General features: G+C 71.7%; 51 protein-coding genes and 3 tRNA genes (2 of these 54 cut by a window edge). 17 read left to right on the forward strand and 37 right to left on the reverse strand.

Annotated features, from left to right (window positions below; translation table 11 throughout):
- From ACF1BH_RS16205 to pdhA, 5 genes are all read right to left on the reverse strand, one after another.
- Positions 1–267, reverse strand: partial view of a molybdopterin molybdotransferase MoeA gene (locus ACF1BH_RS16205; RefSeq protein WP_391643361.1) — the 5' portion only. 1380 nt of this gene lie to the left of the window's left edge; 267 of the gene's 1647 nt are visible here — the first part of the coding sequence; the start codon lies at positions 265–267; its stop codon lies off the left edge, out of view.
- 809 nt (positions 268–1076) lie between these two features.
- Entirely contained in the window at positions 1077–2048 is a 972-nt protein-coding gene (locus ACF1BH_RS16210) for a DUF6457 domain-containing protein (protein WP_391643127.1), read from the reverse strand.
- Positions 2049–2276: 228 nt separating this feature from the next.
- On the reverse strand, positions 2277–3665 hold the full coding sequence (locus ACF1BH_RS16215; protein WP_391643128.1) for a dihydrolipoamide acetyltransferase family protein: 1389 nt from the start codon (positions 3663–3665) through the stop codon (positions 2277–2279).
- On the reverse strand, positions 3665–4699 hold the full coding sequence (locus tag ACF1BH_RS16220; protein ID WP_391643129.1) for an alpha-ketoacid dehydrogenase subunit beta: 1035 nt from the start codon (positions 4697–4699) through the stop codon (positions 3665–3667). Before ACF1BH_RS16220 ends, ACF1BH_RS16215 begins: the two co-directional genes overlap by 1 nt.
- Entirely contained in the window at positions 4696–5865 is a 1170-nt protein-coding gene (gene pdhA, locus ACF1BH_RS16225; protein ID WP_391643130.1) for a pyruvate dehydrogenase (acetyl-transferring) E1 component subunit alpha, read from the reverse strand. The genes ACF1BH_RS16220 and pdhA overlap by 4 nt, the downstream gene beginning before the upstream one ends.
- A 221-nt stretch (positions 5866–6086) precedes the next feature.
- On the opposite strand from pdhA, the gene ACF1BH_RS16230 reads away from it, so the two are divergent.
- Positions 6087–6623 carry an Lrp/AsnC family transcriptional regulator gene (locus tag ACF1BH_RS16230; protein ID WP_391643131.1) on the forward strand — a complete coding sequence of 179 codons (537 nt, stop codon included), beginning with the start codon at positions 6087–6089 and terminating at the stop codon, positions 6621–6623.
- A gap of 9 nt (positions 6624–6632) precedes the next feature.
- Here ACF1BH_RS16230 and ACF1BH_RS16235 read toward each other — a convergent pair whose 3' ends face one another.
- Entirely contained in the window at positions 6633–7217 is a 585-nt protein-coding gene (locus ACF1BH_RS16235; protein WP_391643132.1) for a TetR/AcrR family transcriptional regulator, read from the reverse strand.
- 347 nt (positions 7218–7564) lie between these two features.
- Here ACF1BH_RS16235 and paaN point away from each other — a divergent pair, with 347 nt between their 5' ends.
- Positions 7565–9247: a phenylacetic acid degradation protein PaaN gene (paaN, locus tag ACF1BH_RS16240; RefSeq protein ID WP_391643133.1), complete on the forward strand. Its 1683-nt coding sequence runs from the start codon at positions 7565–7567 to the stop codon at positions 9245–9247.
- A gap of 229 nt (positions 9248–9476) precedes the next feature.
- Here the strand turns inward: paaN and ACF1BH_RS16245 are convergent, their stop codons facing one another.
- From ACF1BH_RS16245 to ACF1BH_RS16255, 3 genes are all read right to left on the reverse strand, one after another.
- Positions 9477–10238 (reverse strand): TrmH family RNA methyltransferase, encoded by a 762-nt coding sequence (locus ACF1BH_RS16245; protein WP_391643134.1) that lies wholly within the window; start codon positions 10236–10238, stop codon positions 9477–9479.
- 248 nt (positions 10239–10486) lie between these two features.
- Positions 10487–11731 carry an HTTM domain-containing protein gene (locus ACF1BH_RS16250; RefSeq protein WP_391643135.1) on the reverse strand — a complete coding sequence of 415 codons (1245 nt, stop codon included), beginning with the start codon at positions 11729–11731 and terminating at the stop codon, positions 10487–10489.
- A gap of 182 nt (positions 11732–11913) precedes the next feature.
- Positions 11914–12582 (reverse strand): DUF5819 family protein, encoded by a 669-nt coding sequence (locus ACF1BH_RS16255; RefSeq protein ID WP_391643136.1) that lies wholly within the window; start codon positions 12580–12582, stop codon positions 11914–11916.
- Between the two features lie 291 nt (positions 12583–12873).
- On the opposite strand from ACF1BH_RS16255, the gene ACF1BH_RS16260 reads away from it, so the two are divergent.
- Entirely contained in the window at positions 12874–14016 is a 1143-nt protein-coding gene (locus ACF1BH_RS16260) for an acyl-CoA dehydrogenase family protein (RefSeq protein WP_391643137.1), read from the forward strand.
- A gap of 73 nt (positions 14017–14089) precedes the next feature.
- Here the strand turns inward: ACF1BH_RS16260 and ACF1BH_RS16265 are convergent, their stop codons facing one another.
- The 4 genes from ACF1BH_RS16265 to ACF1BH_RS16280 all read right to left on the reverse strand — a co-directional run bounded on the left by ACF1BH_RS16265 (position 14090) and on the right by ACF1BH_RS16280 (position 18555).
- The gene (locus ACF1BH_RS16265) at positions 14090–14434 is read right to left on the reverse strand and encodes a rhodanese-like domain-containing protein (RefSeq protein WP_391643138.1); all 345 of its coding nucleotides are present in this window, start codon (positions 14432–14434) and stop codon (positions 14090–14092) included.
- Positions 14435–14444: 10 nt separating this feature from the next.
- On the reverse strand, positions 14445–15350 hold the full coding sequence (locus tag ACF1BH_RS16270) for a hypothetical protein (RefSeq protein WP_391643139.1): 906 nt from the start codon (positions 15348–15350) through the stop codon (positions 14445–14447).
- Between the two features lie 191 nt (positions 15351–15541).
- Positions 15542–16981 carry a DUF2252 domain-containing protein gene (locus ACF1BH_RS16275; RefSeq protein ID WP_391643140.1) on the reverse strand — a complete coding sequence of 480 codons (1440 nt, stop codon included), beginning with the start codon at positions 16979–16981 and terminating at the stop codon, positions 15542–15544.
- A gap of 371 nt (positions 16982–17352) precedes the next feature.
- Positions 17353–18555, reverse strand: coding sequence for an ABC transporter permease (locus ACF1BH_RS16280; RefSeq protein ID WP_391643141.1), 1203 nt, complete (start codon positions 18553–18555; stop codon positions 17353–17355).
- Positions 18556–18688: 133 nt separating this feature from the next.
- Between ACF1BH_RS16280 and ACF1BH_RS16285 the strand changes: the two genes are divergently transcribed.
- Complete coding sequence (locus ACF1BH_RS16285; protein WP_391643142.1) at positions 18689–19123, forward strand: MarR family winged helix-turn-helix transcriptional regulator; 435 nt, start codon at positions 18689–18691, stop codon at positions 19121–19123.
- Positions 19124–19157: 34 nt separating this feature from the next.
- Here the strand turns inward: ACF1BH_RS16285 and ACF1BH_RS16290 are convergent, their stop codons facing one another.
- Positions 19158–19520: a winged helix-turn-helix transcriptional regulator gene (locus ACF1BH_RS16290; protein ID WP_391643143.1), complete on the reverse strand. Its 363-nt coding sequence runs from the start codon at positions 19518–19520 to the stop codon at positions 19158–19160.
- A gap of 126 nt (positions 19521–19646) precedes the next feature.
- Here ACF1BH_RS16290 and ACF1BH_RS16295 point away from each other — a divergent pair, with 126 nt between their 5' ends.
- Entirely contained in the window at positions 19647–20297 is a 651-nt protein-coding gene (locus ACF1BH_RS16295) for an FMN-dependent NADH-azoreductase (protein WP_391643144.1), read from the forward strand.
- 178 nt (positions 20298–20475) lie between these two features.
- On the opposite strand, the gene ACF1BH_RS16300 is transcribed toward ACF1BH_RS16295, so the two are convergent.
- Positions 20476–20559 (reverse strand) — tRNA-Leu (locus ACF1BH_RS16300).
- 485 nt (positions 20560–21044) lie between these two features.
- Between ACF1BH_RS16300 and ACF1BH_RS16305 the strand changes: the two genes are divergently transcribed.
- From ACF1BH_RS16305 to pknB, 6 genes are all read left to right on the forward strand, one after another.
- Entirely contained in the window at positions 21045–21872 is an 828-nt protein-coding gene (locus tag ACF1BH_RS16305; RefSeq protein WP_391643145.1) for an FhaA domain-containing protein, read from the forward strand.
- Between the two features lie 10 nt (positions 21873–21882).
- Positions 21883–22407: an FHA domain-containing protein gene (locus tag ACF1BH_RS16310; RefSeq protein ID WP_391643146.1), complete on the forward strand. Its 525-nt coding sequence runs from the start codon at positions 21883–21885 to the stop codon at positions 22405–22407.
- Positions 22408–22540: 133 nt separating this feature from the next.
- Positions 22541–24115, forward strand: a complete 1575-nt coding sequence (locus tag ACF1BH_RS16315; RefSeq protein ID WP_391643147.1) for a PP2C family protein-serine/threonine phosphatase — start codon at positions 22541–22543, stop codon at positions 24113–24115.
- 23 nt (positions 24116–24138) lie between these two features.
- The gene (locus ACF1BH_RS16320; RefSeq protein WP_391643148.1) at positions 24139–25539 is read left to right on the forward strand and encodes an FtsW/RodA/SpoVE family cell cycle protein; all 1401 of its coding nucleotides are present in this window, start codon (positions 24139–24141) and stop codon (positions 25537–25539) included.
- Complete coding sequence (locus ACF1BH_RS16325; protein WP_391643149.1) at positions 25536–27005, forward strand: peptidoglycan D,D-transpeptidase FtsI family protein; 1470 nt, start codon at positions 25536–25538, stop codon at positions 27003–27005. Before ACF1BH_RS16320 ends, ACF1BH_RS16325 begins: the two co-directional genes overlap by 4 nt.
- A gap of 147 nt (positions 27006–27152) precedes the next feature.
- Complete coding sequence (pknB, locus tag ACF1BH_RS16330) at positions 27153–29138, forward strand: Stk1 family PASTA domain-containing Ser/Thr kinase (protein WP_391643150.1); 1986 nt, start codon at positions 27153–27155, stop codon at positions 29136–29138.
- 136 nt (positions 29139–29274) lie between these two features.
- Here the strand turns inward: pknB and ACF1BH_RS16335 are convergent, their stop codons facing one another.
- From ACF1BH_RS16335 to ACF1BH_RS16360, 6 genes are all read right to left on the reverse strand, one after another.
- Positions 29275–30015: a class E sortase gene (locus ACF1BH_RS16335; RefSeq protein ID WP_391643151.1), complete on the reverse strand. Its 741-nt coding sequence runs from the start codon at positions 30013–30015 to the stop codon at positions 29275–29277.
- Positions 30016–30040: 25 nt separating this feature from the next.
- On the reverse strand, positions 30041–31525 hold the full coding sequence (locus ACF1BH_RS16340) for a class E sortase (RefSeq protein ID WP_391643152.1): 1485 nt from the start codon (positions 31523–31525) through the stop codon (positions 30041–30043).
- The gene (locus tag ACF1BH_RS16345) at positions 31522–32160 is read right to left on the reverse strand and encodes an aminodeoxychorismate/anthranilate synthase component II (RefSeq protein ID WP_391643153.1); all 639 of its coding nucleotides are present in this window, start codon (positions 32158–32160) and stop codon (positions 31522–31524) included. Before ACF1BH_RS16345 ends, ACF1BH_RS16340 begins: the two co-directional genes overlap by 4 nt.
- Positions 32157–32333 (reverse strand): hypothetical protein, encoded by a 177-nt coding sequence (locus tag ACF1BH_RS16350; RefSeq protein WP_030285712.1) that lies wholly within the window; start codon positions 32331–32333, stop codon positions 32157–32159. Before ACF1BH_RS16350 ends, ACF1BH_RS16345 begins: the two co-directional genes overlap by 4 nt.
- Positions 32334–32407: 74 nt before the next feature.
- A complete protein-coding gene (locus ACF1BH_RS16355) occupies positions 32408–33112 on the reverse strand; it encodes a class E sortase (RefSeq protein WP_391643154.1) in 705 nt (234 codons plus the stop codon).
- A gap of 41 nt (positions 33113–33153) precedes the next feature.
- Positions 33154–33924: a DUF881 domain-containing protein gene (locus ACF1BH_RS16360; protein ID WP_391643155.1), complete on the reverse strand. Its 771-nt coding sequence runs from the start codon at positions 33922–33924 to the stop codon at positions 33154–33156.
- 177 nt (positions 33925–34101) lie between these two features.
- On the opposite strand from ACF1BH_RS16360, the gene crgA reads away from it, so the two are divergent.
- On the forward strand, positions 34102–34356 hold the full coding sequence (gene crgA, locus ACF1BH_RS16365) for a cell division protein CrgA (protein WP_030285707.1): 255 nt from the start codon (positions 34102–34104) through the stop codon (positions 34354–34356).
- 269 nt (positions 34357–34625) lie between these two features.
- On the opposite strand, the gene ACF1BH_RS16370 is transcribed toward crgA, so the two are convergent.
- Both ACF1BH_RS16370 and ACF1BH_RS16375 read right to left on the reverse strand, forming a co-directional pair.
- Entirely contained in the window at positions 34626–35531 is a 906-nt protein-coding gene (locus ACF1BH_RS16370) for a rhomboid family intramembrane serine protease (protein WP_391643156.1), read from the reverse strand.
- A gap of 142 nt (positions 35532–35673) precedes the next feature.
- The gene (locus ACF1BH_RS16375) at positions 35674–36207 is read right to left on the reverse strand and encodes a peptidylprolyl isomerase (protein ID WP_391643157.1); all 534 of its coding nucleotides are present in this window, start codon (positions 36205–36207) and stop codon (positions 35674–35676) included.
- A gap of 279 nt (positions 36208–36486) precedes the next feature.
- Between ACF1BH_RS16375 and ACF1BH_RS16380 the strand changes: the two genes are divergently transcribed.
- A complete protein-coding gene (locus ACF1BH_RS16380; RefSeq protein ID WP_391643158.1) occupies positions 36487–37242 on the forward strand; it encodes a DUF5324 family protein in 756 nt (251 codons plus the stop codon).
- 451 nt (positions 37243–37693) lie between these two features.
- Here the strand turns inward: ACF1BH_RS16380 and ACF1BH_RS16385 are convergent, their stop codons facing one another.
- The gene (locus ACF1BH_RS16385) at positions 37694–38431 is read right to left on the reverse strand and encodes an acetoacetate decarboxylase (RefSeq protein WP_391643159.1); all 738 of its coding nucleotides are present in this window, start codon (positions 38429–38431) and stop codon (positions 37694–37696) included.
- 202 nt (positions 38432–38633) lie between these two features.
- On the opposite strand from ACF1BH_RS16385, the gene ACF1BH_RS16390 reads away from it, so the two are divergent.
- Both ACF1BH_RS16390 and ACF1BH_RS16395 read left to right on the forward strand, forming a co-directional pair.
- A complete protein-coding gene (locus ACF1BH_RS16390; protein ID WP_391643160.1) occupies positions 38634–39503 on the forward strand; it encodes a 3-hydroxyacyl-CoA dehydrogenase family protein in 870 nt (289 codons plus the stop codon).
- 64 nt (positions 39504–39567) lie between these two features.
- Positions 39568–40185, forward strand: a complete 618-nt coding sequence (locus ACF1BH_RS16395) for a TetR/AcrR family transcriptional regulator (protein ID WP_391643161.1) — start codon at positions 39568–39570, stop codon at positions 40183–40185.
- A 327-nt stretch (positions 40186–40512) separates the two neighbouring features.
- Here ACF1BH_RS16395 and ACF1BH_RS16400 read toward each other — a convergent pair.
- Positions 40513–40585 (reverse strand) — tRNA-Ala (locus tag ACF1BH_RS16400).
- A 128-nt stretch (positions 40586–40713) separates the two neighbouring features.
- Here ACF1BH_RS16400 and ACF1BH_RS16405 point away from each other — a divergent pair.
- Both ACF1BH_RS16405 and ACF1BH_RS16410 read left to right on the forward strand, forming a co-directional pair.
- Positions 40714–41262 carry a DNA-binding protein gene (locus ACF1BH_RS16405; RefSeq protein ID WP_143941787.1) on the forward strand — a complete coding sequence of 183 codons (549 nt, stop codon included), beginning with the start codon at positions 40714–40716 and terminating at the stop codon, positions 41260–41262.
- Between the two features lie 57 nt (positions 41263–41319).
- Positions 41320–42627, forward strand: coding sequence for a serine/threonine-protein kinase (locus tag ACF1BH_RS16410; RefSeq protein WP_391643162.1), 1308 nt, complete (start codon positions 41320–41322; stop codon positions 42625–42627).
- A 3-nt stretch (positions 42628–42630) separates the two neighbouring features.
- On the opposite strand, the gene ACF1BH_RS16415 is transcribed toward ACF1BH_RS16410, so the two are convergent.
- From ACF1BH_RS16415 to dnaA, 12 genes are all read right to left on the reverse strand, one after another.
- On the reverse strand, positions 42631–44046 hold the full coding sequence (locus ACF1BH_RS16415) for a hypothetical protein (RefSeq protein WP_391643163.1): 1416 nt from the start codon (positions 44044–44046) through the stop codon (positions 42631–42633).
- Positions 44040–46031 (reverse strand): hypothetical protein, encoded by a 1992-nt coding sequence (locus ACF1BH_RS16420; RefSeq protein ID WP_391643164.1) that lies wholly within the window; start codon positions 46029–46031, stop codon positions 44040–44042. Before ACF1BH_RS16420 ends, ACF1BH_RS16415 begins: the two co-directional genes overlap by 7 nt.
- Before the next feature lie 210 nt (positions 46032–46241).
- Positions 46242–46376: a DLW-39 family protein gene (locus ACF1BH_RS16425; RefSeq protein ID WP_003958712.1), complete on the reverse strand. Its 135-nt coding sequence runs from the start codon at positions 46374–46376 to the stop codon at positions 46242–46244.
- A gap of 190 nt (positions 46377–46566) precedes the next feature.
- Positions 46567–46640: transfer RNA gene (locus ACF1BH_RS16430), tRNA-Ile, on the reverse strand.
- Between the two features lie 88 nt (positions 46641–46728).
- Entirely contained in the window at positions 46729–47385 is a 657-nt protein-coding gene (locus ACF1BH_RS16435) for a DUF3566 domain-containing protein (protein WP_391643165.1), read from the reverse strand.
- A gap of 16 nt (positions 47386–47401) precedes the next feature.
- Complete coding sequence (gene gyrA / locus ACF1BH_RS16440; RefSeq protein WP_391643166.1) at positions 47402–50032, reverse strand: DNA gyrase subunit A; 2631 nt, start codon at positions 50030–50032, stop codon at positions 47402–47404.
- A 48-nt stretch (positions 50033–50080) separates the two neighbouring features.
- A complete protein-coding gene (gene gyrB, locus ACF1BH_RS16445) occupies positions 50081–52135 on the reverse strand; it encodes a DNA topoisomerase (ATP-hydrolyzing) subunit B (RefSeq protein WP_391643167.1) in 2055 nt (684 codons plus the stop codon).
- Between the two features lie 320 nt (positions 52136–52455).
- The gene (locus tag ACF1BH_RS16450) at positions 52456–52983 is read right to left on the reverse strand and encodes a DUF721 domain-containing protein (RefSeq protein ID WP_391643168.1); all 528 of its coding nucleotides are present in this window, start codon (positions 52981–52983) and stop codon (positions 52456–52458) included.
- On the reverse strand, positions 52980–54191 hold the full coding sequence (recF, locus tag ACF1BH_RS16455; protein ID WP_391643169.1) for a DNA replication/repair protein RecF: 1212 nt from the start codon (positions 54189–54191) through the stop codon (positions 52980–52982). Before recF ends, ACF1BH_RS16450 begins: the two co-directional genes overlap by 4 nt.
- A gap of 38 nt (positions 54192–54229) precedes the next feature.
- Positions 54230–55108: a phosphogluconate dehydrogenase (NAD(+)-dependent, decarboxylating) gene (gene gnd, locus ACF1BH_RS16460; RefSeq protein WP_030285681.1), complete on the reverse strand. Its 879-nt coding sequence runs from the start codon at positions 55106–55108 to the stop codon at positions 54230–54232.
- A gap of 160 nt (positions 55109–55268) precedes the next feature.
- Positions 55269–56399: a DNA polymerase III subunit beta gene (gene dnaN / locus ACF1BH_RS16465; protein ID WP_391643170.1), complete on the reverse strand. Its 1131-nt coding sequence runs from the start codon at positions 56397–56399 to the stop codon at positions 55269–55271.
- 1057 nt (positions 56400–57456) lie between these two features.
- Positions 57457–57671: the end of a chromosomal replication initiator protein DnaA gene (gene dnaA / locus ACF1BH_RS16470; RefSeq protein ID WP_391643171.1), read on the reverse strand. It continues 1639 nt past the right edge of the window; 215 of the gene's 1854 nt are visible here — the last part of the coding sequence; its start codon lies off the right edge, out of view; the stop codon is at positions 57457–57459.

Below are 57671 nucleotides of genomic sequence, written 5' to 3' on the forward strand. Positions count from 1 at the left end.
CGGGAGGGCGTCGGGAGCGCGGTGGTCGTCAGGGGCGGAAGGGTTGCCGGAGACACCGCGGTCCGCGGGCGGCGGGGGGCCGTCCCCGTCGCTCCCGGTGTGTGCGTGCCCGGCGGAAGCCGCATCCCTGTCGGCACGGCCGGTGAGTGCGTCGGCGGCGCGGCCGGAGACCGGTCCGTCAGCCGCCGGAGAGGAGACGCCGCCCGGGGCCGCATCGCCGGGCCGCGCGCCGGAACCGCCGGTGCCCGTGGGCCCGGATCCGGACATGCCGGAGCCACTGCTCCCCACCGGCTCCGGACCGCCCGTACCGGAACCGTCTGCCGTCACCGGCCCGGTGGCGCCGGACGCACCGGAGCCACCGCTCCCCGCCCGGCCGGGCCGCGCCGGGCCGAGTGCCATCGGCCCGAGGACCGGCACCCAGGAGTCCAACGGGCCGGCGCCGCTCTGCCTGGCGGTCGCGGCGATCGGCCCACCGGAGGGTGCGGGGGAAGCGGCGACGCCGCACTCCACCGGAGCGGAATCCACGGGGCCGGCTACCCGGGCCGCCTCCCGCTCCACCGCCGTCCGCCGCGCCGTGCCCGCCTCGCCCACCAGCCGGACGAGGAGATCCAGATCCAGGTCCGGGACCGGATCGTGAGCCGGGGGCATGGCCGGGGCGGAGGCCGGAGAGAGGATCGGGTCCAGGTCAGGGCTCGGAGCCCCGGTCGCTTCCGGGGCAGGCGCCGGGGACGCATCCGCGGCCCGTACCCGCTTCGAGCCCGTGGACCGGAAACGCTTCGGAGCCGGAGCAGGAGGAGGGGCCGGAGCATCCGCCGGAGCAGGGCCTGCCTCATCGCCGCCCGCCGCCACAGGCGACGCGTCCGCCGCAGCCGCCCGAGACCCGCCGGCTCCCGCAGAACCGCCGCCGTCCGAAGGGCCGTCCGCCCCCGAAGAGCCGGAACCCCCGAGGTCACCGTCCGAACCGGCGCCCTCGCCGGAGCCCGTCGCACCGGTCGGCCCGGATCCCGCCGGCGCGTACCGGTCGCCGTTGGCGACGGCCAGAGCGTCGGCGAAGGCGTCGTCGAAATCGCCCTCGGTCATGGAGCGGACTTCGGCTCGGGCCGCCCCGTATCACCGGAGGCGGCGCCGCCGGAGGCACCGTCGCCGGAAGTGTGCTCCGCCGCCCAGCGTTCGGCGAGCGCGGCGATCCGCCGGGACGCGTCCGCGACATCACCGCCGCTCCCCTCGCGGCCCGCCGAGTACCCGATCAGAAACGTCGTCAGGGGCGCGGCCGGGCGGGCCACGCCGTGCGCCGCGTCACGGGCGAGGTCCAACAGCGCCTTGGTGTCGACATCCAGCTCGATGCCCAATTCGGCCTTGACTGCGGTGATCCATTCGTCCAACACGCCTCCATGCTCCCTGATCCGGGCGCGGGCCGCGCCGACGTCCTCCCAGGTGTCGCAGTCGAAGGACGCCTCGGCCGGTACATCCGCGACACGTTCCAGCGCCAGGGCGGCCGTCATCGCGCGCAGCGGCAGACCGGACAGCGTGCCGTGTGACGCGCGCAGCGCCGTCAACTCCCGCTGCAGCGCCGTACGTCGGTACGCCGCCACCAGCGGCTGATCGCGGCCCCCGGCGTCCCGCAGCAGCGCGCCGTCCACGCGGGCGGCGCCGTCCACGGGCGCACCGGCCACCGCCGCCAGCAGCCTGCGCACCGTGGCCGGGGTCAGAAAGGGCAGGTCGGCGGCGAGGACCAGCACCGTCGGGGCGGTCGTGTACCGCAGGCCAGCGTCGAGTGCGGCCAGCGGGCCGCCCCCCGGCGGGTCCTCGCGTGCGTGCACCACGGTGCGGATGGTGGGGCGCACCGGGCCGACGACGACGGTGGTCGCCGCGCCGGGACAGGCGGCCAGGACCCGGTCGAGCAGCGGGCGGCCACCGACGGAGAGCGCGGGCTTGTCCGCCCCGCCGAGCCGACGGGCCGCGCCCCCGGCCAGGACGAGGGCGTCATGGAAGGGGAGGGCCTCGGGTGCCCCGGTGTGGCCCGCGGGCGGCCGTCGCGTCTCGCTCACCCCTTGAGTATCGCCAGGTCCACGGCGCTCACACCGCCCGCCGCCGCGGGCCGCACACGCACCGCCCTGCCACACCGGCGGACGCCACCGGGAACGGCACCCGGCACGCCCCGACCGCGCTCCGCGGACCACCCCGGCCACCGGGAGACGGCCGGAAACGGCGGCACCCGGCACGCCCCGGGCTCAGCGCTCCGGGAGCCGCCTCCGCCCGGCTCCCGGGGCGTCGGCTCACAGCCCCCGCAGCAGCACCGCCGGCTGCTCCACGCAGTCCGCGACGTAGCGCAGGAACCCGCCGGACGTCCCGCCGTCACACACCCGGTGGTCGAAGGTGAAGGACAGCTGGACGACCTGACGTACCGCCAACTCGCCGTTGTACACCCAGGGCTTGGGGGATATCCGGCCCACTCCGAGCATCGCGGCCTCGGGGTGGTTGATGATCGGGGTGGAGCCGTCCACGCCGAAGACGCCGTAGTTGTTGAGGGTGAAGGTGCCGCGGGTCAGGTCGGCGAGGGAGAGTCCGCCGGCACGGGCGCTCTCGGTGAGCCGGGTGATCTCCGCGGACAGGCCCTCGACCGTACGGGTGTGGGCATCGCGCACCACCGGCACCACCAGGCCGCGGTCGGTCTGCGCGGCGAAGCCCAGATGGACCTCGGGCAGCCGGACGATCTCCTGGGTCTCGGTGTCGATCGTGGCGTTCAGCTCCGGGAAGCGCGCGAGCGCCGCCGTGCAGATACGGGCGAGCAGTGCCAGCAGCGACACCTTGGGGGCACCCGGGGCGTTCATCGCCCGCCGGGCGGCGAGGAGTTCGGTGGCGTCGGCGTCGACCCAGCAGGTGGCGTCCGGGATCTCCCGGCGGCTGCGGCTGAACTTCTCGGCCGCAGCCCCGCGCATGCCCCGCAGCGGTATCCGCTCGCCCTCGGCCCGGGACCGCCCGGCGGCCGCGACGACGGGAGCGGCGGGAGCGGCGGCGGGTGCCTGCTGCTCCCGGACCGCGCGCTCGACGTCCGTCCGCAGGATCAGCCCGTGCCGCCCGGTGCCGCGCAGTGTGGCCAGATCCAGACCGTGCTCCCGGGCCATCCGGCGGACCAGCGGGGAGATGACCGCCACCGTACGGCCGGCGTCGGACTCCTCGGGGGCGGCGGTCTCCGGCCGGGCGGCGCCGGAACCGTCCGTCGCGCCACCGCTCCCGGGAGCGCTGCCACCGCCGGGCCGGACCCGTCGCCGGCGGGCGGCCGCCGCGCTCGTGCCGTAGCCGACCAGGACGTTCCCCGAGCCCTCACCGGACTCCGCCGGAACGGCCTCCTCCGGAGCGGGGGCTTCCTCCGACGCCGTGTCCGGGGACAGATCCGCGGGCTCCTCCACGGAGGTGGACGCGCCGACCGCGACGGTGATCAGCGGTGCGCCGACCGGGAGGTCGGTGCCCTCGTCCCCGAAGCGCGCGGTGACCACACCGCCGTACGGGCAGGGCACCTCGACCATCGCCTTGGCCGTCTCGACCTCGACGACCGGCTGATCGACCGAGACGACCTCGCCGACCTCGACCATCCACTGCACGATGGTGGCCTCGGTGAGGCCCTCCCCCAGGTCGGGCAGGGTGAATTCACGGACCACAGCCATCACGCACCCCTCCCTTCGGTCCAGTCCGACTCCCACTGGAGGCGGGCGACGGTGTCGAGAATGCGGTCCACTCCAGGGAGATGATGCCTCTCCAGCATCGGCGGCGGATAGGGAATGTCGAATCCCGCCACCCGCAGGACCGGCGCCTCCAGGTGGTGGAAACAGCGCTCCGTGACCCGCGCCGCGATCTCGCCGCCCGGGCCGCCGAACCCGCTGGACTCGTGGACGACGACCGCCCGCCCGGTGCGCCGCACCGACGCGCAGACCGTTTCGTCGTCGAACGGCATCAGCGACCGCAGGTCGACGACCTCCAGATCCCATCCCTCGGCGCGCGCCGCCTCCGCCGCCTCCAGGCAGACCGGCAGCGACGGCCCGTAGGTGATCAGCGTGGCGTCCGCGCCCCGGCGGCGCACCGCGGCGCGGCCCAGGGGCGGCACCTCGCCGGGCGCCTCGGGAGACCAGTCGGCCTTGGACCAGTAGAGGCGCTTCGGTTCGAGGAAGACGACCGGGTCGTCCGAGGCGATGGCGGCGCGCAGCAGCCCGTACGCGTCCTCGACCGTGGCGGGCGTGACGACCTGGAGCCCCGGAGTCGCCAGGTAGTACGCCTCGGAGGCGTCGCTGTGGTGCTCGACGCCGCCGATGCCGCCGCCGTAGGGGACGCGGATCGTCAGCGGCATCGGGAGGGCGCCGCGGGTGCGGTTGCGCATCTTGGCGACATGGCTGACCAGCTGCTCGAACGCCGGGTAGGCGAAGGCGTCGAACTGCATCTCGACCACCGGCCGCAGGCCGTACATGGCCATGCCGACCGCCGTGCCGAGGATGCCCGCCTCGGCGAGCGGGGTGTCCGTACAGCGGTCCTCGCCGAACTCTGCGGTCAATCCGTCGGTGACGCGGAAGACACCGCCCAGGGTGCCGACGTCCTCACCCATCACATGGACGGTCGGGTCCTCGGCCAGGGCGTCGCGTAGCGCGCGGGTGAGTGCCTGCGCCATGGTGGCGGGCTTGCGCGCGGTGGCGGCGGCGGTCGGGGTCATGGCCGGGCCTCCTGGGCGGGCTCGTCGGTGGCGGCTTCGGCGGCCAGTTCGGCGCGCAGCTGGTCGGACTGGTGGCGGAGTTGGCTGGTCCGCTCGGCGTAGACGTGGGCGAACAGGTCGTCCGGGTCGAGCGCCGGGTCCTGGTGCATCCGCCGGCGCAGGTCGGCCGCCATCTCCTCGGCGCCGTCCCGCACCTCGGCGGCGAACTCGTCGGTGAGCAGGCCCCGGGCGGTCAGCTCGCGCTCCATCAGGGCTATCGGGTCGTGCCCCTGCCAGGTCTCGACCTCGTCGGCGGCGCGGTAGCGGGTGGCGTCGTCGGCGTTGGTGTGGGCGTCGATGCGGTAGGTGATGGCTTCGACGAGGGTCGGGCCGCCGCCTTCCCGGGCCCGGCGGACGGCCTCGGTGAGCACGCCGTGGACCGCCGGGGCGTCGTTGCCGTCCACCAGGCGGCCGGGCATGCCGTATCCGACGGCCTTGTGGGCCAGGGACGGCGCGGCGGTCTGCTTGGCGAGCGGGACGGAGATCGCGAAGCCGTTGTTCTGCACCAGGAAGACGACCGGTGCCTGCCACACGGCGGCGAAGTTCAGCGCCTCGTGGAAGTCGCCCTCGCTGGTGCCGCCGTCGCCGACCAGGGCGAGCGCGACCACGTCGTCCCCCTTCAGGCGGGCGGCGTGGGCCAGCCCGACGGCGTGCGGGAGCTGGGTGGCGAGGGGGGTGCACAGGGGGGCGATGCGGCAGGCGCGCGGGTCGTAGCCGGTGTGCCAGTCGCCGCGCAGCAGGGTCAGCGCCTCGACCGGGTCGAGACCGCGGGCGACGGCGGCGAGGGTGTCGCGGTAGCTGGGGAAGAGCCAGTCCCGCTCCTGGAGGGCGAGCGCCGCGGCGACCTGGCACGCCTCCTGGCCGGTGGACGACGGGTAGACCGCGAGGCGCCCCTGGCGGGTGAGGGCGGTGGCCTGGGTGTTGTACCGGCGGCCGCGCACGAGCTGGACGTAGAGCCGCTTCAGGAGCGCGGCGTCGAGCTTCCGGGCGGCGTCCGTGCCGAGCACCCGGTGGGGTTCCGCGTCGGGCAGGAGCGGCGCCGGGGCGACGCGGGGGTGCCAGGCGGGCGGCGGGCCGGGCAGGTCGCCCTTGCGCCTGCTGCTGCCGGGCTGCTCAAGGACCGTCATGACGAGCACCTCCTCGAATCGAAGGGGTGGCGCGGAGCGCCTCGTGGGATGGGGGCGGGCGACGGATGGGCAGGATGAAACGGGTCGGGGCGCGCAGCCCTTCCCTACCGATTGTTCGGTCGTCGATGCATTTTGGCTACAGGCGGGCCCAGCCTGTGGACAAACGGTTCTCCACAGCTTCAGATGAAGGCAGGGCGTCCATGAAGGGGAGGCGGGACCATATGCCGGACGAACAGATGGCCCATCCCGGCGCAGCGCCGTCGGGAGCGACGGGACCGCCGCCGCCACCCCCGCCGCAGGCCCCGCCGGCCCGCCCGCTGGACACCATCGACCGGTCGATCCTGCACATGCTGCAGACCGACGGACGCGCCTCGATACGGTCGGTCGCCGAGCGCGTCCACGTCTCGCGCGCCAATGCGTACGCGCGCATCAACAGGCTGATCGACGACGGCGTGATCCGCGGCTTCAGCGCCCGCGTCGACCAGGAACGGGCGGGCCAGGGCGCGTCCGCCTACATCACGCTGAAGATCGTCCAGAACTCCTGGCGCACCGTGCGCGAGCAGCTCACCGCGCTCCCCGGCGCCTCGCACATCGCGCTGGTCAGCGGCGATTTCGATGTACTGCTACTGGTGCACACCAAGGACAACCGTGAGCTGCGGGAGCTGGTGCTGACCCGGATCCAGGCGATGCCGGAGGTGCTGAGCACCCGCACCCTGCTGGTCTTCGAGGAGACGGGGCTGGGCCCGCAGTCCCGGTGAACGGCCCCGTCAGGAGGTACGCAGCCCCGCGAAGGCGGTACGGACGACGGCTTCGGCGACCTCGTCCCGGCCGGCGCCGCGTCCCGGGCGGTACCACTCGACGATCGAGTTGATCATGCCGAAGAGCAGCCGGGTCGCCAGCGGGATGTCGACGTCCGGGCGGAGGTCGCCGTCGGCGGCGGCCTCCTTCAGCAGCCCGGCGACCCGGTGGTCGAACTCACGGCGGCGCTCCATCGCCCACCGCTCGGTGTCGGTGTTGCCCCGCACCCGCAGCAGCAGCGTCACATAGGGCAGCTCGTCCAGCAGGACCTCGGCCACGCGGCGGGTGACGTACTCCAGGCGCTCGATCGCCCGGCCCCCGGTCGCACCCGGCTCCTCCAGGACGCCGAAGAGCCCGTCCAGCGCACGGCTTATGGCCCGCCGCAGCAGCTCTTCCTTGCTGCGGACGTGGTGGTAGATCGAGGACTTGGAGATGCCGGCCGCCCGGGAGAGGTGCTCCATGGACGTGCCGTCGTACCCGCGCTCGATGAACACCTCGACGGCGACCGCGAGCAGCGAATCGGGCGTGTAGGTGTCGCGCTTGGCCATGGTCATGATTACAGCACCCCTTCCGCCGCCCGCGCACGGCGCCTCGGAAACCGGACGGCAGCAATCAGCCGTTTACGCAGACGGCCGACGGCGTGCGGAATTTCCGCCGGACCCCCGGGACCGGCCTCACGGGCGCGCACAGCACCCGCCTGACCGGCGCTTTCCCCGTACGTACAGAGACCGCGCACCGTCCGCCTCCCGGCGCTTCCCGGCCGAGTTCTCCACAGGCTCACCGGACCCCCTTGCCCCGACCGATCGTTCGGTTACTCTAACTCCGTTACTCCATCCGCCCAGCCTTTGCGCTCCGCATCCCTGTTCCCCCTCCGCCCGGTTCGACGAGGAGTTGGTCTTCGATGGCCGCCGACATGACCCCCGCGCAGTTGATCGAGAAGCACCGCCCGACGCTCGACAAGGCGCTGGAGACCATCCGCACCCGCGCCTACTGGTCGCCCCACCCCGAGCACCCCAAGGCGTACGGCGAGACCGCGGCGCCGGACGGCCTCGCCGCCTTCGAGGCGCTGCGCGGCACCCGCTTCGACCTCGACCAGCCCGGCACCGACGACTGGGTCGGCGAGGAAGTATCCCCGTACGGCCCGGAGTTGGGCATCACCTACCCGCACCCCGACCCCGAGGTGCTGCTGCCCGCGATGCGCGCGGCGCTGCCGGCCTGGCGGGACGCGGGCCCCGAGACGCGGGCGGCCGTCTGCCTGGAGATCCTGGCCCGGATCAGCGCCCGCACCCATGAGTTCGCCCAGGCCGTGATGCACACCAGCGGACAGGCGTTCATGATGGCGTTCCAGGCCGGCGGGCCGCACGCCCAGGACCGCGGCATGGAGGCGGTGGCGTACGCGTACGCCGAGCAGACGCGCGTCCCGGAGCAGGCGCCCTGGTCGAAGCCGCAGGGCAAGCGCGATCCGCTGGAGCTGACCAAGGCGTTCACCGCCGTACCGCGCGGTGTGGCCCTGATGATCGGCTGCAACACCTTCCCCACCTGGAACGGCTACCCGGGCCTCTTCGCCTCCCTGGCGACCGGCAACCCGGTCCTGGTCAAGCCGCACCCCCGGGCCGTGCTGCCGCTGGCCCTCACGGTGCGGGTGGCCCGCGAGGTGCTCACCGAGGCCGGGTTCCCCGCCGACCTGGTGTGCCTGGCGGTGGACCGCCCCGGCGAGGGCCTGGCCAAGACGCTGGCCGTCCGGCCGGAGATCCGGATCATCGACTACACCGGCTCGACCGCCTTCGGCGACTGGCTGGAGACCCACGCCCGCCAGGCACAGGTGTACACCGAGAAGGCCGGGGTCAACACCGTCGTCATCGAGTCGACCGACGACTACAAGGGCATGCTCGGCAACCTCGCCTTCTCCCTCTCCCTCTACAGCGGCCAGATGTGCACCACCCCGCAGAACCTCCTCATCCCCCGGGGCGGCATCACCACGGACGCCGGACCCAAGTCGTACGACGAGGTGGTCACGGATCTGGCGGGCGCGGTCAGCGGGCTGCTCGGGGACGACGCCCGCGCCAACGCCCTGCTCGGCGCACTGGTGAACCCGCAGGTCAAGGCGCGTCTGGACGGCGCCGGTGAGCTGGGTGAGGTGGCGCTGGCCCCCCGGACGGTGGCGCATCCGGAGTTCCCCGGGGCGACGGTGCGCACCCCGGCGATCATCAAGCTGGACGGTGCGAAGCCGGAGTCCGAGGCGGTCTGCCGGACGGAGTGCTTCGGCCCCGTCTCCTTCGCGGTCGCCGTCGACTCGGCGGACCACGCGGTGGCGCTGCTGCGGGACACCGTCCGCGAGCAGGGCGCCATGACGGTCGGCGCGTACACCACCTCGCCCGAGGTGGAGCGCCAGGTGCAGGACGTCTGCCTGGACGAGTGCGCCCAGCTCTCCCTCAACCTGACCGGCGGGGTCTATGTGAACCAGACCGCGGCGTTCTCCGACTTCCACGGTTCCGGCGGCAACCCGTCCGCCAATGCGGCCCTGTGCGACGGCGCATTCGTCGCCAACCGCTTCCGGACGGTGGAGGTACGGCGACCGGCGTGAAACCCGGCGGCCGGGGTGGTCCACCGGTCACGTTTCACGTGAAACGTCGCGCCGTTCCGGGCTGCCCGTCCGTGGCCCGGACACCGACGTCTCGCCCCTCCCGGCCGGAGAGCAGCACGCTGCGAACGCCGCAGCGCGGTGGCCGCCGGGGGCACCGTGCCGAGGGGTTGCCGATCCCGGTGATCGGCAACCCCTCGGCACGGCCCGCGCAGCCCGCCCTCACGGCCGCTCACGACGCCGTGGGCGGGCCTCCCCAGTGGAAGAGGGTCATCGCGACGCTCGTCGCCAGGTTGTAGCTGGACACCTGGGGCCTCATCGGGAGGGACACGAGCCGGGTGGCCCGCTTCCGGAGCTCCGGCGATATCCCGTGCCGCTCGGAACCGAACGCCAGCAGCGCGTCATCCGGCAGGACCAGAGAGCGGATGTCGTCTCCCTCCGGGTCCAGCGCGTACACCGGCCCCGGCGGCAGACCGTCGAGCGGAAGGCTCTCCACCGCGGTCGCGTAATGAAGACCCGCTGCCGCGCGCACCACGTTGGGGTGCCACGGATCCATATCGCCGGTGGTGACCACACCGGTGGCACCGAAACCGGCGGCGAGCCGGACCACGGCACCGACATTCCCCAGATTGCGGGGGTTCTCCAGGACGACGACCGGAGCCGTCCGCGGGGCCCGCGACAGATCCGCCAGATTGCGGCGGGGAGCGGGACGGACAGCCAGACCGGCCACGTGTGTGGGGTGCACCCTGGGCACCAGATCCCGGTACGTCGCGGCCGGCACCTCGACCACCAGATCGCCGATCCGGTCCGTGAGGTCGCCGGCCAACTCGTCCGCCAGTGCCAGCGTGGCCCCCTTGTCACCGGAGATCGCCACACGGACGTCCGCCCCGAAGCGAAGCGCGTGCTTCACGGCGTGGAACCCGTCCAGCAGCACCAGGTCGGGCGCGGCGTCCCGCCACTGCCGTACGGCTCTTGTGATCTCGTCCTCGCTCACCACTTCAGACTACGGCTCACAGCCACCACCAGGGGCTTCGCCCGGAACCACTCCGGCCCGCCGCGCGCCGCGCCGACGCCGGATCCTGCCGGTGCTCTCCCGCCGGGGGACCCGGCAGGCACGCCTGACGGCCCTGCCGCCGGTAGGACCGGAAGCCGCGGAGAGCGGCAGCCCCGTCCGCCTCAGCGGTGGCCGGACCGCACCTCCCCACGCGGCCGGCAGGCGCATCCGCACCTGCCGCCCCCTCCTCATCGAGGGGAGAGGGAAGGCTCCACCGGACCGTCCCGCCCGATGAGCCGGGTGCGGAGCGCCGAGATCCGGCCGCCGACCCAGGTCAGGAAGGGCGTCGGCAAGAACACCAGGTCGGCGGCGACCATCGCCAGGGAGAAGAACGGCAGCCCCAGCAGGAACGCGATCGACAGATGCTCGCAGACCATCACGACCAGCAGGACGTTCTTCAGCCGCCGGTTGAAGACGGTGAACGGGAAGGCGACCTGCACGATCACCGTGCCGTAGGTGATCAGCAGAACCAGCAGCCCACTGGTGCCGAGCAGCACGGAAAGCTCCGGCCACGGCGAGAAGTAGTCCAGATGCATCGGGTAGTAGACCGCGGTGCCGTCCTGCCAGCGCGAGCCCTGGATCTTGAGCCAGCCGGCGGTCGCGTAGACCAGACAGACCTGAGCCATGATCACCAGCAGCGCACCGTTGTGCAGCACCGCGCCCAGCACATCGAGCACGACCCGCGGCTCGCCCGGAGCACGGCGGTCCACCGCCCAGCGCAGCCCGTGCCCGGCCCACAGCAGCCACAGCGCCAGCCCCCAGCCGACGTACGGGAACGGGCCGTGCCCGAACCAGCTCAGACCGGAGCAGCCGAGCGCCTGGGCGACGGCGAGTGCCAGGCCCAGGACGGTCCACAGCACGACACCGGGCAGATCGCGCCCGGCGTCCTCACCCCGCTCGGCCGCGCGCCGGGAACGGCGGGCGTCCAGCGACCACACCTGACCGCACCGGGTCAGCACCAGGTACATCGACATCAGATGGATGATGTTGTCGCCGCCGTCGCCGATGAGGATGCTGCGGTTCTGCAGCGACAGCACACCGAGCATGAACAGCACCGACATGGTGCGGGTGCGCCAGCCCAGCATCAGCAGCGCGGCGGAGACGAGCGCGAGGAGATAGACCACCTCGAACCAGCCACGCCCGTCCGACCACGGCAGCACCGAGAAGGCATGGTTGCCGTCGAGCAGCCGCCGCGCCATGTCCAGGCTGAACGCGCTGTCCGGCCCGTAGAGCTCCGCCCGGTGCGGCCACTCCCGGAGCAGGAACAGCAGCCAGGTCGCCGCGAACCCGATCCGGACCACCGCCGTCTGGTACGGCGCCATCGCCCGCCCGGTGACCAGCCGGAATCCACGCCCTACGAGGCGTTCGACACGGGTTTCGGAGGACGGAGCGACGGGTGCGGCGGGCGCCGCCGACGCGACCGGCGCTACCACGGAGGCGGCGGAGGCCGCAGCCGCCGCAGAAGCCGGCCCGGCCTCCCCCCGCGCCTGCGGGACCCGCCGGTCCTGATCACTCTCCCGAGACTCCTGACCCCGCCGGTCCTGGTCGCCCTGAGTCGCCTGAGGCTCCTGATCCCGCCGGTCCTGCTGATCCCGTGGTGCGTCCGGTGCTGCGGTCACTTGGTCTTCGTCCCCTCGGGCAGGTCGGCCGTGGTGACTGGCCACCAGGGCAGCACACGGAACGCGGGCTTGTCGCTGATCTTCTCGCTGCTCCAGTGCGGCGGGGCGACCGGCGTCGTCACCGAGCGGACCTGCAGCCGTTCGAGACGGCCCAGCCGCGACCACTCCGCCCCCATCCGCCGCACCATGATCCGCCGGATGTACTGCTCGGAGAGGTCACCACGCACCCCGATCGGGACGTTCTGCGCGTTGTGCGTGCTGCCGAAGTACTCCCAGGCGCGCCGCAGTTGGTTCTGCTGCGTATGGCTGGGGGCCGGATTGTGGTGGATCGCGCGGCTGTCACGCGCGGTGAGATCGGTCCAGCCGGTGGTCCGCAGCCCGCCGTCGCCGGCCCGCAGCTCCGCGCGCACCTGAACGGCGACGTTCTGCTGCATCGGGTTGGGGGCGAACAGCTTCCAGTTCTGCTCGTACTCGGGATAGACGTACTCGCCGATCGCCGAACCCTGCGCCTTGGTGAGCGTGTTCTCCGGCGCGACGTGCAGAAACATCATGGCCAGATGGATCGCCACGGCCACGGCCACGGCGCTGACCGCCAGGCATATGACGATCCGCGAAGGCAGCGAGAGCGCGGCCACCGGCCGCGGCTCGTCCCCGATTGACTGCATTCCCGCCCCGTTCCCGGATTCCCGATCGGTCCACTACGCCCCGGAACCGTACCCAGAGACTCCGACCGGGCACAGCTTCACCCGGTCACCATCGGCCTGGACGCAGGGCCGGACGCCCGGGACCGCCGCCCGGAGCCGGACCCGCGGCACACCTACCGGGCCCGGGCGGTACGCGCCCGCACGCCCACCGGGCGGGAACCGCGCGCCCCCGCAGCCGTACGCATTCCCAATTCCTGCAACCTGTTCTACCTTGACGCTCCGTCAGGTCAGCCGCCCGCGGAAGGACAACCAGTGGATTTCACCTTCACCGACGAGCAGCAGGCCGCCGCCGAGGCGGCGAAGGCCGTCTTCGCGCACGTGGCGCCCGACGCGGTGCCCAGCCCGGCGCTCACCGCGGGCGCCGTCGCCGACGACTTCGACCGCGACCTGTGGCGCACCCTCGCCCACGCCGACCTGCTGAGCCTGCTGACCGCACCCGAGTACGGCGGCGCCGGACTCGACCCCATCGCCCTCTGCCTGGTGCTCCGCGAAGCCGGCCGCGTCCTGGCCCGCATCCCGCTCCTGGAGTGCGCCGCCGCCTCCCACCTGCTGCAACACCATGCGCCGGAAGCGGTACGCGCCGAACTGCTGCCCCGTATCGGCCGCGGCGACCTCGTGGTCACCACCGCCTCCGCCGGCCGCACCGGCCACGACGCGGCGCACCTGGCCGTCACCGCGCACCAGGACGGCGACGGCTGGCGGCTCGACGGCGTCCAGACCGCCGTCCCCTGGGCCTACGACGCCGACCGGGTACTGCTGCCCGCGCACACCCCCGACGGCCGGACGGTCCTCGCCCTCACCCCGCTCGCCGCCCCCGGACTCACCCGCCACGAGCAGATCTCCACCACCGGCGAACGCCACGCCGAGCTGCGGCTCACCTCGGTACGGCTGACCACCCCGGACGTGCTGACCGCCCCCGGCGCCGCCGAGGAGCTACGGCAGCTGCTGACCTGCGGAACCTGCGCCCTCGCCCTGGGGCTGGGCGAGGCGGTGCTCGCGATGACCGCCGACTACACCGGGAAACGCGAACAGTTCGGCTTCCCCCTCGCCACGTTCCAGGCGGTCGCGGTGCAGACCGCCGACCGGTTCATCGACCTCCGGGCGATGGCGGCCACCCTCTGGCAGGCCGCCTGGCGCATCGGTACGGGCGCGGCGGGCGCACTGCCACCGGAAGGCGACGTGGCGGTCGCCAAGATCTGGGCGTCGGACGGCATCCGCCGCACCGTGCAGACCGCCCAGCATCTGCACGGCGGCTTCGGCGCGGACACCGACTACGCACTGCACCGCTACCACGCCTGGGCCAAACAGCTGGAACTCGCCCTCGGCCCCGCGGCCGCCCACGAGGAAACCCTCGGCGACCTCCTCGCCGCCCATCCGCTACGGGAGGGCAACTGACGCGAGAAGCAGCCGCCGCGACCGGAAAACGGCCGGAAATCGGGCCGAGCGCTGTGCCCGGCCCGCCCGGGCGTCAGATGACGGCGCCGGTGCCGCCCTTGCCGTCCGAGACCGGACGACCGGCGGACTCCCACGCCTGCATCCCACCGACGACGTTCACCGCGTCGATGCCCTGCTGGATCAGATACTGCGCGACCTGCGCGGACCGCCCACCGGAGCGGCAGATCACATAGACCTTGCCGTCGGCCGGCGCCGCCTCGGTCAACTCGCCGTAACGGGCCACGAAATCGCTCATCGGAAGGTGCAGGGCGCCCTCGGCGTGCCCCGCCGCCCACTCGTCGTCCTCACGGACGTCCAGCAGGAAATCCTCGGACGTGAGCGCGTCGACACCAACCGTGGGCAGAGAACCTGTGTGCATGCCCCCGACGCTACCCGACCAGCTGGGAGAGGTATGCCTCCCGCTCGGCGACATCGGCGAGCAGCTTCTCGGCGATCTCGTCCAGCAACCGGTCCGGATCCTGCGGCGCCATCTTGATCATCGCGCCGATCGCGCTCTCCTCCAGCTCGGACGCGGCTGCCGCCAGCATCTCCTTGCGCTCCGCCAGCCACTCCAGCCGCGCGTACAACTCCTCGCTCGCGCTCAGCCGCTCCTCGGCGGGCACCGGACCGGCCTCCCACTCCCGCGTCAACGCACCCAGCGTCGCCTCGTCCCCCGCGGCATACGCGGCGTTGACCCGCGCGATGAACTCGTCCCGGCGCCGCCGCTCCGCATCGTCCCGCGCCAGATCCGGATGCGCTTTGCGCACCAGATCGCGGTACGCCCGGCGCGCCTCCTCACTCGGCCGCACCTTCTGCGGCGGCTGCACCGGCTGCTCGGTGAGCATCGCCTGCGCCTCCGGGAACAGCCCGTCCGACCCCATCCAGCCGTGGAACAACTCCTCCACCTCAGGCATCGGCAACACCGCCGCCCGCGCCTCCTGGGCCTTACGGACGTCCTCGGGGTCACCGGTCCGCGCGGCGACCGCCTCCGCGATCTGCGCGTCCAGCTCGTCGAGCCGGGTGTACATCGGCCCGAGTCGCTGATGGTGCAGGCGGGAGAAGTTCTCCACCTCCACCCGGAACGTCTCCACCGCGATCTCGAACTCGATCAACGCCTGCTCCGCGGCGCGCACCGCCGCCGCCAGCCGCGCGGTCGCCGCCGCCTCGGCCGCACCGGACGCCCCCGGCACATCCGTCGCATCCGCCGCCCCCCTCGAGTCGGCGGCATCCGCCGCTCCCGTGGCGTCGGCTCCGTGCCGGCCGTCCTGCGCGTTCTCCGCGTACGAGTTCGTCACCCGGCCAGCGTACGGCCCTGGGGGTGGGGTGGTGCTGGGGGTGAGCGGGGGGCGGTGAGCGGGGGGCTGGTGGGGACGGCCGGGCTTCGGGGATCTGGGGGGCGGGGCCTCCCCCCTCCCCCTCCCTCCCCTCCCTCCCCTCCGCCCCTCACCCGCCCACACCGCCCACACCCCACCCAGCCCCCGCCCCCTCACACCCCCGTCTCGGCCGCTATCCGTCCGCTCGCCACGGCTGCGGAGAGTTCCGCGTGATCGGCTTCCGTGCGGTCGGCGTAGGCCGTCGCGAAGGCGGCCAGGGCGTCGTCCAACACCTCCGACTTTCCGCAGTACCCGGCGAGGACGCGTGGGTCGGCGGTGTGGGCGTGGGCGCGGGCCAGCAGGGCGCCGGTCATCCGGGCGTAGTCGTCGAGCTGCCCGCCGGTGAGCGCGGCCGGGTCCACGCTGCCTTTGCGGTTGCGGAACTGCCGTACCTGGAATGCCGTGTCCGTGCCGCGGGCGTCTCCGGCGGTTCCGGGGGCCGGTATGCGGGCGGTGGTCCAGCCCAGCAGCGGGTCGCTCACCACCTGCATGCTGCGTTGGCCGAGCACCACCCGGCGTCCTTCGTGGTGTACCGCGGGCACCTCGAATCCGGCTTTCGCCACATGGGGTGCGACCACGGAGCTGCGGGCTTCCTTGACCTGGAGGACGAGCGGCTCGCCCCGGTGGTCGAGGAGGAGCACCACGTACGAGCGGAGTCCGACGCTTCCGGTGCCGACGACGCGGAACGCCACGTCGTGCGGTGCGTAGCGGGCCAGCAGCGGCAGCCGGTCCGCGGGGAGCGTCCCCAGGTAGCCGCCGAGGGAGGAGATGACGGCTGCGGCTTCCGCGTCCGGTGTGCGCCTGAGCACCGGGGGTGCGTCCACGAACCGCCGTCCGCCGTCCGGTGTCCGCTCGGTCGATCTGGCGGCGAACCGCGCGCTGGTGTTGCGCCGGGCCTTGGCGGCCACTCGTTCCAGCGTGCCCAGGAGGTCGTGGGCGTCGGCGTGGGAGACGAGGTGTTCGTCGGCGATGGCGTTCCATGCCTCGGTGGCGGGCAGTTTCGCCAGTAGTCGCAGGGTGCGGCGGTAGGCGCCGGCCGCGTCCCGTGCCGCGGTGTGGCAGGCGTCCTCCGCCGCGCCTGCTTCCCGTCCGGCGAGGACGAGTGAGGTCGCCAGCCGTTTGAGGTCCCATTCCCAGGGGCCGTGCAGGGTTTCGTCGAAGTCGTTGAGGTCGATGACGAGGCCGCCGCGGGCGTCGCCGTAGATCCCGAAGTTGGCGGCGTGGGCGTCGCCGCATATCTGGGCGCCGATGCCGGTCACGGGCGCCGGCACCAGGTCGTGTGCCATCAGTCCGGCGGAGCCGCGGAGGAAGGCGAAGGGGCCGGCGACCATGCGTCCCACGCGGATCGGGGTGAGGTCGGGCAGCCGTCCGGCGTTGGTCGTTTCCACCGCGGTGACCATGTCCGGCCGGTCGGTCGGTGGGGGTGGGAGCAGTGCCTGCGCGGAGCGCGGCAGGTGTTCCCGCAGTGCCCGTCCGGCGGCTTTCGCGGCCTGTTTCCTGGTGTCCGCCCGTGCGAAACCCGGTACGTACGGCACTCGCACCACCGTGGTCACCTCCTCTTCGGTCGCTCTGCCGAGCCGGTGCCGGGCGGGTGCCCGGCCGTGGGGCGTGGTGCCCGGTCCGGTCTGTCGCAGAGGACGCTACCCATCGCGGAGTTCGCGTGGCGGGCCTGTGGAAAAGTCCGGTCGCAGGCTTCCGGAGCGCCGCCGCTCCGGTCCCCGGCAGGCTCGCCCCGTACCCGTCCTGAGCTGCGGGTCCGCGGTGTTCCTCGCCGCTGTCCACAGGCAATGTCTGCGCACGCCACCACGGTTCACCAGGCGCCGCGTCGGGCACGGCTGAGGGCCGGAGGCGTCCCGCCGCCTCCGGCCCTCGGTAGCCGTCCTCAGCCACCGTCAGCGCGACGCGCGTCCGGTGGGGTTCCGGTTCACACCCCCACCGCCTCCTCCATCTCCTCTTCCTCCGCGGCCTGTTCGGCGGTCGGACGGTTCGTGCCGCGCGCGGCGGTCGTCCGGGGTGCGCTGTCGGTCACGGTGGCCGCCACGGCCGCTGCCGCGACCGCTGTGGCGCGGGCGGCGGCCTCGTCCTCGGCGGTCTTGCGGCGCCGTTCCGCCAGGCCCGCGACGGTGATCACGGCGGCGCCGACGAGCAGCCAGGCGACCAGGGTCCAGACGTGTCCGGCCAGTCCGTGGCCGCCGAAGTAGACGTGGCTGCGGGTGCCTTCGACGAAGCCTGCGCCGTTCCAGAAGGAGTGCAGGGCGGCGAAGAATCCGTTCTGCATCTCGGGCCGGAAGATGCCGCCGGACGAGGTGAAGTTGAGCATCACGAAGAGGGCCATCACGCCGAGCGTGGTCCAGCGCTTGAGGAAGGTGTGCAGCCCGACGCCGATCAGCAGGATGCCCGCCGAGTACAGCCAGGCCATGCCCCACAGTCCCCAGAGTCCATGGTCGACGAGGTGGAAGACGGGTCCGGCGAAGAGCACGCCGAGGATGCTCACCACGAAGGACGTGCCGGCCACCAGCGCGGCCCGCAGCCGCATCGGGAGGACCGCCCCGGCGCCGCCGATCACCGCGACCGAGGCGTACGAGCCGATGCTGATCGCCACGAGCAGGAAGAAGATGCCCTGTCCTGTGGGGTCGTCCTTCGCGGTGGGCGCGGTGTCGGTGACCTTCAGGGGCTGTCCCTGTGCGGCGGCGAGGGGGGTGAAGATCTTCTGGACGACGGTGGCGCTGGTGTCCGATCCGGCGGTGGCCACGAGGAGTTCGGGTGCCTGCCGCTGCCCGCCGCGGGCGGCGCCCTTGGGGACGTAGGCGCCGAAGATGTCCTGGTGGCGGAGTTGTTCCAGGGCGTCCGCGCGGTGTGCGACGGTCCGTACCTGGAGCTCTCCGGCGGCCTTGTCGTTGATCGACTGGGCCAGCAGCTGGGCGCTCGGTCCGGAGCCGACGACGGCGACCGGCAGGTCGTGCGGGGCCGGGTTGGCGAACGCGCCGAGGTAGGCCAGGCCCATTCCGATGCACATCAGCAGCGGGGTGATCAGGTGCGTCAGTACGTGGCGCAGCCCGGCGGCGTGCGGGTTGCGGCGGTGCTCACGTCCGTGATCGGGGTGGTGGTCGGAGCGGACCGGACTCATGGGGCATGCCTTCTCACGTTGGGCGGCTCAGCTGGGGCCGAAGGTTGACTTATGCAACTCTCACGGCGAATTGGTTGGCTTATGCAACTCGATTCACGTTGTACTATACAACTACACCCCGGAAAGGCAATCCATGACCCAGCGCGACGCGTCCGTCGAGATCATCCAGCGGCAGCTCACCGCCTTCGCCCGGCGCGCCCGCGCCACCGCCGCCCGCATCCATCCCGAGCTGTCCCTGGTCTCGTACACCCTGCTGGCGCACCTCGATGACCAGCAGGGATGCCGGGCGACGGACCTTGCGGCCCACTACCTCCTGGACAAGTCCACCGTCAGCCGGCAGATCGCCGCGCTGGAGAAGCTGGGGTTCGTGGAGCGCCGGGTGGACCCGGAGGACCAGCGCGTGCAGGTGCTGCATCCCACACCGGCGGGCGCCGCGGTGCTGTCGAACGCCATGACCAGCCGCCGCCAGGCGTTCCACGAGCGGCTCGCCGACTGGGATGAGGCCGATCTCGACCGCTTCGCCTCCTACCTGCTGCGCTACAACGCCGCACAGGAACTGAAGGGCTGACCGCCCGCGGCCGCCCGCGGAGCGCTTCCGGCGCCTACTTGCGGAAGCGCTCCGGACACTGTCCGCCCTCGCCCAGATACGTCTCGGCCCACCGCCCCAGCTCCTTGAGCGCGGACTCCATGGCGAGACCGGCCTCGGTGAGCCGGTAGGCGACGCGCAGCGGGGGCCCGGCGTCCACCTCGCGCACCACCAGACCGGTCGCGGTCAGCTCCGCGAGCCGGTCGGAGAGCATCCGCTCACTGATACCGGGGATCGCCCGCCGCAGATCGGCGAAGTGCACCGGCCCGGGCATCAGCGTGGCCACGATCAGGCCGGTCCAGCGCTTCCCGAACAGCTCGAAGACGCGCGTCATCCTGCCGTCGACCTGCCTGCACGCCGCCTCGCCGTGGTCCGCCATGGCTCCAGCCTACCGCCTTCCCGTTGGGTACTGCGGAAAAGTAAGTAGCTGTGTTATGAATAGTCACGTACAAAGTTCAACCACTTAGCCGTACCGCGTCCGGCCGCGACCGAAGGACCGATCACCATGGCCACACTCCTCCACCTCGACTCCTCCGTCTTCCCCGCGGACGGCTCCGCGTCCCGCGCGGTGACCGCCGCCTTCCGCGCCGCCTGGGAGGCGGAGCACCCGGAGGGCACGGTCATCTACCGCGACCTCGCCGCCGACCCGCTGCCCCACCTCGACGGCACCGCCGCCGCGGCCGGCTTCTCCGACCCGGCCACCCACACCCCGGAGCAGCAGGCCGCCTTCGCCCTGCGCACCCGCCTCGCCGAGGAACTGGAACAGGCCGACGCCGTCGTCATAGGCGCCCCCATGTACAACTTCACGATCCCCTCGACGCTCAAGGCGTGGATCGACCAGACCCTCCTCATGGGCCGCACCGGCGGCGCCGAGCCCTCCGCCAAGGGCACCCCCGTCACCGTCGTCGCCAGCCGCGGCGGCGCGTACGGCCCGGGCACCCCCCGCGAGGGCTTCGACTACGTGCAGAACCTCCTGCAGGTCCTGCTCGGCGACGGCTTCGGGCTGGATGTCGACTTCATCGTCCCCGAGCTGACCATGGCCCCCTCCAACCCCGCGATGAGCGACCTGATCCCGCTGTACGAGGCGTCCCGCGAGAAGACCCTCGCCGAGGCCGCAGCGAAGGGCCGGGAGACCGCGGCCCGCGTCGCCGCCTGACACCTCCCGCTTCCGCACGCCCCGGGGACGACCGGCCACCCCGTGTCACCCCGGGGCCGGAGCGGGGCCGATGTCCCGGACGGAGGCGCGGCCTCCCGCGCCCGGGGCGGGGGAAGTGAGAAGCACAACAAAAGACCCCCGGTCTCCGGATTTCTCCGGAGACCGGGGGTCTCATCTGTGCGCGAGGGGGGAGTTGAACCCCCACGCCCTTTCGGGCACTGGAACCTGAATCCAGCGCGTCTGCCTATTCCGCCACCCGCGCATGGGTGTTGTCGTTTGGATTCTCTCACGCGATCCGGGTTTTTCTTTCCCGTTTCGGGGGGAGCGCCTTGCGACATGCAGAACATTAGCACGGCGCGGCGGGTGGTTTCACCTGCCCTTTCCCGGGCCCCCGGCCGGACCGCGCACCGGCGGCCGACGGCGGGCCGCGGCCCCGGCCCCGGCCGTCCGACCGCCCCCGGAACACTCCGCCGCAGCCCACACCCCCTCGGTCCCGGCCACCCGGCGTCGGGACCCGGCCCCGCACGGAGCGAGGTGAACGGTTGCGGGACACTGTCGGCGGGGCACCTCTACCATCGCAGTGCACGGACGACGGGCACGGCACAACGCCCCAACAGGCAACCCTGTGAGGGGGGACACTCGTCACTCCGGGCGGGAAAGGGGAACCAGCTGATTTCCCGGCGCGTGGATACGATCGGTAAGCAGTATCAGGACGACCCTGTCGAAGACTGAGGAAGGAGGTGCCCCGTGGGAGTACTGAAGCGCTTCGAGCAGCGTCTCGAAGGTCTCGTCAACGGCACCTTCGCCAAGGTGTTCAAGTCCGAGGTGCAGCCGGTCGAGATCGCCGGCGCGCTGCAGCGCGAGTGCGACAACAACGCGACCATCTGGAACCGCGATCGCACAGTCGTCCCCAACGACTTCATCGTCGAGCTGAGCACACCCGACTACGAGCGGCTCAGCCCGTACAGCGGACAGCTCGGTGACGAACTGTCCGGGATGGTCCGCGACTACGCCAAGCAGCAGCGCTACACCTTCATGGGCAACATCAAGGTGCACCTGGAGAAGGCCGACGATCTCGACACCGGCCTCTACCGCGTGCGCAGCCGCACCCTCGCCTCCAGCACGTCCCAGGAGCAGCCGGGAGGACAGGCGCCCGCCGGGCGCGGTCCGTCGGCGCCCCGGGGCGGTCACACAGGCGGTGGTCATGTGGGCCCGCCCCCCATGCCCTCGTCCCCGCCGCCCGGCGCCCCGCCCCGTACGGCACCGCCCGGCGCGGGTCCGCAGCCGCAGGCACAGACCCGGCGCTGGATCGAGATCAACGGCACGCGTCACCAGATTTCGCGCAACTCGCTCGTACTGGGCCGCAGCACCGACGCCGACGTCCGGATCGACGACCCCGGGGTTTCCCGGCGGCACTGCGAGATCCGCGTCGGCACGCCCCCCACGGTCCAGGACCTGGGCTCCACGAACGGGATCGTGGTGGACGGGCAGCACACCACCCGCGCTAGTCTCCGCGACGGCTCGCGGATCGTCGTGGGCAGTACCACCATCGTTTACCGGCAAGCCGAAGGGTGAAGCGGGGGCAATGTCAGAGCTGACCCTCACGGTCATGCGGTTGGGTTTCCTCGCCGTACTGTGGCTGTTCGTCATCGTGGCCGTCCAGGTCATCCGCAGCGATCTGTTCGGCACGCGTGTCACACAGCGCGGCGCCGCCCGTCGGGGCGGCCAGGAGGCGCGCGGCCAGCGGCAGCAGGCCGCGCCGCCGCAGCAGCGCCGCCAGGACGGCGGGCGCGGCAACAACCGGCAGCGCCGCGGCGCGCCCACCAAGCTGGTCGTCTCCGAAGGCACCTTGCAAGGGACCACCGTCGCCCTCCAGGGCCAGACCATCTCGCTGGGCCGGGCGCACGATTCGACGATCGTCCTGGACGACGACTACGCGTCCAGCCGGCATGCCAGGATCTACCCGGACCGTGACGGCCAGTGGATCGTCGAGGACCTCGGCTCCACCAACGGCACGTACCTGGACCGGAACCGCCTGACGACGCCGACCCCGGTCCCGCTCGGGGCCCCGATCCGCATCGGCAAGACCGTCATCGAGCTGCGGAAGTAGTACGACTTATGAGCGAGCGGAGCGAGCGAGCCGCGGCGGTCCACTCGACGGCCCCGAGCGTGCTCCCGACCGGAGGGTGGGCAGTGTGGCTCGACGAGACCGGCTGTACCCCGAACCGACAGGTGAGGTGCGCATGAGTCTTTCCCTGCGCTTCGCCGCCGGATCACACAAGGGCATGATCCGGGAGGGCAACGAGGACTCGGGTTACGCCGGACCGCGGCTGCTCGCCATCGCCGACGGCATGGGCGGTCAGGCCGCGGGCGAGGTCGCCTCGTCCGAGGTGATCTCCACGCTCGTCCAGCTCGACGACGACGTCCCCGGCTCCGACATCCTCACCTCCCTCGGCACCGCCGTGCAGCGCGCCAACGACCAGCTGCGCGTCATGGTCGAGGAGGACCCGCAGCTCGACGGCATGGGTACCACCCTGACCGCGCTGCTGTGGACGGGCCAGCGCCTCGGCCTGGTGCACGTCGGCGACTCCCGCGCCTATCTGCTGCGGGACGGTCAGCTCACCCAGATCACGCAGGACCACACCTGGGTGCAGCGCCTCGTCGACGAGGGCCGGATCACCGAGGAGGAGGCCACCACGCATCCGCAGCGCTCGCTGCTGATGCGGGCCCTGGGCAGCGGTGACCGCGTGGAGCCGGATCTGTCGATCCGCGAGGTCCGCGCCGGTGACCGCTATCTGATCTGCTCGGACGGGCTCTCCGGCGTCGTCAGCCACCAGACGCTGGAGGAGACGCTCGCCAGCTACCACGGTCCGCACGAGACGATCCAGGAACTGATCCAGCTCGCGCTGCGCGGCGGCGGTCCCGACAACATCACCTGCATCGTCGCCGACGTCCTCGACGTCGACGGCAACGACGCGCTGGCCGGGCAGCTCAACGACACCCCGGTCATCGTCGGCGCGGTCGCCGAGAACCAGCACCAGCTCAGCGACCCGAGCACCCTGCAGACCCCGGCCGCCCGCGCCGCCGAGCTGGGCCGCGGCCGGGATGTCCCGGCGCAGGCTCCCGGCGGCGCCTTCGGCCCGCCCGGCAGCGGCGACGGCGACGCGGGCGGTGAGGCGCAGGGCTCGTTCGGCGCCTTCGCCGACGAGGACTTCGTCAAGCCGCGGCGCCGCGGCACCTGGATCAAGCGGTCGCTGTTCTCGGCGCTCGCACTGGCCGTCGTCGGCGGCGGGCTCTACGCGGGCTACCGCTGGACGCAGACCCAGTACTTCGTCGGCGCCAAGGACGACCACGTCGCGCTCTACCGGGGCCTCAACCAGGACCTCGCGTGGATCTCGCTGAACAAGGTCGATCAGGACCACCCCGAGATCGAACTCAAGTACCTACCGCTGTACCAGCGGAACCAGGTCAAGGAGACGATCCCGGCCGACAACCGCGACGAGGCGACCCTCAAGGTCACCGAGCTGGGCAAGCAGGCGCACGCCTGTCTGAGCAAGCAGCAGCGGGAGGCCGCCGAACGCGCCGACGCCAAGGCCAAGAAGGACCGGGAGAAGGCGCAGCAGCACGGCCGGACCGACGGCACGACCGGCCACCAGCCCGGCGTTCCCGGCACTCCCACGACCTCCGGCGACCGGTCCGCGACGTCCGGCACCCCCGGTGCGCTCGTGGCCCCGTCGACTCCCCCGGCCGACATCACCAGCCAGGCCCCCTCCGAGGAGCAGTTGAAGCTGGAAAAGAATTGCAGCACCCAGCAGTGAGGGCGTAGGGGGCCGTACACGTCATGAGCAGCAGTACCACCAACACCACCACGATCGGCACCATCGGAGCCCCGAGCCGCCGCAACACCGAGCTGGCGCTGCTCGTCTTCGCGGTGATCATCCCGGTCTTCGCGTACATCAACGTCGGGCTCGCCAAGGAGCAGGCGATCCCCGCCGGCGTCTTCGGCTACGCCCTCGGGCTGGCGCTGCTGGCGGGCGTCGCGCACCTCGTCGTCCGTAAGTGGGCGCCGTACGCCGACCCGCTGATGCTGCCGATCGCCACCCTCCTCAACGGTCTCGGGCTGGTCTTCATCTGGCGGCTCGACCAGGAGCCGAAGATCACCACTACGGCGCTGGGCGGCCCGATGGCGCCCGGCCAGCTGATGTGGTCGACGCTGGGGGTCGCGCTCTTCCTCGGCGTGCTGATCCTGCTCAAGGACCACCGCGTCCTGCAGCGCTACACCTACATCTCGATGGTGGTGGCGCTGGTCCTGCTGATCTCGCCGATCTTCTTCCCGGCGCGCTACGGCGCGCGCATCTGGATCACGATCCCCGGTGTCGGCTCGCTGCAGCCCGGTGAGTTCGCGAAGATCATCATCGCGATCTTCTTCGCCGGGTACCTGATGGTGAAGCGGGACGCGCTGGCGCTGGCGAGCCGCCGGTTCATGGGGCTGTACCTGCCGCGCGGCCGTGACCTCGGCCCGATCCTGGTCATCTGGGCGCTGAGCCTGATGATCCTGGTCTTCGAGACCGACCTGGGTACCTCGCTGCTCTTCTTCGGCCTCTTCGTGATCATGCTGTACGTCGCGACCGAGCGGACCAGCTGGATCGTCTTCGGTCTGCTGCTGAGCGCCGGCGGCGCCGTCGCGGTGGCCACCTTCGAGTCACACGTCCAGGTCCGTGTGCACAACTGGCTCAACCCGCTGGAGCTGCTCGACGGCGGTGTCACCGAAACCGCCCAGGCGATGTACTCCTTCGGCTCCGGCGGCATCCTCGGCTCCGGACTCGGCCAGGGCTACTCCCGGCTGATCGGCGGCATCGCGCCGAAGAGCGACTACATCCTCGCCACCGTCGGCGAGGAGACCGGGCTGGCCGGTCTGATGGCCGTCCTGCTGCTGTACGGCCTGCTCATCGAGCGGGGCATCCGCACGGCGCTCGCCGCCCGCGACCCGTTCGGCAAGCTGCTGGCCGTCGGCCTGTCCGGCGCCTTCGCGCTGCAGGTCTTCGTCGTCGCCGGCGGTGTGACGGGGCTGATCCCGCTGACCGGTATGACGATGCCGTTCCTCGCCCAGGGTGGTTCGTCCGTCATCGCCAACTGGACGCTGGTCGGGATCCTGCTGCGGATCAGCGACACCGCCCGCCGGCCCGCCCCGGCGCCCGCTCCCTCTCCCGATGCCGAGATGACCCAGGTGGTCCGCCCGTGAACAAGCCCCTGCGCCGGGTCGCGATCTTCTGCGGCCTGCTCGTCCTCGCCCTGCTCGTCCGCGTCAACTGGGTGCAGTTCGTCCAGGCCGACGAGTTGAAGAACGACGACAACAACCGCCGCGTCGCCATCGAGCGGTACAGCATCCCGCGCGGCGACATCATCGTCGGCGACCAGCCGGTCACCGGTTCCACGACGACCGACAGCGACGACTACAAGTACAAGCGGACGTACAAGAACGGCAAGATGTGGGCGCCGGTCACGGGCTACGCCTCGCAGGCGTTCGACGCCAACCAGCTGGAGAAGCTGTACGACAAGATCCTCACCGGCACCGACGACCGGCTGTTCTTCAGCCGCACCGTCGACATGCTGACCGGCCGCAAGCAGGAGGGCGGTGACGTCGTCACCACCCTGAACGCCAAGGCCCAGAAGGCCGCCTTCGAGGGGCTGGGCAACAAGAAGGGCGCGGTCGCCGCGCTCAACCCGGAGACCGGCGCGATCCTCGCCCTGGCCACCGCGCCGTCGTACGACCCGTCCACCTTCGCCGGTATGACCGACAAGGACTCCAAGGCGTACAACGCGCTCCTGAAGCAGAACAACCCGGACGACCCGACGCTCAACCGCGCGCTGCGCCAGACGTACCCGCCCGGCTCGACCTTCAAGGTCGTCACCGCGGCGGCGGCGCTGGAGAACGGTCTCTACACCGACATCGACGCCCCGACCCGGTCGCCGCTGCCGTACTACCTGCCGGACACCAACCACGTCCCGCTGCCGAACGAGGGCAACATCCCCTGCAAGGACGCCAGCCTCCGCGAGGCGCTGCGCTGGTCGTGCAACACCGTCTTCGGCAAGATCAGCGCCGACCTCGGCAACAAGACGATGATGGCCGAGGCGGAGAAGTTCGGGTTCAACAACAAGAAGATCGACACCCCGGTCCGCCTCGCCGAGAGCGTTTACCCCGAGGACAACCGGCCGCAGAACGCCCAGGCGGGCATCGGTCAGGCGTCGAACCGCGCCACCCCGATGCAGATGGCGATGGTCACCGCAGCGATCGCCAACGGCGGCAAGCTGATGGAGCCGTACATGGTCGACAAGCTGGTCGCGCCCAACCTCAACGTCGTGGAGCAGCACACGCCGAAGGAGATGAGCCAGCCGCTCAAGCCGGAGAACGCCCAGAAGCTCCAGGACATGATGGAGACCGTCGTCAAGAACGGTACGGGTACCTCCGCGCAGATCCCGGGTGTGACGGTCGGTGGCAAGACCGGCACCGCGCAGCACGGTATGGGCAACAGCGAGAACCCGTACGCGTGGTTCATCTCCTACGCGAAGACCGACAAGGGCACCCCGGTCGCCGTCGCCGTCGTCGTTGAGGGGTCCGACACACTCCGCGGCGACATCGCGGGTGGCAAGCTGGCCGCCCCGATCGCGAAGAGCGTGATGGAAGCGGTGCTCAGCGACAAGAAGTGACTCCTGGGCAGGGCCGTACCGGTCAGATATCAGGTTGCGGTTACGGCCCGGCCCGGTGCAAAGCGCCGGGTACCGTATGCCCGGACAGCACACCGCCGGACCACACACGGGTGCGGTCGGGACTGACGGAGAGGGCTGGAGAAGCTTATGGATGAGCCGCGTCGCCTCGGCGGCCGGTACGAGCTGGGCTCGGTGCTCGGCCGCGGTGGCATGGCCGAGGTGTACCTCGCCCACGACAGCCGCCTGGGCCGCACCGTCGCGGTGAAGACGCTGCGGGTGGACCTCGCCCGTGACCCGTCCTTCCAGGCCCGGTTCCGCCGTGAGGCCCAGTCGGCCGCCTCGCTGAACCACCCGTCCATCGTCGCGGTCTACGACACCGGCGAGGACTACGTCGACGGCGTCTCGATCCCGTACATCGTCATGGAGTACGTCGACGGTTCCACGCTGCGGGAGCTGCTGCACTCCGGGCGGAAGCTGCTGCCCGAGCGGTCCCTGGAGATGACCATCGGGGTGCTCCAGGCGCTGGAGTACTCGCACCGCGCCGGCATCGTGCACCGCGACATCAAGCCCGCGAACGTCATGCTCAACCGCACCGGCCAGGTCAAGGTCATGGACTTCGGCATCGCCCGCGCGATGGGCGACGCCGGGATGACCATGACGCAGACCGCCGCGGTCATCGGCACGGCGCAGTACCTCTCCCCGGAACAGGCCAAGGGCGAGCAGGTCGACGCCCGCTCCGACCTCTACTCCACCGGCTGTCTGCTCTACGAGCTCCTCACCGTCCGACCGCCGTTCATCGGTGACTCGCCGGTCGCCGTGGCGTACCAGCATGTGCGCGAGGAACCGCAGAAGCCCAGCAACTTCGATCCCGAGATCACGCCCGAGATGGACGCCATCGTCCTCAAGGCGCTGACCAAGGATCCGGACTACCGCTATCAGTCGGCCGATGAGATGCGCGCCGACATCGAGGCGGCGCTGGACGGTCAGCCGGTCGCGGCCACCTCGGCGATGGGCGCGGGCGGCTTCGACCAGGACCAGCCCACGACGATGCTGCGGCCGCAGGACCCGGGCGCGCAGACCGCGATGCTGCCGCCGATGAACCCCGACGACGGTGGCTACGGCTACGACGAGCGGCCCGCGGGCCGTCGCGCCGGTGCCTCCGGTCCGCCGAAGAAGAACCACACCTCGACGATCCTGCTGGCCGTCGCCGGTGTCCTCGTCCTCGTCGGTGCGATCTTCATCGGCAAGGCGATGTTCAGCGGCAAGGCGGGGGGCGGCGGGGTGACGGCGCCCAACGTCGTCGGCAGCACGTTGGCGCAGGCGAAGGAGTCCGCCCGGAACAACGGCGATCTGAAGATCGCCAAGAGCGGCAGCGAAGCCTGCGAGAACGTCGACAAGGGCCAGATCACCAAGCAGGAGCCGGCCGAGGGCGCCGCCATCGACGAGGGCGGCACGATCAACGTCACGACGTGCACCGGCCCCAAGCAGGTGCAGGTCCCCAACGTCCGCGGCTTCAGCGAGAGCGAGGCCCGGGCCGAGCTGAAGGCCAAGGGCTTCGCCAATGTCCAGCTGACGCAGAAGGCATCCGAGCAGGACCCGGGCACCGTCCTCGACCAGGACCCGAAGCCGGGCGCCAGCAAGCCGAAGAACACCACGATCACGCTGACGATCGCCAAGGCCAACCCGAAGGTGAAGGTCCCCGACGTCGTCGGCAACGACTTCGCCGCGGCGGAGAAGCAGCTGAAGGATCTCCAGCTCCAGGTCACCAAGCAGGAGCAGGAGGTGTCCGACCCGGCACAGGTCGGCAAGGTCACCGCCATGGATCCGGCGGGCCAGACGCAGGTCGACGTCAACACCATGGTCACGCTGACCGTCGGCAAGGCGGCGGCGCAGAAGCCGGTGCCCAATGTCGTCGGCCAGAAGGTCAAGGACGCGAAGAAGATGCTGCAGGACGCCGGATTCACCAACATCCAGTTCGCGGACGGCAGCAACCAGGACGACAACGCCCGGGTCATGCAGCAGGACCCGGGAGGCGACACCCCGTCCGACCCCGCCTCCACGACGGTCACGCTGACCACCATCGGCGGTGGCGGCGGTGACCACGGGGATGGTGGCGGCTGGCCGTTCGGCTGACCCGCCGGCGGATGGTCCACGCATGAGCCCCGGCCCCCTTTCGAAGGGGGCCGGGGCTCATGTCGTGTGCGGGGGCCGTTCGCCGGCTTGCGGGGCGGCCGGGGCGGCTCCCCCGGCCGGGCGCGGGCCCGCCCGGTCAGCGCAGTTCCTCCGGCGGGGTGCGGTCCGCGTCGACCTTCTCGGTGCGTTCCAGCTCGCCCCAGACGATGTAGCGGTAGTTCGAGGTGTAGACCGGGGTGCAGGTCGTCAGCGTGATGTAGCGGCCGGCCTTCTCCTTGCCGGACTCCTCGGGGATCCGGTCGAGGACGTCGACGTTGTACTTCGAGGTCTGGTCGAGCACCGCGTAGACCTTGTAGACGTACCAGGTGTCCTTGGTCTCGAAGACGATCGGGTCGCCCTCGCGGAGCCTGTCGATGTTGTGGAACTTCGCGCCGTGACCGTCGCGGTGGGCGGCGAGGGTGAAGTTGCCCTTCTTGTCCTGCGGCAGCCCGGACGCGATCGGCTTGGTGTAGTAGCCGGCTACGCCCTCGTTGAGGATCTCGGAGCCGGTGCCCTTCTTGACCAGCACCTCGCCGTTCTTCATCGCCGGGACGTGCAGGAAGCCGATGCCGTCCTTGGTGTCCAGCTTCCCCGGCCCCTTCGGCGTGGGAGCGGCCCAGTGGCGGCGCACCTCGTCGCCCTGCTTGTCGGCGGCGCGGTCGGCGAGGACGTTCGTCCACCACAGCGAGTACGCGACGAACAGGCCGAGGATCAGCCCGGCGGTGATCAGCAGCTCGCCGATCACGCTGATCACGGCGGCGACGGAGCGACGCATCCGGCGTGGTCGGTTCGGCGGCGCGGACCGTTCGATGTCCTCGTCATGGCCCGTGGCAGTCACCGCGTCATACCCCTCTTACCTTCGGTCAGCCGGTGAGCGCATCCGGTTCGCCCTTGCTCCGCGGCTGCGCCGCGACCATCTTGCCCCAGACGATCATCCGGTAGGTACTGGTGAATTCCGGGGTGCAGGTCGTGAGCGTGAGGTAGCGGCCCGGAGCCTTGAAACCGGACCCCTGCGGCACCGGCTGGATGACGCTGACGTTCTGCGGGCTGGTCTGCGGAAGGATGCTCACCATCTCGTACGTGTAGTACGCGCTCTGCGTCTCCACGACGACCTTGTCGCCCGGGCTGAGCTTGTTGATGTAGCGGAACGGCTCGCCGTGGGTGTTGCGGTGGGCGGCCACCGCGAAGTTGCCCTTCTTGTCCCAGGGCATCGCCGTGGTGATCCCGCTGCTCTTGTCGTAGTGCCCGACCATGCCCCGGTCCAGCACGGAGTGTTTGTCGACGCCCTCGGCGATCGGCGCTTTCACATCCAGCTTCGGGATGTACATGATGGCGAAGCGCTCGCCCGGGACCAGCGACTTCTTCTCGCCGCTGCCCTCCTGCCACTGGTGCTGCAGGGTGTTGGCGGCGCCGCCGGCCTCCTGCTGGGCCAGGACGTTCGTCCACCACAGCTGGTAGGTGACGAACAGCAGCATCACCACGCCGAGCGTGATGAACACTTCGCCGATGGCGCGGCTGGCGATGAGGCTCAGGCTCTCCTTCGCGGCGCGGGCGGCGCGGCGGGCCTCCAGCCGGGAGGTGGGCGCGGGCGGAGGTGCCGGCGGGGCGCTCGCAGCCGCGGCGCCACTGCGCTTGCCACGGCGACCGCCGCGCTTCGCCGCCTGCTGGGCCGCCTTACGGCGGGCGGCACGACCGCCGGGAGCCGGGGCGTCCGCCGTTTCACGTGAAACGGCCTCGCCGGGATCCTCGTCGGTTTCACGTGAAACCGAGGCCGCGTCCGGCGCTGTTTCACGTGAAACGGCGTCGCTGCCGAAGGTGCCGCCGCCCGGGCCCCCCGTCCGCTCCGCCTGGCGCAGCGCCATGGTCTCGTCGTCGGCCACCGGTCCGGCGGTGGCCGGCGGTACGGAGGGTGCGGACGGTCTCCGGGCCGGGGGACGGGCGGCCGCGGGGCCGAACGCCGGGACCTGGTCCGGGCCCGCGGCGGCATGACGGCCCGCGGGCGCCTCGGGCCCGAAACCGGTGGCAGGGCCGGGTGGTGTGACGTCCGCCGGTGCCTCCTCCGTCGCCGGGCGCGGACGGAACCACGGGGAACCGTGGCCGGGCGCCGGTGAGCCGGTGAGCCGGGCACGGGTGCCGGGGCCACCGGGTGCGGGGGCTCCGGTGGCCGCCGGGCCGGCGGGGCCCGGCTCGTCGCCGGGCGAGGTGCCGGACCCGCCGGGCGGACCACCCGGGCTCGGCAGCGGATCCATCAGCGGGTCGTTGAGCTGCCCCACCGCCGCCTCGAACGCCGCGTCCCCGCCGTACGGATCGTGGGGGGTGCCGTCACGCTCGGGGCGTGTGGCGGTCACGCGCCGGCCTTGCCGACCACCGGGGCGAGCCCCGTCGAGCGCTCCACCGCTCCCGCGTCACCGCAGGCTACGAGCCAGTTGGCGAGCATCCGGTGGCCCCACTCGGTGAGCACCGACTCGGGGTGGAACTGGACGCCCTCCACGGGCAGTTCACGGTGGCGCAGCCCCATCGCGATGCCGTTGTCGGTCCACGCGGTGACGGTCAACTCGTCCGGCACCGTGCCCTCCTGGACGGCGAGCGAGTGGTAGCGGGTGGCGGTGAACGGCGAGGGCAGGCCGCTGAAGACACCCTCGCCAGCGTGTGAGACGAGCGAGGTCTTGCCGTGCAGCAGCTCGGGGGCGCGGCCGACCACGCCGCCGTAGGCGACCGCCATGGACTGCATGCCCAGGCAGACGCCGAAGACCGGGACGCCGGTCTCCGCACAGTGCCGGACCATGTCGATGCAGACCCCGGCCTCTTCCGGCGCGCCCGGACCGGGCGAGAGCAGCACCCCGTCGAAGCCGTCCTGCGCATGGGCGGGGGTGACCTCGTCGTTGCGCAGCACCTCGCATTCGGCGCCGAGTTGGTAGAGGTACTGCACGAGGTTGAAGACGAAGCTGTCGTAGTTGTCGACGACGAGAATGCGTGCACTCATCGGACGGCTGCCATCCCTTGATCGACCGTGACGTCATTGAAGGGGAGCAGCGGCTCCGCCCACGGAAAGACGTACTGGAAAAGCACGAAGACGACCGCCAGCACCAGCACCAGTGAAATCAGCGCCTTCACCCCTGTGTTGCCCGGCAAATGCCGCCAGATCCAGCCGTACATGCTGCTGTCCCTACTCGCCGATGACGGTGTCGATTGCCCCACCAGACTACGGGGCGGGGAGGGTCCCGGGTGGGTCAGCCGGACAAAGCCGGGGGCCTTCCCGCCGCCACCGGCTGCGTCGCGTCCAGATGTGCCCAGGTGATGAGCCGGTGGCTGTGTCCCCACTCCGGCTCACAGGTGGTCAGGGTCAGATAGCGGCCGGGCCCGCGGTAGCCGGAGGCGCGGGGCACGGGGTCGATCACGCCGATGTCGTCGGGCAGCGTCCGGTAGGGCCGCCGGTCGATGCGGTAGGTGAACCATGTGGTGCCGTCGGAGACCACCACCGCGTCGCCGGGCCGCAGCAGCGGGAAGTCCTTGAACGGATCGCCGTATGTGCGCCGGTGCCCCGCGACGGAGAAGTTGCCGACCTCACCGAGGCGCGCGGTGGCCGCGTAGTGCCCGAGACCGCGCCGCAGCACATCGGTGCCGGTGCCTTCGAGGACCGGCTTGGACCACTCGGCACCGAGGCGGGGGATGTACATGACGGCGAACGCCGCCCCGCTCCCGTACGGGCGGGGGCTGCCGGACGGCGCGGGGACGGTGGACGGGTCGGTGCGCGCCGCACCGGCCGCGGGCGCGGCGGCCGACCAGCGTTCCTGGAGGCGGCCGATCTCCTGGTCCATGGCGTTGTCGGCGCGTACGCCGGTCCAGAAGAGGAGGTAGCAGACGAAGAGCACGATGAGCGTGCCGGTCGTGACGCACAGCTCGCTGATTGTCCGGACGATCCACCGCACCGTCACCGGCCGCGCCCCTTCCCGTCGCCGTCACCGGCGCGCGGGCCCTACGGCTGCACCGGCTGTGCGTAGTGGAGCTCCACTGTGCCGGAGTAGCCGGGCAGAGTCACCGCCTCGCGCTGGTCGACTTTCCAGCCGAGCCCGTAGGCGTTGACGTACTGGAGGTAGTTCTGGATCGCGGGCGCCTCGGTCAGCGCGCGGTTGAGGGCGCCCCGGTCGCCGACGGCGGTGATCTTGTAGGGCGGGGAGTAGACGCGGCCCTGGAGGATCAGGGTGTTGCCGACGCAGCGCACCGCGCTGGTGGAGATCAGCCGCTGGTCCATGACCTCGATGCCCTTGGCGCCGCCCCGCCACAGCGCGTTCACCACGGCCTGGAGGTCCTGCTGGTGGATGACGAGGTCGTTGGGCTGCGGCTCGGGGACGCCGGGGATCTTGGCGGTGGCGTTCGGCGGGGCGTCGGTGAGGGTGACCGAGAGGCCCTCGCCCTTCAGCTTCTCCGTGCCGGCCTGCTCCCCCAACGCTCTGAGCTGGGCCTCCTCCGCCCGGGAGGTGCCGTTGTCGCGCTGGGCGAGGGCTTCGACGTCCGCACGGAGCGCCGCGTTGCGCTCGTCGTGGGCGCCGTTCTTCTGGCTCCGTTGCTGGATGAGGTCGGAAAGGCGGAGCATGGAGTCGTCGGAGCGCAGATCGGTGCCGCGTGCGGTGTCGAAGCTGAGCCAGAACATCAGGCCCGCGAGCGCGAAGACGGCGAGTGTGAGCAGGCGCACGGGTCGCAGCCGCGGGCGGGCCGGGCGGCCGGAGGAGCCAGCTGAAGTGCTCAACGTACCCTTGCTCCTTACGACGCCGCGGAAGCACTACGCTAACGGACGCCCCGGGGCGTCGAACCGCTCCCCGGCGCATCCGTCCGGCTCCCGCCCGTACGCCCGCGCGGACGGGGGCACCTCCCGCTCAAGAGGAGTCGAGAGCGGGAGAGCAGCGCATCGACAGGAGAGTTCCTCGTGCCGAAGTCACGGATCCGCAAGAAGGACGACTTCACGCCGCCGCCGGCGAAGACCACCAGCCTGAAGATGAATTCCGGCCGTGGTTGGGTCGCCCCGGTGATGCTGGCGATGTTCCTGATCGGGCTCGCCTGGATCGTGCTGTACTACGTCTCCGAGGCCGATCTGCCGGTCAAGGCGATGGGTGACTGGAACATCGTGTGCGGGTTCGGCTTCATCGCGGTGGGCTTCGGCGTCTCCACGCAGTGGAAGTGACGCAAGCCCTGCCCAAGGCCATCCACACAGTTATCCACAGCCGGGGAAAACTTCAGAAGATCTGTGGATAACCTCTCGGGATGTTGACGCCGGTGTGACCGGCCCCGCCCGTTCCGGTGCCCCGTTTCCCCCTTGCGTACTGGGAAAACGCAGGTTCGTACGATCCGGGACGGGCGTTCCCCACAGCGTGCACAAGATCCGCCACGCACTGTGGACAACACCGTGGAACGGGACCGGACGCGGCCGTTACCCCCAGGCCCGCGCTGCCCTCAGCCGGTCAGCTGGAACGTCCGCAGCACAACCACGGCGACGATCACCAACAGCGCGGTGACACACGTCAGGGTGTGCACCAGCGTCCGGCGCTCGCGCGGCGCATGCACCATGCCGTACGCCACCGCCGCGCCCACCACGAGGCCGCCGACATGCGCCTGCCAGGCGATATTCGGCCACAGAAAGGTGAAGACGAGGTTGAGGCCCAGCAGGATCAGCACGGGCTTCATGTCGTAGTTCAGCCGCCGCAGCAGGACCGCGGTGGCGCCCAGCAGACCGAAGATCGCGCCGGAGGCGCCGAGCGAGGGCTGGTTCTGCGCGGCGAGCAGATACGACAGGGCGCTGCCGCCCAGCCCGGCGAGCAGATAGAGCACGGTGTAGCGCAGCCGGCCGAGCGCGGCTTCCAAGGGCGGGCCCAGCCACCACAGGGACAGCATGTTGAACGCGATGTGCGGGATCTCCTGGTGCAGGAAGACCGCGGTGATCAGGCGGTACCACTGGCCCTCGGCGACCCCGACGAGCTGGTAGTGCTGCGGGTCGAAGGCCAGGCCGATCATGTCGAGCCGTCCGACGAGCCCGCCGGAGGCGTAGACCGCGATGAAGACGGCGACGTTGAGGCCCAGCAGGATCTTGGTGACCAGCTTGGGGTCGGAGGCGACGGCGCCGCCCGCGAGGGTGCGCGGGGTGGTGGCGTGCGCAGAGTGGCCCGTGCCGCTGCCGGTGCGTACGCACTCCGGGCACTGGAAGCCGACCGAGGCGCTGACCATGCACTCGGGGCAGATCGGCCGCTCGCAGCGGGTGCAGGTGACGCCCGTCGCACGGTCGGGATGGCGGTAGCAGCCCGGCAGGCCACTCGCGCCGTCCGCGCCCTGCGGCTCCTGCGGGGTGCCTGGCACCTGGTCCATCGCTCGGTCGTCCTCTCTGCGGCTGGACGCGTCATCACAACACACCCGCCCGCCACCGGGCCAGCACGCGGGGCGCCCCGCCTGGTCTACGACCGGACGGGGCGCAAGGTTCCCGGGAACGGCGGGCGCGGCGGCGCCCGGGTCAGCTCTCGCGGTTCTCGATGACGACCGACTCGATGACGACGTCCTGCACCGGGCGGTCGGTGCGCGGGTTGGTCTGGGTGGCGGCGATGGTGTCCACGACCTTCTTGCCGGCCTCGTCGGCGACCTCACCGAAGATGGTGTGCTTGCCGGTCAGCCAGGCGGTCGGCGCGACGGTGATGAAGAACTGCGAGCCGTTGGTGCCCGGACCGGCGTTGGCCATGGCGAGCAGGTACGGCTTGGTGAAGGCCAGGTCGGGGTGGAACTCGTCGGCGAACTCGTACCCCGGGCCGCCGGTGCCGTTGCCGAGCGGGTCGCCGCCCTGGATCATGAAACCGCTGATCACCCGGTGGAAGACGGTGCCGTCGTAGAGCTTGTCCGTGGACTTCTGGCCGGTCGCCGGGTTGGTCCACTCCCGCTCGCCCGCGGCGAGCTGGACGAAGTTCTTCACCGTCTTGGGGGCGTGGTTCGGCAGCAGCCGAAGGGTGATGTCGCCCTGGTTGGTCTTCAGGGTGGCGTAGAGCTGCTCAGCCACGGATCTGCCTTCCATGAGTCTTCGCTGATCGGGATCCGATCCTCGCACGGACCGCCGTGGGGCGCGGCCCGTGCCGCGCCCCGCCCCGGCATGGGCGGCCCCGACGGCGGGCAGGCACACGCCCTCGTCGCCGGCGCACCGCCATGACCCGGATGCCCGCGCGTACATGCCGTACGGCGCGCGAACGGGCATGATCGTCAACTGGGTGGACAGGCGAGACAGCAGACCTGGGGGAGCAGCCCCCACGGACCCGGACACGCCACCGAGGAGGAGGATCCAGTGACCCGCAAGGACAGCGTGCGCGCCGCGACCGGTTCGGCCAGGGACAGCGTGCGGCACGCCGCTGAGGTGGTGGCTCCGTACGCCGGTACGGCCAGGGACACCGCGATGCAGTTCGCCCAGGAGGCGCGGACGCGCGTGGCGCCGAGGATGGCGGAGGCCGCGCAGCAGGCCCGCACCCGGGTGGCCCCCATGGTGTCGGAGGCCGCGCAGCAGGCCCGCGCCCACTACGACACCCATCTGGTGCCGCGCATCGAGCACGCCCGTGGCGCACTGCCGCCGAAGGTGGATGCGGCGGCGTGCCGCGCCGCCCACCGCACCCGCTGTGCGGCACGGCAGGCCGCGGACTACGCCGCACCCCGGGTGGAGAGCGCCGTGCACTCCGCCCGCGCGGCCGCCGAGCCCGTCCGCGACGAGGCGTTCGCCCGTGGCACCGCGGCGCTCGCGGCGCTGCGCGGCGACGTGACCGCCGCCGAGATCGAGAAGCTGGCGCGGAAGAACCGCTGCCGGGCCCGGGCCGGGAAAGCCGCCAAGCGGCTGCTGGTGGTGGGGCTGCTGGCCGGGGGCGCCGTCGCCGCCTGGAAATGGTGGGACAAGCAGGCCAACCCGGACTGGCTGGTGGAGCCGCCCGCCCCCACGGAGGTGCACGAACGCGGCCGGCTCAGCTCCGTCGACGGCAGCGGCTCCACGGCCCGGACCGACGGCGAGGAAGAGGACAAGGGGCCCGGCGACGGCCCGGGCGGGGCCTCCGCCTGACGCGAGCCCGCGCCCGACCCGGACCGGCCGCCCCGGCCTGACCCGGGACCCCGGCCCGACGCGACGGCACGGCCTCTCCGCCGGGGAGCAAGCACGGGCTCGGCCCACCGCCCCGGGCCGGCCGCCCCGGCCCCACGCCCTCCGGACACCGACCGGTGCCCGTCACCCCTGGTGGGTGGCGGGCACCCGTCGCGTACGGGCCGAACGGGCGGCGCACGACCGGCTGGGGCCGCACTGGTTTCACGGGAAACAACCGGACCGGGCCGCACTGGTTTCACGGGAAACATCGGCTTCGCGCCCCGGGGCGGCCACCACGTTTCACGTGAAACGCCCCGGCCGCACCGCTCCGACCGCGCCGGTTTCACGTGAAACGGCCGCGCCACCTCGGCCCCCGGGCGCCCGAACAGTGCGCCCCGCCGGGCGGACGGCCCGCACCCCGGGCGGACGCCCCTCACTCCGCCAGGTAGTCGTGCACCACCGCGGCAGCCCCGAGGGTGAGATCCGTGACGAGATGCGAGGCGGACACCACCTCGCGGACCGGGAGGTCGGCCAGCGGTGCCAGAGCGTGCTCGAAGAGCTGGAGGCGGGCCGGGCCACTCCAGGAGCCCTTCACCGTGAGATCGGAGATCTCCGTCCGCACCAGCTCACAGATCCGCGGGCGTCCGTCGTAGTGGCGTGCCGTCTTGAGCATGAACGTCGGCAGGGACAACTCCGCGCGGGCGGACTCGGCGGCGAGCGGGGCGTGCTTGTAGCCCATGGTGGCGGTGGCGACGCGGAGGGAGCCGTGATCGAGGGTGCCGACGAGGGTGTCGGAGTCGACGTACAGCCGCGGGGCGCCCGCCTTCTTCGGATAGGCACTCATCTCCCGGCCGGAGGCGATGGCCGGGAGGCTGTCCACGTACATCGCGAGGCTGAACTCTCCGGCCTCCCCGTCGAGTTCCACGGGGACGAGCTGCCCGCACTCGGTGTAGTCCCCGAGCCCCGTCACGTCCGGCATCCGCATCACCTCGAAGCGGACCAGCGGTTCGGGTATCCGCAGCGGCTCCGGGACGACGGCCCGCAGGGCGTCCGGGTCGGTGCGGTAGGTGATGTTGAGGTACTCGCGATCGGTGAAGCGGTACGGCGGCAGTGGGTAGGCGGGGGCGTTCAGCGGTGTGGTGAGCAGCGCACGGACCTGGGCTTCGCGCATGGTGCGACCTGGCTTTCTCGACGGGGCGGCCCGCCCGGCGCCCGCCCCGGGGGGCGGGGGCGGATCAGGGCTGGACTACGCCGCACATTTGGCATACACCTTGTATCCGATACACACTGTATCTCGTAGTCGACCGTGACGCCGTCTGCGCCCCGGCCTCCCCTCCCCGCCTCTTGCGACGGGATCCGCACCAGGAGTCATCGTGAGCTTCACCCTCCCCACCGCACCGGAGAACCGCCCCGTCACCGTGGTCGGCGCCGGCACCCTCGGCCGCCGGATCGCCCTGATGTTCGCCACCCGCGGCGGTCCGGTCCGCGTCCACGACCCCGCCGCCGAGGCCGGTGACGCCGCCCGCGCCTACATCGAGAAGGAACTTCCGGCCGTCGCCGCGCGCCTCGCGGGCGGCCGCCCCGGCACCGTCGAGACCACCACCGACCTCGCCCGCGCCCTGGACGACGCCTGGCTGGTCGTCGAGGCCGTACCGGAGCGGCTGGACCTCAAGCGGAAGATCTTCGAAGAGCTGGACCGGGAGGCACCGGCCGACGCGATCCTCGCCAGCAACTCCTCGTCGTACGCCACCAGCCGTCTCGTCGGCAGCGTCCGCAGCCCCGAACGGCTGCTCAACATCCACTTCTACATGCCGCCCCGGCAGAACGCCGTCGACCTCATGTCCTGCGGCCACACCGACCGCGCCGTCCTCGACCTGCTCCTGAGCACCCTCCCCGACTACGGCATCCAGCCCTTCGAGGCCCACCGGGAGAGCACCGGTTTCATCTTCAACCGGGTCTGGGCCGCGATCAAACGCGAATCCCTCGCGGTCGTCGCCGAAGGCGTCTCCACCCCCGAGGACGTCGACCGCATGTGGCAGGTGAACATGGGGACCGCCGCCGGACCGTTCCGGATGATGGACGCCGTCGGCCTCGACGTCGTCCTCGACATCGAGAACCACTACGCCGCCGAGAACCCCCACCTCCCCCAGGGCCCCCGCACCCTCCTGCACCGCTACGTCGACGAGGGCCGCCTCGGCGTCAAGACCGGGCGCGGCTTCTACGAGTACGGCCCCACCGGCTGACATCGGCCCGGCCCCGCCGACGGGCACGTACCCTCGACGCCGTCCCCCAGCAAGGAGCCGGTACGTGCCCAAATCCCCCACCAAACGCCGCCCCGTGACCGTCGCCGCACTCAGTGAGAGTGCGCTCGCGCTCTTCACCGAGCGCGGGTTCCACGCCACCTCCGTGAGCGACATCGTGAACCGGGCCGGCCTCACCCGGGGCGCCTTCTACTCCAACTTCCGCGACAAGGAAGAGCTGTTCCTCTCCCTCTACGACGCGCACACCGACCGGCTGCTGGCCGAGCTCGCCCGCCGCGCCGAGGACATCGGCGACGCCCCCGACCCGGTGGCGGGGCTGTTCACGCAGCTGACCGCCCATGACGACGAGGAGCGCGCCTGGTTCCTGGTCTCCATGGAGTTCACCCTGCACGCGGCCCGGCACCCGGAGGTGGCCCGCGCCCTCGCCGGCCACGAGGAGCGCCTCAACACCGGCATCGCGGACGTCCTCGCCCGCTTCCTGGAGCGCACCGGCCGTGCCTCCGAGGTCTCCGCCCTCACCCTCGCCCGGCTCGTCGTCGCCTTCTTCGAGGGACTGACCGCCCTGGAGGTCACCCACACCGGCGACCGCGACACCTCGGCGCTCGTCCACCGCGCCCTGCCCCACCTCGTACGGGCGCTGAGCAGGCCGGAGGAGGCGGGCTGAGCGGCGGCCGGAACGGGTGCGTCCGCCGAACCGCCGCCGCGGTCACCCGGCGGCCCGGTGGGCGCTCCTCGGACGCCCCGGCCGCGGCGCTCTCCCCTGCTCGGCCAACCCGGCCCCTCCCGTACGGGGTTCGCGAGGGACGGCACCCAGGGGGAGAGGCGGCCAGAAGCGTGGGCCAGAGGTACAGAAACCGTGGGGGAACGGTGGGGATCAGACGGCGGGATGCGGTGCACGGCCACCGGCGCCCCCGGTGCGCAGCCGGGCCCCACAGCCCCATGAGAAAACCCCTCCGCTCTACGTTTCCGCAGGTCGGAGGGGTTTACGGGGTGGAGCCTAGGGGAGTCGAACCCCTGACATCTGCCATGCAAAGACAGCGCTCTACCAACTGAGCTAAGGCCCCGTCGCCGACCAGGGTACCTGGTGCGCGAGCGCATTCCCGACCGGGTATCGCCCGGCACCGTCGCTCTCCGTAGGATGCTTCGCAAGATTCGCGGCAGCGAAGCGCGACCGGGGAGATGGGGAGACGGCATGGACGCAGCACAGCAGGAAGCCACCGCGCGGGCCCGGGAGCTGCAACGGAATTGGTACGGCGAACCGCTCGGTGCCCTCTTCCGCCGCCTCATCGACGATCTCGGGCTCAACCAGGCCCGGCTCGCGGGGGTGCTCGGCCTGTCGGCGCCGATGCTGTCGCAGCTGATGAGCGGTCAGCGGGCGAAGATAGGCAACCCCGCCGTGGTCCAACGGGTCCAGGCGCTCCAGGAGTTGGCCGGCCAGGTCGCCGACGGCAGCGTCAGCGCCGCCGAGGCCACCGACCGGATGGACGAGATCAAGAAGACCGCCGGGGGTTCGGTGCTGAGCAACACCGCACAGACCGTCTCGTCGACCGGCTCGACCACGGTGCGGCGCGTGGTGCGCGAGATCCAGTCGCTGCTCCGGTCGGTCTCGGACGCGGGAGAGATCATCGAGGCGGCGAACGCCCTCGCCCCCACCCATCCGGAGCTGGCAGAGTTCCTCCGGGTCTACGGTGCCGGCCGCACCGGGGACGCGGTCGCGCACTACGAGGCGCACCAGAGCTAGCCGTACAGCGGGCCGGTCACCGCGGGGTACGCACAGGTCAGAAAGCGACGGGGCACCATGGGTGAGATCTTCGCCGGGCGGTACGAGCTGGTCGACCCGGTCGGGCGCGGAGGTGTGGGTGCCGTCTGGCGCGCCTGGGACCACCGGCGGCGCCGCTACGTCGCCGCCAAGGTGCTCCAGCAGAGCGATGCGCACACCCTGCTCCGCTTCGTCCGCGAGCAGGCACTGCGGATCGACCACCCGCACGTCCTCGCCCCGGCGAGCTGGGCCGCCGACGACGCCAAGGTCCTGTTCACCATGGACCTGGTGCACGGCGGCTCGCTCGCCCACCTCATCGGCGACTACGGCCCGCTGCCCCCGCGGTACGTCTGCACCCTGCTCGACCAGCTGCTCGCCGGACTGACCGCGGTGCACGACGAGGGCGTGGTGCACCGCGACATCAAACCGGCGAACATCCTGCTGGAGGCGACCGGCACCGGCCGTCCGCATCTGCGCCTCTCCGACTTCGGCATCGCCATGCGCAAGGGCGAGCCGCGGCTCACCGAGACCAACTACGTGGTGGGCACGCCCGGATACTTCGCGCCCGAGCAGATGCTCGGCGCCGAACCGGACTTCCCCGCGGACCTGTTCGCGGTCGGCCTGGTCGCGCTGTATCTGATCACCGGCACCAAACCGGACGCCGACGCCCTGGTGCGGCACTTCACCGAGCACGGCGTCCCGCACGCGCCCGAAGGTGTCCCGGAGCCGCTGTGGCAGGTGCTGGCGACGCTGCTGCACCCCGACCCGGAGTCCCGGTTCCGTACCGGCACCGGGGCGCGGAAGGCGCTGCTGGCCGCCGTGGAGCTGCTGCCCGAGGCGGGGCTCGACGACGAGGCGGTCGAGGTCTTCGACCACATAGGCCCGCTCCCCGAGGGGTTCGGGCCGGACGGGCCGCTCACCGCACCGCGCACCGGCGGCGCGGCCGGGGCGCCGGGCGGCGGGGCGCCGCTGCCCCCGTCCGGCACCGGAAGCTTCGTCCTCGCCCCGCCGGGGCAGTCGCTGCCGCAGCCCCTCCCGCAGCCGCCCGCCACCCCGCCGGTACCGGTGGCCGCCCCACACGTCCCGGCCCCCGCGACGCCGCCGGGCACACCGCCCTCGGGCACGTACCGGCCGACCGCGGGCTCCTGGCAGCAGCCGCCGGCGACCCGGCCCTACACCTCGCCGCAGCCGCCCGCCGCCGCGCCGCCGGTGCCGTCCGGCGCCCCGGAGCGGACCGCGCCGGTGGCGGCGCGGCGTCCCGGCCCACCGGCCAAGGTGGCGGTCCCGGTCCTCGTCGTCGCGCTGCTCTGCATCGCGTTCGGCATCTGGGCGCTCACCGTCTCCTGACCGCTACCGGCGCTCCGGCCGTCCGTGCGGAGCGCCCGGGGCGCGCGGCCCGGAGCGGGTGGGCTCCGCGGCGTGCGCCTGCGGCGACAGCGCGGGGCCGACGGCGGGGGCGGCCGTCCGGCGGGCCAGCAGCGTCCAGCCCCCGAGGACGGCCAGCAGGACCGCGCCGGTGGCGATCCCGGCGTAGCCCAGCGTCCGCAGGTTCCCGCCGCCCGCCTGCTCCCCGGACAGCCCGTTCCCGGCCGTCTCGTGGTCGCCGGGCGTCACCGAGAAGTCCCCGGCGGGCCCGGCGTACCCCGGCCCGGGCCGGGCCGGGCCGCGGACGTCCACCCGCAGCATGAGGTCCGCGCCCCGCGGGAAGTACCGCGCGGCGGCGGGGTGGAGGGTGACCTCCAGGTAGTACCAGCCGGCCACCCGCATGGCGCGGACGTCGTCGGAGACGGCGAAGCGGTTGCCGTACGCCACGGGCGCGGTGAAGAGCTTGGAAGCGGCGGGCCGCCCGTCGTAGAAGACGAAGGTGTCGTCGTCGATCACACCGCGCGCCGGGTTGTACGCGGTGACCCCGAGCGCCTTGGCGATGCCCTCGGCGGTGCCGGTGGCCGCGTTGGGCAGCTCCGCGCTGAGGTTGAGGCGCTGGCCCCAGTCGACCGGCACCCGGTAGAAGCGGGACTCGCCGGGCCGGATGCGGTCCTTCCACAGGCCCGTGCCCACGGCGCCCGCGGTGTGGAAACCGGAGCCGCCACGGGCCGTGCGCTTGGCACCGGAGGCGGGCGGCGGGGGTGTGGCGGACGGGCCGCCGTCGGCGGGGGTGGTCGGTGCGGTGCCCTTGAGGCCCGGTTCGGAGAGATGGGTGATCTCGATGGGCCACGCCTGCGGCCCGGACGTCGCCGGGCCCTCCCGGGTGACGACGAGGTAGTACGCCCCGGCGTTCCGGCACGGGGAGTTGGCGCCGTCGACGCCGCGGGTCGCGGAGTCGGCGATGGGGTAGGCGGTGCCGTCCCCGCGGAACGCCGGATCGGCCTCCCGGTCGCAGCGGGTGCCGTCCACGTCCTGGACGCTGATCTTGAGCCGGTCGGCGTGGTCCTCCACCTTGGTGCCCGGCGGCGGGGCGGCGACCACGGAGAAGTACGCGGTGGACCGGGCGTCGAGGGGGACGGTGTAGTACTTCTGCTCACCGCGTTCGATGGCGTCGGTGTACGTCCCCCTGCCGATCTCCGGGGCGTCGGCCGCACTGGCCCGGCCCTTGACCGGGGTGGCGTCCGGCGCCGTGGTGTAGCGGGGCACCTTCGTGAGGTCCGCGGCGCCGTCGGCGGCGGACGCCGTGCCCACCGCGCCCGGCGCCCAGGTCACCGCCGAGAGCGCCGCCAGCGCCGCTGTGCTCTCGCGCAGCGCCCTCCGTACCGAACCCCCCGTCACCATGGCTCCCCCTTCGCCGCGTTCCCCTGATGCCGCTGCGCCTGCTGCTCCTGCCCCGGAATCGCCGGCGGCAACGGCTGACCCGAGGTCCGCGGGCGCACCGGCCCGGCGCCGTCCGCCACGGGGACCCGGCGCGCGCGGAGGTAGGCCGCCGCGAGCCAGGTCAGCAGCAGGACACCCACCCCGAGGGAGCATCCGGCCACCACCGGGCCCGGCTTCCAACCGCCCCCGGGCACCGCGGCGTTGTGCTCCTCGGGCGCGGCGTCGCCGGACGCGGTGTGCGTGGCGCGGCCCGCGTCCGCCCCCGGGCCGGACTTCGCGGTGCCCAGTACGGCGACCCGCAGCACCACTCCGACCTCCGGGTTCCGGGCGATCTCGGCCGCCTCGGCGCCCAGCGTCACCGCGAGGTAGAAACTGCCCGCGCGGTGGACCGGTACGACATGGGTACCGGACTCGTAGCGGTTGCTCCAGGCCACCGGCACCGTCCCCATCTGCAACGACGTCGGCTTCCCGGCGTACAGCTTGCGCGGGGTGAACTCGCCGGTGCCGGTGCCCACCGGCACCCGGTCCGGGGTGTAGACCTGGGTGGCGGCGTAGGAGTAGTGGACGCCGCGGTCGTTCACCGTCGGCTCGTTGGCGAACTGCACGTCGTAGCGGAGCTGCTGGCCCCAGCCGACCGGCACCTTGTACCAGAGGGTCTGCGCGGGCAGCAGCCGGTCGCGCCAGACACCCTGCTTCAGCGTCCGGGCGTCGTTGAAGCCGGTGCCGCCGCGGACGTCCTGCGGGGCACTCGCGGGCAGCGTCGCGTCCTTGCCACCGGTGCCGTACTCCGGTGCCGACTGCGCGGGCGTGACGCCCTTCTTCAGCGGATGTTCCACGTGAAACGTCAGCTCCAGCGGCCACCGCGCGGCGTCCGAACCCGGTGCCGCCTTGCGTTCGACCGCGAACCAGTACCGGCCGGCCTTGTCGCAGCTGCGGTAGCCGCTCTCCGACGGCACCCGGCTGAGCCCGGAGGCGAGCGGGGTGGCGCCCTCGCGCTGGCCGAACCGCTCCGTGGCGGAGTCGCAGACCCCGTCCGCGCCGTACGCGATCTCGGTGTGCAGCGCGTCGGAGGCATCGACGGCGGCGCCGGGCCGGGGCGCCACGGTCGCCGAGAGGTCGGCGGTGGCGGCGGCGTCCAGATCGACGGCGTAGTACCGCTTCTCGTTCGGGCCGATGGTGTCGGTGTACTGACCGGGCGTGATCCGCGGCGCGGTCTCCCGGGCGGGCTCGCCGCGCACCTGGTCGCCCTTCAAGCGGTAGCTGCCGGCGGAGAGTTGCCCGGCCCGCTGGACCTGCCGGGCGAGGGAGCCGGCGTCCGGGGCGTCGTAGTACCGCCCGTTCCCGGCCTTGGCGACGCACTCCAGCTGCTGCCGGGCGGGCCCTGCGGCCTGGAAGCCGACGGTGTCGATCCGCAGATCCCCGGCGGACCGGCCGAGCTGGGCGGCGACCGCACAGGGCGACGGCGTAGGACAGCTGTCCTCGCCGTCCGAGACCAGCAGGATCGTCCGGCTGCCGGAACTCCCGCCGTGCGCCCGCAGATCGGCCGCGGCGGCCTGGAGTGACAGGCCGAGCGGGGCGTCCCCCTGGGGCTCGACGGCGGCGACCGCCTGCTTGAGGCCGGTGCGGTCCAGCGGCGCGACGGGCCGTACGAGCCGGCTGCCGTCGCACCCCCGGGCCTTGTCGGCGCCGGAGACCCGCAGCCCGGTGGGGTAGCCGTCCGGCAGGGCGTCGGCGACGGCGCCGACGGCCTTGCGGGCGGCGGCGATCCGGGTGGTGCCGGAGCCGGCGTCCTTCGCCATCGAACCGGAGGAGTCGAGGACCATCACCATGCCGCCGTCGGCGGGCGGGGCGGCGGTACGGGCGGCGTGCGCCGGTGCCGCGGCCGCCGCCAGCAGCAGTCCGCAGGTCAGCGCCGTCGCCCGCCACCGTCGGTGCCGTCGTGCCATGCCCTCGTCCCCCTCGCGCCGTACGGGTACCCCACCACGTAACTTTGCTGGTGCAACTCAATCATGTGCTATGGCAAATACATGGGAGGGGCGACACGGCCGCACCACGGTGTCCGCGCCCGAGGGCCGCGCACACCCGCCTCCCGACGCACGAAACCCCGGAAGCCAGCGGCAACCGGGGTCCGTACAAACTGTGCTGGGCGTTTGGTCTCACACACCCGAACCTGCGGGCACGGAGTCGGTCGCCTCCGTCCACAGATCCTGCTCGGCGCGATCCGCCTGGATCTGGCGGTACACGAGGAGCCCGCCGATGGCGGCCAGTGCGACCAGGAGAAGCTTCTTCACCGCGCGACCTCGTCTTTCGTTGACGTAGGGGACCTATGTGGGCCGATGATACACACCGGCCGATACCGATCGGTTATCTCCTCCGCGCCGGGCGACGACCGGTCCACGGCCCCGCGCGCCGGGCCAACTGACGCACTCGCACAACGACATCGGCCCGGCCGGAGAAATCTCCGGCCGGGCCGATGGGCGGTGCGGCTACCAGGACTTGAACCTGGGACCTCTTCCTTATCAGGGAAGCGCTCTAACCGTCTGAGCTATAGCCGCTCGTTCGCTGCACCAGAAGATTAGCGCACTTCAGAGGCGTTCCCAAAATCGGGGAGCGGACCGGCCTCACGGCCCGCTCCCCGACGGGTCATTCGTCCTCCGCGAGCGTCAGCTCGACGCCGCCGACGAACCCCGCCGACAGGTTGTAGATGAACGAACCGAGGGTCGCCAGCGCCGTCGCCAGCACCACGTCGATCACCGCGATGACGGTGGTGAACAGCAGCACCCGCGGCAGCGACAGGAACGACTGGAGATCGAAGCCCTTGCCGTCCGCGGAACCGCTCGCCTCGCTGATCGCCGTGCCGACCGTGGAGAAGACGCCCATCGCGTCCATCACCATCCACAGCACGGAGACCGCCACGATCGTGCAGATACCCAGCGCGAGGGAGAGCAGGAAGCTCACCTTCATCACCGACCACGGATCGGTGCGCGCCACCCGCAGCCGCGCCTTACGGGTACGCGGCGCCGTACGGGCGTCGGTGCGCGGCAGCCGGACCGAACCGGTGCCGCCGTCCGCCGGGTACGCCCGCGGCGGCTCGTACGGCTTGTGCGGCGGCTGTGCCTCGGGCTGCGGCTGCGAGTGCTGCGGATACGGCTGACGGGCGTCGGTCATGCTTCCCCCCTGGTGCGGGCTGCCGGACATACCGGAGCCACGGGCGCTGTCCTCCGTCACGGTTGCGGGCCCTGACGAGGTGGCCTTTCCGGCTCCCTGTCCGCCCGCCGCAGCGCCCGTGGCTCCACTCACGACCTACTCCTTGTGCTTATTCCGCCGCGGGCTGCCCGCCCTCGGCCGCCGGCTCGGCACCCGCCGCCTCAGCGGTCTCCTCGGACCCCTCGGCCCCGTCGACCTCTTCGGCTTCGCGCCCGGCCTCGGCGTTCCGTGCGATGCCCACAACGGCATCACGCTTGCCCAGGTTGATCAGTTGGACGCCCATCGTGTCACGACCGGTCTCCCGGACCTCGTTGACCCGCGTACGAATGACGCCTCCGCCGAGGGTGATCGCAAGAATCTCGTCACTCTCCTCGACGACCAGCGCGCCGACCAGCGAACCGCGGTCCTCCACGATCTTGGCCGCCTTGATGCCGAGGCCGCCGCGGCCCTGGACGCGGTACTCGTCGACCGGGGTGCGCTTGGCGTAACCGCCGTCCGTCGCGGTGAAGACGAACGTCCCCGCGCGCACCACGTTCATCGACAGCAGCTCGTCGCCCTCGCGGAAGCTCATGCCCTTCACACCGGAGGTGGCGCGGCCCATCGGGCGCAGCGCCTCGTCCGTGGCGGTGAACCGGATCGACTGCGCCTTCTTGCTGATCAGCAGCAGATCGTCCTCGCCGGAGACCAGCTCGGCGCCGATCAGCTCGTCGGACGTGCCGTCGGCGTCGCTGTCCAGCTCACGGAGGTTGATCGCGATGACACCGCCGGAGCGGGGCGAGTCGTAGTCCTTCAGCGGCGTCTTCTTCACCAGGCCCGCCTTGGTGGCGAGGACCAGGTACGGCGCGGCCTCGTAGTCGCGGATCGCCAGGATGCGGGCGATCTGCTCGTCCGGCTGGAAGGCCAGGAGGTTGGCGACGTGCTGGCCGCGCGCGTCCCGCCCGGCGTCCGGGAGTTCGTACGCCTTGGCGCGGTAGACGCGGCCCTTGTTGGTGAAGAACAGCAGCCAGTGGTGGGTGGTCGAGACGAAGAAGTGGTCGACGATGTCGTCTTCCTTCAGCTTCGTGCCGCGCACGCCCTTGCCGCCGCGCTTCTGCGAGCGGTAGTCGTCGGTCTTGGTGCGCTTGACGTAGCCGCCGCGCGTGATGGTGACGACGATGTCCTCTTCGGCGATCAGGTCCTCGATGGACATGTCGCCCTCGAAGGGCACCAGCTTGGAGCGGCGGTCGTCGCCGAACTTCTCGACCAGCGCGGCCAGTTCCTCGCTGATGATCTGCCGCTGCTTCTCCGGCGAGGCGAGGATCGCCTTGTACTCGTTGATCTTCTGCTGGAGTTCGTCGTGCTCGGCGGTGATCTTCTGGCGCTCCAGGGCGGCCAGCCGGCGCAGCTGCATCTCCAGGATCGCGTTGGCCTGGATCTCGTCGATGGACAGCAGGCCCATCAGGCCCTCGCGTGCCACGTCGACCGTCTCGCTGCGCCGGATCAGCGCGATGACCTCGTCGATCGCGTCCAGCGCCTTGAGCAGACCGCGCAGGATGTGCGCGCGCTCCTCGGCCTTGCGCAGCCGGAAGCGGGTCCGCCGGACGATGACCTCGACCTGGTGGGTCACCCAGTGGCGGATGAACGCGTCCAGCGAGAGGGTGCGCGGCACCCCGTCGACCAGCGCCAGCATGTTGGCGCCGAAGTTGGTCTGGAGGTCGGTGTGCTTGTAGAGGTTGTTGAGGACGACCTTGGCGACCGCGTCCCGCTTGAGGACGATGACCAGGCGCTGACCCGTACGGGACGACGTCTCGTCGCGGACGTCCGCGATGCCGCCGATCTTGCCGTCCTTGACGAGGTCGGCGATCTTCTGCGCGAGGTTGTCCGGGTTGACCTGGTAGGGCAGCTCGGTGACGACCAGGCACTGGCGGTTCTGGATCTCCTCGACCGCCACCACCGCGCGCATCGTGATCGAGCCACGGCCGGTGCGGTACGCCTCCTCGATGCCCTTGCGGCCCACCACCAGCGCGCCGGTCGGGAAGTCGGGGCCCTTGATGCGCTCGATGAGCGCCTCCAGCAGCTCCTCCGACGTCGCCTCCGGGTTCTCCAGCGCCCACTGGGCACCGGCGGCGACCTCGCGGAGGTTGTGCGGCGGGATGTTGGTGGCCATACCGACCGCGATACCGGCCGAGCCGTTGATCAGCAGGTTCGGGAAGCGCGACGGCAGGACCGTCGGCTCCTGGTTACGGCCGTCGTAGTTGTCCTGGAAATCGACGGTCTCCTCGTCGATGTCCCGCAGCATCTCCATGGAGAGCTGCTTCATCTTGCACTCGGTGTACCGCATGGCCGCCGCCGGGTCGTTGCCCGGGGAGCCGAAGTTGCCGTTGGAGTCGACCAGCGGCATCCGCATCGACCACGGCTGCGCCAGGCGGACCAGCGCGTCGTAGATCGAGGAGTCGCCGTGCGGGTGGTACGTACCCATGACGTCACCGACGACGCGGGCGCACTTGTAGAAGCCCTTCTCGGGGCGGTACCCGCCGTCGTACATCGCGTAGAGCACCCGGCGGTGCACCGGCTTGAGACCGTCGCGGACGTCGGGCAGCGCACGCGAGACGATGACGGACATCGCGTAGTCGAGGTAGGAGCGCTGCATCTCCGTTTCGAGCCCGACCGGCTCTACGCGCATACCCACGCCCTCGATGGTGGCGGGTGCGCCCTCGACGGTGGTGCCGTCCGGGGTCACGGGGGGAGTCTCGTCGGCCATGGTTGATCAAAGTCCTTTCGCGCTGCGGCTGTTGAGGGGCCGACAGACTCAGATGTCGAGGAAGCGGACGTCCTTGGCGTTGCGCTGGATGAACGAGCGACGCGCCTCGACGTCCTCGCCCATCAGCACCGAGAACAGGTCGTCGGCGCGGGCGGCGTCGTCCAGGGAGACCTGGCCGAGCACGCGGTGGTCGGCGTCCATGGTGGTGACCCGCAGCTCCTCGGCGTTCATCTCACCCAGACCCTTGAAGCGCTGGACGGAGTCGTCCTTGATGCGCTTGCCGGCCTGCTTGCCGCGCTCGATCAGCACATCGCGCTCGGGGTCGGAGTAGGCGTACTCGAAGTCGTCCCGACCCCACTTGATCTTGTACAGCGGGGGGCGGGAGAGGTAGACGTGACCCGCCTCGACCAGCGGCCGCATGAAGCGGAAGAGGAAGGTGAGGAGCAGGGTGTTGATGTGCTGACCGTCGACGTCGGCGTCCGCCATCAAGATGATCTTGTGGTAGCGGAGCTTCTCGATGTCGAAGTCCTCGTGGACACCGGTGCCGAACGCCGAGATCAGCGCCTGGACCTCGTTGTTCTGGAGGATCTTGTCGACCCGGGCCTTCTCGACGTTGAGGATCTTGCCGCGGATCGGGAGGATCGCCTGGTACTCCGGGTTACGGCCGGACTTGGCCGAGCCGCCGGCGGAGTCACCCTCGACGATGAAGATCTCGCACTTGGTCGGGTCGTTGGACTGGCAGTCGCTCAGCTTGCCCGGCAGCGACGCCGTCTCCAGCAGCCCCTTGCGGCGGGTCAGATCGCGCGCCTTACGGGCCGCGACACGGGCGGTGGCGGCCTGGATGCCCTTGCGGATGATGTCCGCGGCCTCGTTGGGGTTGCGGTCCAGCCAGTCCGTCAGGTGCTCGTGGACGACCTTCTGGACGAAGGTCTTCGCCTCGGTGTTGCCGAGCTTCGTCTTCGTCTGGCCCTCGAACTGCGGCTCGCCGAGCTTGACGGAGATGATCGCGGTCAGACCCTCGCGGATGTCCTCACCCGTGAGGTTGTCGTCCTTCTCGCGCAGCAGCTTCTTGTCACGGGCGTAACGGTTGATCAGACCCGTCAGCGCCGCGCGGAAGCCCTCCTCGTGGGTGCCGCCCTCGTGGGTGTGGATGGTGTTGGCGAAGCTGTAGACACCCTCGCTGTACTGGGTGTTCCACTGCATCGCGATCTCCGCCGAGAGGAGCCGCTCCTTGTCCTCGGCCTCGACGTCGATGACCGTCGGATGCACCAGCTCCCCCTTGCGGGAGTTCAGGTACTTCACGAAGTCGACGATGCCGCCCTCGTAGTGGTAGCGGACGGAGAGCGGCTTGCCCTCCTCGTCCACGTGGTCGGGGCGCTCGTCGGTCAGCGAGATCGAGAGGCCCTTGTTGAGGAACGCCATCTCCTGGAAGCGGCGCGAGAGCGTCTCGAAGCTGTAGACCGTGGTCTCGAAGATGTCGCCGTCGGCCCAGAAAGTGACGGAGGTGCCCGTCTCCTCGGTCGCCTCGTTCCGCGCCAGCGGGGCGGTCGGCACGCCGAGCTTGTACTCCTGGGTCCAGCGGTGGCCGTCCGTGCGGACCTCGACCGCCACCCGCGTGGACAGCGCGTTCACGACGGAGACACCCACGCCGTGCAGACCACCGGAGACCGCGTACCCGCCGCCGCCGAACTTGCCGCCGGCGTGCAGCACCGTCATGACGACCTCGACGGCCGGCTTGTTCTCCGACGGCACGATGCCGACCGGGATACCGCGGCCGTTGTCGACGACGCGCACCCCGCCGTCGGCGAGGATCGTGACGTCGATGGTGTCGGCGTGCCCGGCCATCGCCTCGTCGACGGAGTTGTCGACGACCTCCTGCACCAGGTGGTGCAGTCCGCGCTCGCCGGTCGAGCCGATGTACATGCCGGGGCGCTTGCGTACGGCGTCCAGGCCCTCCAGGACGGTGATCGCGCTGGCGTCGTACGACTTCTCCCCCGAGGAGTCGTCCACGGCGCCTGCCGGGACCCCCTCTGCGGTGGAAGCCGTGTTGTTCTCGTTGAGGTCGCCGGAGTCGGCCACGAAGCGCCCTTTCTGGCACAGCACGAGCCCTCCCCAGCCTGTGGGGGACACCCCACGGAGTCGAAGGGGAGCGGCTGCGTCGTTCTGTCTTGATCGACGTGTCCCGCGAGCCGGCGGGATTACGAACCAGTGTACCGGTGGCGCCGACACTCATGGGGCTTTGCGGGTACCTGAGTCCGCATGTGCCGCCCTGAACTCACGTCCACCGACTCCCCATATCTGGAACGGGGCCCGAGGACGTTCAAACCGGCACTCAGCGCTTTGGACTGTCAACCGGTCGCAACCGTGAGCGGAGTCTCATCCACAACCCTTGTCCACAGCCGTCCCGGGCAGCGCAAACCGCCTCAGCCGTACGTGTCCCCGGGGCCCGTGCTGCCGGGCGCGCGCAGCGGGCCGTACCGCCGCGCCGGACCGCCCGGACCCAGCACCTTGATCAGCTTCACGGTGCCCTGGCCCAGGTCCTGGTTGAGCCGCCGCACCAGCTGCGGCGCCAGCAGCCGCAGCTGCGTGGCCCACGCCGTCGAGTCGCACTGCACCGTCAGCACCCGGGCGTCCTCGTCGTACCGCTGCGGTTCGCAGTGCTGCGCCACCTCGGGGCCGACCAGCTGCGGCCAGCGGCCCATCACCCCGCCGACCGCCGCCGGGGTCTCCCAGCCGCGCTCGGTGATCAGACGGTTGATCGCCGCGCCCAGCGGCAGCGGATCGCGGCCGTCGGCGCGCGCCCCCGAGCGCAGCCCGCCGCGGCGCGCCTGCTTCTTCTGCTGCGCGGCGGCGCCCCGCGCCCGCGCCTGCTCCTTCGCCGCCACCAGCGCCTGCCGGGCCAGATCGATACCCGACAGCTCCGGCGGCTCCTTCGCACCGCCGTCACTCACGGCGTCTCCGCACGGACCGTGCCGCCGGACACCGCGAACCGCCGCCCGGCCAGCGCCCCCGGAACGTCGTCCTCGACCGCCGCCGTGACCAGCACCTGCTCGCCCGGCGCCACCAGCTCCGCCAGCCGCTCCCGGCGCCGCGCGTCCAGCTCGGCGAAGACGTCGTCGAGGACGAGCACCGGCTCGCCGCTGCGCCGCCCGCCGCCCTCCGGCGCCTGGAGCGGCTCGCCCTCCGACCGCAGCAGGTCGTACGAGGCCAGCCGCAGCGCCAGCGCGTACGACCAGGACTCGCCGTGGCTGGCGTACCCCTTCGCGGGCAGATCGCCCAGCTTGAGCAGCAGATCGTCGCGGTGCGGGCCGACCAGCGTCACCCCGCGCTCGATCTCGTTCTTCCGCGCCTCGCCCAGCGCCTCCAGCAGCGCGCCGTACAGCTCCTCGCGGTTGGTCGCGCGGGCCATCGCCTCGCCCGCCGAACCGCGGTACTCCAGGCTTACCGGGCCGCCACCGGGCGCCAGTTGGGCGTACGCCTTGTCGGTCAGCGGGCGCAGCGCGGCGATCAGGTCGAGGCGCTGCGCCAGCAGCTCGGCACCGGCCCTCGCCAGATGCTGGTCCCAGATGTCCAGCGTCGAGAGGTCCGCCCCCACGCTCGAATCCGCTCGCCCGGGAGGTGCCCCCCTCCGGCCGCCGTGGCGCCGGGCGAGGGCCGCGGACTTCAGCAGGGTGTTGCGCTGCTTGAGGACGCGGTCGTAGTCGCCGCGCACCCCGGCCATCCGCGGCGCCCGCGCGGTGATCAGCTCGTCCAGGAACCGCCGCCGCTCCCCGGGGTCGCCCTTGATCAGCGCGAGGTCCTCCGGCGCGAAGAGCACCGTACGGACGATGCCGAGCACATCGCGCGGCTTCACCTGGGAGGAGCGGTTGATCCGGGCGCGGTTGGCGCGGCCCGGGTTCAGCTCCAGCTCGATCAGCTGCTGCCGGTCGCCCTGGGCGACGGCGGCGCGGACGATCGCCCGCTCGGCGCCCATCCGCACCAGCGGCGCGTCCGAGGAGACCCGGTGGCTGCCGAGCGTCGCCAGATAGCCGACCGCCTCGACGAGGTTGGTCTTGCCCTGGCCGTTGGGGCCGACGAACGCCGTGACGCCCGGTTCGAGCGGGACCTCGACCCGGGCGTACGAGCGGAAGTCGGCGAGCGACAGATGCGTGACGTGCATGGAGCTGCGCCGACCTCCCGCGGCTGCGGACCTGCTGGTTACTTCTTGTTCTCGACGGCGTGGCCGCCGAACTGGTTACGCAGCGCCGCGATCATCTTCATCTGCGGCGAGTCCTCCTGGCGGGAGGCGAACCGGGCGAACAGCGACGCGGTGATCGCGGGCAGCGGCACGGCGTTGTCGATCGCCGCCTCGACCGTCCAGCGGCCCTCACCGGAGTCGGCGGCGTAGCCACGCAGCTTGTCCAGGTGCTCGTCGTCGTCGAGGGCGTTGACCGCGAGGTCGAGCAGCCAGGAACGGATGACCGTGCCCTCCTGCCAGGAGCGGAAGACCTCGCGCACATCGGTGACGGAGTCGACCTTCTCCAGCAGCTCCCAGCCCTCGGCGTACGCCTGCATCATCGCGTACTCGATGCCGTTGTGGACCATCTTCGCGAAGTGGCCGGCGCCGACCTTGCCGGCGTGCACCGAGCCGAACTCACCCTCGGGCTTGAGCGCGTCGAAGATCGGCTGCACCGTGGCGACGTCCTCGGCGGAGCCGCCGTACATCAGCGCGTAGCCGTTCTCCAGGCCCCAGACACCGCCGGAGACGCCGCAGTCGACGAAGCCGATGCCCTTGGCCGCCAGCTCCTCGGCGTGCTTCTCGTCGTCGGTCCAGCGGGAGTTGCCGCCGTCGACGACGATGTCGCCCTCGGACAGCAGCTCACCGAGCGCGTCGATGGTCGCCTGGGTGGCGTCACCGGCCGGGACCATGACCCACACGACCCGCGGACCCTTGAGCTTGCCCACAAGCTCTTCCAGGCTGTGGACATCCGCGAGATCGGGGTTGCGGTCGTATCCGACGACGGTGTGGCCGGCGCGGCGGATGCGCTCGCGCATGTTGCCGCCCATCTTGCCGAGACCGACGAGACCGAGCTCCATCAGAGACCCTCATTTGCACGTAGTCGTTGCTGTTCGTACCCGAGTCCGAGCCTACGCCGGGTGGTGCGTGCACACCTGTGGGCCCGAGCGCTCATCAGCTCCGCCCGCCCGGGAACGCGGCGGGCCGGCCGGGACCCCGGCCGGCCCGGACACGCGGACGTCAGCCGGAGAGCCGCACCGGCATGATCAGGTACTTGTACGTCTCGTCCGCCTCGGCGTCCTTGGCGGGCCGGCCGCTGAGCAGCGCGGGCTTGGTCGACGTCGTGAAGGACAGCTGCGCGACCGGGGAGTCGATCGCCGACAGGCCCTCCAGCAGGAAGCCGGGGTTGAAGGCGATCGAGATGTCGTCGCCCTCCAGGTCGGCGTCGACGCGCTCCACAGCCTGTGCGTCGTCGCTGGAGCCGGCCTCCAGGATCAGCACGCCCTGCTCGAAGCTGAGCCGCACCGGGGTGTTCCGCTCGGCCACCAGCGCCACACGCTTGACCGCCTCGACGAACGGCGCGGTCTCGATCACGGCGACGGAGTTGAACTCGGTCGGGAAGAGCGTGCGGTACTTCGGCAGATCGCCTTCCAGCAGCCGCGTCGTGGTCCGGCGCCCGGCGCCCTCGAAGCCGATGAGGCCCTCGCCCGCGCCCGAGCCGGACAGCGCCAGGGTGACGGTGTCGCCGCTGCTCAACGACTTGGCGGTGTCCTGGAGCGTCTTGGCGGGGACCAGCGCGACGGCGGAGGCGTCCGGGTTCTCCGGCTTCCACAGGAACTCGCGGACGGCGAAGCGGTACCGGTCTGTGGAAGCCAGCGTGACGGTGTCGCCCTCGATCTCGATCCGCACACCGGTGAGCACCGGCAGGGTGTCGTCACGGCCGGCGGCGATGGCCACCTGCGCGGCGGCGGCGGCGAAGACCTCACCGGGGACGGTGCCGGTGGCGGTGGGCATCGCCGGCAGGGCCGGGTACTCCTCCACAGGCAGGGTGTGGAGAGTGAAGCGGGACGAGCCGCAGACGACGGTGACGCGGACGCCGTCGGTGGAGATCTCCACCGGGCGGTTGGGGAGCGCCCGGCAGATGTCGGCGAGCAGCCGGCCGGAGACGAGGACGGTGCCCTCCTCCTCGACCTCCGTCTCGACCGAGACCCGCGCCGAGACCTCGTAGTCGAAGCCGGAGAGCGACAGCTTGCCGTCCTCCGACTTCAGCAGCAGGCCCGCGAGGACGGGCACCGGCGGACGGGCCGGGAGGCTCTTGGCCGCCCAGGCCACTGCCTCCGCGAGTACATCGCGCTCCACCCGGATCTTCACCGGAAACCGCCTCCTGCTGTTGCTGGCTCTCGCCCTGCTGGCTTTCGTCGTCGGCTGAGTTGCCGGATTCCAGTCTGACGCACGCCACCGACAGCCGTTGCTGCTCGGGGTCAAGTCGGCTCGGCGGGCGGTCGGCGCTCCGAGCGCGAGTTGTGCACAGGCCCCGTTTCCGAACGAGTTCCCCGGTAGATATCCGTGGTCGTAGTAGTAGGGCCTGTGGAAACCGTGGACAACTGCCTTTTCGCAGGTCAACGCGGATTTTTTATCCACCGGGCCTGTGGGTGGCGGTCGTGGATAACCGGGCGGATCTGTGGACCGCCGAAAGTTCTGCACACCCCATGCACAGGGGAAGGCGACTTCTCCCCAGCGCCGTCCCCAGTTTTACCCAGGTTCCCCACAGCCCAACCCCCGGTGTTGATGTGACCGCTTTCACTCGGGGCGGTGAGAGCCGGTGTCGTGTTGCCGAACAGTGGACAGGGGTGTGGAGAAGCTGGGGACAACCGCCTCCAGCCTGTGGGCAGCCGGTGGACAACCCGAATGGCCCCCTGTGGACGGACACTCTGTCCACAGCCTGTGGATTACGGTTTGCCACAAATCCACACCCGCCTGACCTCGCCCGATGATCCGTCAGAAGCCCGGCCTGTGGACATCACAGGGATAACTTTCCAGTCCCCAGGGTGTGGACGGAAGATTTTCCCCCAATCTGTGGAGAGAGGCCGTGACCTCCCCCGGAATCGAACAGAGCCGGGCGCCATCCACAGGTTTGGAACCCCCGCCGACGGGCTCGGACCCCCTTCCCGACCCCCTTCCGTCCCCTCTCCACACCGCCTGACGACGGCCGCACCGCCACCGCAGAACGCCGCACGGCGAAGCCGGACCGCCTCGCGGCCCCACTCGGAGGCGGATGCGGGACGAGGACGGAAGAGGCGAGGGAGGGGCACAGGAGAGCCACGGGAGGGAGCGGAGCGGCGCCTGCGCCGGTGCGGCGGGCCGGGAAGCGCGGAGGGCGCCCCGGGATCTCCCGGAGCGCCCTGGGCGCACCACCGCCGGTGGCGGGTCAGCCGTTCTTGATGCGGTTGGTCAGCTCGGTGACCTGGTTGTAGATGGACCGGCGCTCCGCCATCAGCGCCCGGATCTTGCGGTCGGCGTGCATCACCGTCGTATGGTCCCGCCCGCCGAACTGCGCGCCGATCTTCGGCAGCGACAGATCCGTCAGCTCCCGGCAGAGGTACATCGCGATCTGCCGCGCCGTCACCAGCACCCGGCTGCGCG

Source organism: Streptomyces sp. NPDC014733, from assembly GCF_043083385.1.
Taxonomy (GTDB): Bacteria; Actinomycetota; Actinomycetes; order Streptomycetales; family Streptomycetaceae; genus Streptomyces.

Excerpts from the sequence above, each read along its gene's own strand:
- ACF1BH_RS16215 (WP_391643128.1), bottom strand. The coding sequence starts at position 3,665 with ATGGCTGTGGTCCGTGAATTCACCCTGCCCGACCTGGGGGAGGGCCTC.
- ACF1BH_RS16220 (WP_391643129.1), bottom strand. The coding sequence starts at position 4,699 with ATGACCCCGACCGCCGCCGCCACCGCGCGCAAGCCCGCCACCATGGCG.
- pdhA (WP_391643130.1), bottom strand. The coding sequence starts at position 5,865 with ATGACGGTCCTTGAGCAGCCCGGCAGCAGCAGGCGCAAGGGCGACCTG.
- ACF1BH_RS16230 (WP_391643131.1), top strand. The coding sequence starts at position 6,087 with ATGCCGGACGAACAGATGGCCCATCCCGGCGCAGCGCCGTCGGGAGCG.
- ACF1BH_RS16235 (WP_391643132.1), bottom strand. The coding sequence starts at position 7,217 with ATGACCATGGCCAAGCGCGACACCTACACGCCCGATTCGCTGCTCGCG.
- paaN (WP_391643133.1), top strand. The coding sequence starts at position 7,565 with ATGGCCGCCGACATGACCCCCGCGCAGTTGATCGAGAAGCACCGCCCG.
- ACF1BH_RS16255 (WP_391643136.1), bottom strand. The coding sequence starts at position 12,582 with ATGCAGTCAATCGGGGACGAGCCGCGGCCGGTGGCCGCGCTCTCGCTG.
- ACF1BH_RS16265 (WP_391643138.1), bottom strand. The coding sequence starts at position 14,434 with ATGCACACAGGTTCTCTGCCCACGGTTGGTGTCGACGCGCTCACGTCC.
- ACF1BH_RS16280 (WP_391643141.1), bottom strand. The coding sequence starts at position 18,555 with ATGAGTCCGGTCCGCTCCGACCACCACCCCGATCACGGACGTGAGCAC.
- ACF1BH_RS16285 (WP_391643142.1), top strand. The coding sequence starts at position 18,689 with ATGACCCAGCGCGACGCGTCCGTCGAGATCATCCAGCGGCAGCTCACC.
- ACF1BH_RS16290 (WP_391643143.1), bottom strand. The coding sequence starts at position 19,520 with ATGGCGGACCACGGCGAGGCGGCGTGCAGGCAGGTCGACGGCAGGATG.
- ACF1BH_RS16295 (WP_391643144.1), top strand. The coding sequence starts at position 19,647 with ATGGCCACACTCCTCCACCTCGACTCCTCCGTCTTCCCCGCGGACGGC.
- ACF1BH_RS16310 (WP_391643146.1), top strand. The coding sequence starts at position 21,883 with ATGTCAGAGCTGACCCTCACGGTCATGCGGTTGGGTTTCCTCGCCGTA.
- ACF1BH_RS16315 (WP_391643147.1), top strand. The coding sequence starts at position 22,541 with ATGAGTCTTTCCCTGCGCTTCGCCGCCGGATCACACAAGGGCATGATC.
- ACF1BH_RS16320 (WP_391643148.1), top strand. The coding sequence starts at position 24,139 with ATGAGCAGCAGTACCACCAACACCACCACGATCGGCACCATCGGAGCC.
- pknB (WP_391643150.1), top strand. The coding sequence starts at position 27,153 with ATGGATGAGCCGCGTCGCCTCGGCGGCCGGTACGAGCTGGGCTCGGTG.
- ACF1BH_RS16345 (WP_391643153.1), bottom strand. The coding sequence starts at position 32,160 with ATGAGTGCACGCATTCTCGTCGTCGACAACTACGACAGCTTCGTCTTC.
- ACF1BH_RS16350 (WP_030285712.1), bottom strand. The coding sequence starts at position 32,333 with ATGTACGGCTGGATCTGGCGGCATTTGCCGGGCAACACAGGGGTGAAG.
- ACF1BH_RS16370 (WP_391643156.1), bottom strand. The coding sequence starts at position 35,531 with ATGGACCAGGTGCCAGGCACCCCGCAGGAGCCGCAGGGCGCGGACGGC.
- ACF1BH_RS16385 (WP_391643159.1), bottom strand. The coding sequence starts at position 38,431 with ATGCGCGAAGCCCAGGTCCGTGCGCTGCTCACCACACCGCTGAACGCC.
- ACF1BH_RS16405 (WP_143941787.1), top strand. The coding sequence starts at position 40,714 with ATGGACGCAGCACAGCAGGAAGCCACCGCGCGGGCCCGGGAGCTGCAA.
- ACF1BH_RS16410 (WP_391643162.1), top strand. The coding sequence starts at position 41,320 with ATGGGTGAGATCTTCGCCGGGCGGTACGAGCTGGTCGACCCGGTCGGG.
- ACF1BH_RS16415 (WP_391643163.1), bottom strand. The coding sequence starts at position 44,046 with ATGGTGACGGGGGGTTCGGTACGGAGGGCGCTGCGCGAGAGCACAGCG.
- ACF1BH_RS16420 (WP_391643164.1), bottom strand. The coding sequence starts at position 46,031 with ATGGCACGACGGCACCGACGGTGGCGGGCGACGGCGCTGACCTGCGGA.
- gyrA (WP_391643166.1), bottom strand. The coding sequence starts at position 50,032 with ATGGCCGACGAGACTCCCCCCGTGACCCCGGACGGCACCACCGTCGAG.
- recF (WP_391643169.1), bottom strand. The coding sequence starts at position 54,191 with ATGCACGTCACGCATCTGTCGCTCGCCGACTTCCGCTCGTACGCCCGG.
- gnd (WP_030285681.1), bottom strand. The coding sequence starts at position 55,108 with ATGGAGCTCGGTCTCGTCGGTCTCGGCAAGATGGGCGGCAACATGCGC.